This is a genomic window from Anaerophaga thermohalophila DSM 12881 (assembly GCF_000191885.1).
Taxonomy (GTDB): domain Bacteria; phylum Bacteroidota; class Bacteroidia; order Bacteroidales; family Marinilabiliaceae; genus Anaerophaga; species Anaerophaga thermohalophila.
This window is the reverse complement of sequence record NZ_AEWI01000018.1, coordinates 57672-100293: the sequence shown is the minus strand read 5'-3', so window position 1 is coordinate 100293 and position 42622 is coordinate 57672. Positions and strand designations below refer to the sequence as shown.

Sequence of the window (42622 nt, the reverse complement as noted above, 5' to 3'; positions counted from 1 at the left end):
GGCTGTTAGCACGGAGATTGCAATATGTGCGAGGCCGAAGGCTTACGAATTTTTGAAGAATTTGAAATCGACGTTGATTTAAAAATCAAAGAAAATAAAGCAGGGACAAAAATAATATATATTGACAATCCTGAATTTGGCAAACCTAATATTGGTAGTATCTATCTGAATAATATAAAATTCTTTGTTTCAACACCTCATATTGAACTTGCAAATGAAATCGGAAATTATCTTAGGAAAGTTCTTATTTCAGAAAAGCCTTCAGAAACGGAATATTTTGAATGGTTAAATCAATTGGCCTATAACCAGTACCAGTCAAAAGTTGGAATAGAGTCATTATTGAATGATTTTGAAACAAAAAATGGCTTTCAAGTCATAATTCCATTTACTAATGGCACAATTGAAAGAATTGCAAAATATCTATTTGATAATGGATTAGAGTTTACTGAAAGAATGGTAAATGATGCTCAAAATTTTTGTAATGATAAGGATGAATTTATTGAAAACCTTGAAAAACAGTTTTACAAGGTTGTGAAAAAGGGAGTTGCGATACCTGATAAATTAAAACCAAATCTGGAAAAATTATTTGTTCAAATACGAAACGAAGAAGATACACACAAAGCCATTTACAGACTTTCAACAATTGGAGTTGTGGACGATTATACTGTTGATTACAACTCAAAAACTATTGTTACAACAATAACTAAAAAGCCACAAGGGTATTACACTCAAAAACTGAAAGAGTATTTATTACAATACAACAGCCCCGAAAAAACAGATGAAAAATTAGTACGGCTGCCATTCTATAAAGGTAATACCGAAATACAAAAATGTTTAGGTTTTCTGATAAAGTTCGTTTATGAAGAAATAGCTATTCAAAGAAGGGCCGCTATTGATGCAATGGAGGAAGCATGTATAATCGGATTAGACGAAAACGGAAGTCAACAATTCAAAGAATTTGTTGACTTGTATATGAACTCAAAATATGCAAGACCTGAATACTTACCTTCCGATACTGACAAAGGATTAAAGGCAGATTTTTCTATCGTTGAAAAATATATGGACATAGTAAGGACGGACGTTGGTGAAATAAATAACTTGAAGCATTTGAGAGGTGCAACTACAAGACTTTTAGTGGAGCGTCCAGACAACTTTGTTTTCATTCTTCTTAAATCATTTTCTATCTTAATTATTGAAAAGGACAACGAAGATTTTATAGAAGAAGCACAAATTGATTTAATCAAGGGTTTTCTAAAAGTACGAGAAACAAACAAAGAAGATATTCATTCATTGAATCATAAGGTGGACATTTTTAAAGAAAAAATAATGGGCTTTGATTTAGAGGCAGTAGATAAAATTGAGGAAGTGGAAAGTGCTTTATTTCTTATTTTACACTATAATTGGCTAACAGAGTTTATTAATAAATTTGCAGGAAATTATGATAGACCAACAGATTAACGAGCAATTGGGTTTACTTCAAAAAGAACTATCTCGATTAAAGACAGTAACCGATTATATTGACGGTGCTAAAGAAATTTCAATCAATACTATTGCTGAGCTTGAAAAAGTCCAACAGAATTATGCAGTCTATACTGACAAAATTTTCAACCTCTACAAACAGTCTGTAGATGATTTAAAAAAGAACACAGAAATACAAATCAATGATGGAGTTTCGAAGTTTGAAATTACGGGCAACAAAATTGATACTACCAATAGGGAAAAACTTGTTGAAATAAAACGCCTTTTAGAGCAATACAAAAATATTGTTGAAGCCACGGACAGTTTAGTGAAGACATTGAAAGCAGTTGATTTTCCAGCAAGACTGTCAATAATTGACGAAAGTATTCAAGTGGTTGATTCAACTTTGAAGGCAGTTAATTTTCCAGCAAGACTGTCAACAATTGACAAAAATATTCAAGTGGTTGATTCAACATTGAAGACAGCTATACAATCTATTGGTGATAACCAAGCAATCCTAATTCAGCGACTTGAACAACAAGTCAAAAAATTCAGACTATTAGAAGCAGTTTTATTTGTTATCTGTGGTTTAATAGCAATCGGAACAATTGCGACAATTTTTGTATTGAAATAGTCAAAACTTTTGATGGCACATTTGTATTTTTGCCCTCACAATGGCGAATTCTGATAAAACTTTCAGTGACTTACAAATCAATAACACCTTCTATTGCCGTGATTTCCTGGGTGATTTTGATCACTTCATCCGGATGTTTCATTACGGCTTTACAAGTTATGCCAACATGGCGCATGCTTTTGGTATGATTAAACGTAATCTCTCCATTTTCGGGAAGCATTGATACCACTTTATCGACTTTACCGAACTGGTTGGGAACGATAAATTTGAACATATATAACTGGGGCCATTTTCCCTGCTCGCCCAAAATGCGTCTCAGGTTTCTGTAGTCTTTCATTGCCATTTTTTCTGTTCTTTTTTTCAAGTTATTTAATATTCTGTTACTTTTTTGCAATGATTTGATGTTCAGTTTTTTGCAATAAAAGGGTTTTCCCTGACAAAATGCAGGATATCAAAGTTATATGAGATAATTCTCATATTTGTTATACAGGGGAAAATTTCCGGTTCTATATTCTGCCTGTCCCTGATATTCGGGAACTTCAATAAATAGTGCCCGTCTATAAAGTCGGGAAAAGTTGTAACAAATTATGTGTCTGTTCAGAAAGTGTCATTTACAAGGCTTGCGAAGTCCGAAAATACGGAGTTTACTTATCTAAATGAGTAATTTTCAGACAAGCGTAACGCAGTAAATGGCACTTTATGGACAGAGACTAAACAAATTTAATACCGATGAACTATCTTTCATCTAATATCTAAAAATCTGACAATATATTGTTATTGGGAATCTGATATTTTTTCTAATTTTAAGGAAAATAGTCCGTTGGATATATTCAAAAACCTTTGGATCACGTATTTGTATTTCAAAAACCTTCGTATTAAAATTCATATTTTCAGCATGATACGATTCATCTTGCATTTAACATCTAAAAATCTATCGGTCTATTCTTGTAAGGAAAAACAATTCGTTTTTATCAATTTTTAATCAGGGAAAGAAAATTTTTCTACTATGACCTTTTTTAGTGACGGATGTTTTAGATTAACCGTTTTATGTCAAAAAGGTTTTTATTTTATGGGACTTGTAATACTTTGTTTACGATTATCAGAAGATGTAATCTTTTCCCTTTAAAAACCATGGCTTTATGAAGAAAAATGACTTGTGGAAAGTTATTTATGACGATTATGTTCCCGACCATGAGCCCCTGAGAGAGGCATTATTTACATTGGGAAACGGGTATTTTGCTACTCGTGGAGCAGCCGAAGAATGTGATGCAGGCGGTTGCCATTACCCGGGAACATACCTTGCCGGGGGTTACAACCGTGCCCGTTCGGAAGTTTCAGGACGTATTGTCGAAAATGAGGACCTGGTAAACTGGCCCAACTGGTTGAGTCTTTCTTTCAGGCATGAAAATGGCAGTTGGTTTCGGATAGATGATGTTCAAGTGTTGGATTTCAGACAGGAGCTGGACTTGTATCGTGGACTGACAACGCGTACAATTGAATTTGAAGAGGAGGATGGAAAGAAGACTTTGTTGGTGGCCAGAAGATTTGTGGATATGAACAATCCTCATTTTGCAGGGATTGAATGGTCGCTGACACCAGTGAACTGGTCCGGGAAAATTCAGATTCGTTCAGCTTTGGATGGAACTGTTATCAATAGTGGTGTACCGAGGTACAGAGAACTTAGCTCTGAACATCTTCAACCACTTGAAACAGGCAGGTTCGATGACGAAAGCATTTATCTGAGGGTTCAGGCTAATCAGTCAAAAACCAGAATGGTTCAGGCTGCCAGGACAAAAGCTTACAGGGGAGATGCGGAGATTCCCGTCGAACGGGAGTATTTCAGTAAGGTTGGGTATGTCGCCCATCTGTTCGACCTGGAATGCCGGGAAAAAGAAACCCTCAGAATAGAAAAAATTATTTCCTTGTTCTCATCGCGCGATAGAGCCATTACCGAACCTGTTCTTGAAGCCCGTAATGCGCTTTCGGATGCCGGCACTTTTGAGGTCTTGCTGGAATCACATGCACATGCCTGGGCTGAATTGTGGCATCGCTGCGACATTGATTTGAAAGATGGTGATGAAAATACTCAGATTATTCTGAGACTTCATATTTTTCATATTCTGCAAACAGCTTCGGTGAATACCATTGGTTTGGATGTTGGAATTCCTGCTCGTGGCTGGCACGGTGAGGCATACCGCGGACATATATTCTGGGATGAGTTGTTCGTGTTTCCGTTTTTAAATTTTCAGTTACCCGAACTGGCCCGTTCGTTATTGATGTATCGTTATCACCGCCTTCCTGCAGCCCGGCGGGCAGCCCGGAAAGCCGGCTATAAAGGCGCTATGTATCCCTGGCAGAGTGGAAGTAATGGACGGGAGGAGAGTCAGGTTGTTCATCTTAATCCCCAATCGGGAAAGTGGGACCCCGACAGTACATACCTTCAACGTCACGTTGGTATTGCTATTGCTTACAATATCTATCAGTATTACGAGGCAACCCGTGATATCGAATTCCTGACCGCATACGGAGCCGAGATGATGTTTGAGATTGCCCGTTTCTGGTCAAGTCTGGCCACTTTCAACAAAAGGCGTAAAAGATATGAAATACATGGAATAGTAGGGCCGGATGAGTTTCACACTCAATACCCTGATTCTGATAAACCGGGACTCAGCAATAATGCCTATACCAATGTGATGGCGGTTTGGGTATTGCGGACGGCTCTGGACTTCGTTGATCTGCTTTCGGATACCCGCAAACGTGAATTATTTACCGAACTGAAGATTGATGACAAAGAAATTGAACGGTGGCAGGATATCAGCCGAAATATGTTTGTTCCATTCATGGATAACGGAATTATCAGCCAGTTTGAAGGATATGAAAAGCTTAAAGAACTGGATTTTGAAAAGTATCGTAAAAAATATGGCGATATACAGCGACTCGACAGAATATTGAAAGCCGAAGGGGATAGTCCGAACCGTTATAAAGTCAGCAAACAGGCCGATGTGCTGATGTTGTTTTATCTGCTTTCGTCCGACGAGCTTGAATCTTTGTTCCGCCGCATAGGTTATCAGTTTAACAGGGAAACCATTCCTGATATGGTGGATTATTATATTAAGAGAAGCTCGCATGGTTCTACCTTGAGTCGTTTGGTTTATTCATGGGTATTTTCACGTACTGACCGTGAGGAATCTTATCATATTTTCCAGGAGTCGCTCAAGAGTGATTTCGAAGATATTCAGGGCGGAACAACGGCTGAGGGCATTCACCTCGGAGCTATGGCCGGAACGGTAGATATGATTCAGCGTTGCTATACCGGACTGGAAATCCGGGGCGGCATACTTTGGCTGAATCCCAGGCTCCCGAGGGAGATTAAAGGATTCAATATGCGTATCAGATATCGTGGCCATTGGATATGGCTTCACTTTACTCAGCACCGTGTTGAAGTCTCCTTTGAGTCTGGGCGTTCGCCTCAGATTCAGATTGGTTTTGTGGATAAGGTTTATGAGCTGGGTGAAGGCGATTGTAAGGAGTTTTTATTGTAATCGAGTATCTGGTTTCAATAGTGCTTTTTGTCTGAACAATTTCCCCGAACAATCTTACTTTTTCACAGAAGCCTTCTGTCCGGACAGCTCTGACATTATGAAAGGTATTTTTTTCGAGTTGTCCGGCATAAAAGCGAAATGGAATATAATGTTCACCATATCCGGTCGCAAAACCGTTTCTGTCAATTTTTTCAATAAGAACTCGCCGGGTTTTTCCGATGAACGACGAATAGAATGTTATTTGATTTTTTTCTGACAATTCTCTGAGCATTGTAGAACGTTCGGCCTTCAATTTCTCAGGGACCTGGTTTTCCATCCGTTCAGCACGGGTTCCCTGGCGCACCGAATCCGGGGGCCATGGATGTATTACTTCCCTGGTCATATCTTGTGGGTGCGGAGAGGTGAAGTATGTCCAGAATTCTTTTCCCGACTTATTGCCAAATTCTCCAATTCTGCGCAGCAATTCAGCGAACCCTGTTTCTTTTCCTTTTTTATCCAGACCATAGGAGTTAACATTTTGGCCCGGTAAAGTAATTGATTTATAGCCTTGATTTACCATGTGGCGTACTTCATCAATATTATCATGGATCAAAAAAGGATAGAGGATATTTGCTGAAAAAACAATATAACCCTTAGTTATATCCTTCAAGACTTTCACTAACTTCGTTGTTTAGAAAAAATCAATCAGGTTGATGAAACGAGCATGACAAAGATTGTTTTAATATAGATTAATAGATTAATAGATTATTAGATTTAAGATGGTAAGATGTAAGATAAAACGGGCCTGACAAGGCATAATACAATAAGAATATGTATAAATGCTTGCATGCGGGTTCCATTCGACCAATAACTTAGATAAATTTTATACTGATGAAATCAGGAAAAGAATATAACCGATCGGAAGGAAGATTTTTAATAGTACAACGTGTCAGTTATTCATTGCTGGCGATTATTCTTTTTGTTTATGGTCTCATTGCTGTACGTAATTTTTTATGGCCCATAGCTTTCGGGTTTTTATTGTCTTATTTGTTTTATCCGGTTGTTAATTGGCTTGAGAAACACAAAATTCCGAGAATACTGGCCAATTTTATTGCCATTGTGACAGGTTTAGGGATATTGATAAGTTTGGGACTTTTGGCTTATAGTAAAATTTCGCCCATTGTCGGAGATTTTCCCGGCTTAGCTGAAGCCGGATTGAGAAACCTTGCCGATTTTATATCCGGAATCAGCGAACATTTTGGGTTCGACAAGGAAGAGACAAGAAACTTGATTAAAGAGCAGGCCGCTAATTTACTGGCCTCAGGGGGGCAGTATGTTCAGGACATTTTTAATGCCACAACCAGTACAATTGTCAGTTTCGGTCTTCTTCCGGTTTATATTTTCTTGTTTTTGTATTACCGAACCAAGTTTGCCTATTTTTTGATGATGATATTTGGACGGAAGCATCGTCAGGAAGTCATTACCATACTGAGAGAGATATCCAGGGTTTTTGCCCGGTATATGGCAGGTGTACTTGCCGTTGTGTTTATCCTGTGTATCATTAATTCATCGGGGCTGATGATCATCGGGCTGCGGTATCCAATTGCATTTGGAATTATTTCGGCGCTCTTTAATTTTATCCCTTATTTCGGGACGCTTCTGGGTGGTGCTGTACCCTTGTTGTTTGCACTGATAGGAGAGAATGATCCGTCGCTGGCTTTCAGAGTGGTCATTCTTTTTATTATTATTCAGTTTATCGAAAACAATATCCTGACCCCTAATATTGTAGGAGGTAATGTTCGTGTCAATCCATTTTTTATCATTACCGGACTGGTAGCAGCAAGTATAGTCTGGGGTATTCCGGGGATGTTGCTTATTGTCCCTTTTCTGGCCATTACAAGAATTGTTCTGTCACACATTGATTCGATGAAGCCTTATGATTTTTTGCTGGGGGATCAGGGAACGGCTAAACACGCCATCTCTATAGAGAATATTAAAAAACGCTTGAAGTTATATCGCAAAAAAAAGTAATAGGACGCAAAAGGCAAACAGACTATAAAACCTTTTTTGCGATTTCTGCGTTCCTTTAATTTTGCGTTCCCGGCGTGGAATAAAAACCGACAAAAGCTCATAGCTCCTCACGGTTTGATATTCCGTTGATCCGGATTTCTTAGCGACTTCCCGAATTATTCCTAAATTTGCAGCCGGATAAAAACAAAGCATTTAATAATGGCTCAGAAACCATCTATACCAAAAGGGACACGTGACTTTTCTCCTGCCGAAATGGTGCGGCGAAACTATATTTTTGATACCATCAGGGAAGTTTTTCAGCAATATGGCTATATGCCTGTCGAAACGCCGGCCATGGAAAATCTCGATACCCTGTTGGGTAAGTATGGCGATGAAGGGGACAAACTTCTTTTTAAAATTCTCAATTCAGGCGATTTCCTCAATAAAGCTGATGAAAAGCTGCTGGCTCAAAAAGATTCTTCGCGGTTAACCGGACAAATCAGTGAGAAAGGTTTGCGTTACGACCTGACGGTTCCTTTTGCAAGGTTTGTTGTTCAACATCAGGGTGAGTTGACTTTTCCATTTAAGCGTTACCAGATACAACCGGTGTGGCGTGCCGATCGTCCCCAAAAAGGAAGGTATCGGGAGTTTTTTCAGTGCGATGTGGATGTCATTGGCAGTGATAGTCTTTTTAATGAAGTGGAATTGGTGCAGATTGTGGATGACGTTTTCCGGAAGTTGGGAATCAGGGTGATTGTTAAACTCAATAACCGGAAAGTGTTGGCAGGAATTGCTGAAATTATCGGAGAATCTTCCCGATTGACAGACATCACTGTGGCCATCGACAAACTGGAAAAAATTGGTTTGGAAAAGGTGAATGCAGAACTTTTGGAAAAGGGCCTGTCAAATGCAGCCATCGAAAAATTACAGCCAATTTTGTCGCTGAGCGGTACAAACACTGAAAAACTTGACCGGCTTTCCCGGGTACTTGCTTCATCAGAAACAGGAATCAAAGGCGTTAATGAAATACGTGAGGTGTTGACAATATTGGCTGATTTGGAGTTGAAAACCGATGTGGAACTTGATCTTACGCTGGCCCGGGGTCTTAACTACTATACAGGAGCCATTTTTGAAGTAAAGGCCCTTGACGTTGAGATTGGCAGCATTACCGGAGGAGGACGGTATGACGATCTTACCGGCATCTTCGGGTTAAAAAATGTTTCTGGTGTTGGCATTTCCTTTGGCGCCGACCGCATTTTTGATGTCATGAATCAGCTTGAACTTTTTCCTTCGGAAGTGACGGCGGGTACTCAGCTGATGTTTGTCAATTTTGGTCCTCGCGAGGGGCTCTGGTGTCTTAAGCTTGCTACAGAATTAAGACAGCAGGGGCTTAAAGTAGAAGTTTATCCCGATAGCGCCCGGATGAAGAAACAAATGAATTATGCCAATAAGAAAAATATTGGTTTTGTCGCCCTGGTGGGAGAAGAAGAGATGAAGGCCGGCACCGTAACTTTAAAAAATATGGCATCAGGGGAGCAGTTTTCTGTGAGTCCCGCCGAAATTGCGGGCAGAATCAAAAAAAGCAAATAAAATTCTTATTCCTGTTTCAAAATCTTATCTTTGTTGATTAAGAAAATCAAAGAGTACTGCATAAAAGGCATGTTTTTGTCAAAATCAAGGCATGCTCATCAAAACTTCGTTACAAATGTTTTTTGTAGGCATAGGAGGCTGCTTTCTACCTTATCTCATTTTATTGGGGTTGGTATTTACTTTTTCCATCCAGGCGCCGGCCCGGACATCAGGTTATGCCATGAATGCCGGCCAAAATGAAGACAGTGCCTGTCGGATTGATGCGTCATTATCTGCTTCCGCTTCTTGTTTACAGGCGAATTATATCTATTCTTCGTATTGTTCACACGAATGTTCCACAGAAAAATATGATTATAAAGAAAAGAAAAGCCAAAGCGTTTTCATGCTGGTTCTCTTGCCGGTACAAGCAATTACGCGCGAACAATGGTTTCTTCGGGATGATTTTCTAAACGATCGTTTCTCCCTGTTGAATTTCTCGGGCCTTTCACCCCCCTCTTTATGTTGCTTTGTTTAGCCGTTTATCCGGAGTTTGTTCCGGTTTAAATTAATTCAACATTTACACTTAGCATCGAACTTCAATATGATTGGAATAATCGGATTAAGTCATAAATCCGCCCCGTTGGAAGTCAGAGAGCAATATGCTTTCGATAAAGAGGATGTTGGTCGCTTGTCAGAATGTATTCTTGCCGGCAGCCAGGTTGAAGAAATATTGATTCTGTCGACCTGCAACCGGACTGAATTGTATTTTTCTTCTCATCATCAAAATCAAGACAGGGTTATTGAGCATATAGAAAATTGTTTGCAGGAATATGCTGTTTCAGGCACGACAAATAAAACTTATTTTTATTATCTTTTCGATCGCGATGCTGTAATTCATCTTTTTCGGCTCATTTCGGGGCTTGAGTCAATGGTAGTGGGTGAATATCAGATTGTTTCTCAAATAAAGGACACGGTGAATGCTGCCAGAGAGCAGGGTTCCATCGGAAAAATTCTTAACCGCCTTTTTATCAAGGCTTTAGAAGTTGGTAAAAAGGTTCGTTCCCAAACAGGAATTAGCCGTGGTGCTTTTTCAGTGAGTTATGCAGCGGTCGAGAAATGCCGCGAACATTTTTCCGATTTGGAAAAACGTAAAATTCTTTTGGTCGGTGCAGGCGAAACAGGCGAACTTGTCGTAAAAAATTTGCATAAGCGGGGATGCCGGTTTATTTCCATTGCGAACAGAACCATCGAAAAGGCTCAACAGGTGGCTGCAAGGTTTCATGCCGACATTGTCCCTTTTAATGACCTGGGCGAGGCTATCGCTGCTGCAGAGATTGTGATTACGTCTGTTTCGGGTGAACATCTCATCAATAATAGTCTTATAGAGGAACATCAACCCGATCACAAAGTGATGATGATAGACCTGGGAGTGCCCAGGAACATTGATCCTGAGGTGAGCGGAATAAAAAATGTTCGCCTGCTTAATATTGACGATTTGCAGAAAGTGGTTTTGCAGAATGAGGAGAAAAAGAAAAGCTATTTCGAGAAGGCTGAGAAAATTATTAACGAGAAAGTTTCGGAATTTGAGGAATGGCTGGACAGTCGTGAACTATCACCAACCATAAATCACATTGTTTCATCGGTTCGTCAGATACATGATGACGGACTTAAAGCTTTTGGTTCTTCGCATTCGGCGACTGAACTGGAGATAATGGAAAAATACGGAAGTTATCTTTCAGAAAAAATGATCAATACGCTGGTAAAAAATCTTAAATCCACGATGAAGGATGGGCAAAAAGATGATATGGTTCAACTGGTTCATCATTTGTTCGACCGGTAAAATGTGATGACAATAGAGAAAATAAACATAGGAACGCGTAGCAGCAAACTTGCCTTGTGGCAGGCTCATCAGGTGAAGGAGGCATTGATGGGTATTTTTCCGCAGATGACGGTGAATATTATACCCCTTAAAACCAAAGGGGACGCTGTGCTTGATGTGGCATTGTCTAAAATCGGTGATAAAGGCCTTTTTACCCTTGAAATTGAAAATGCATTGCTGAAAGGAGAAATTGATATCGCTGTTCACAGCCTGAAAGACCTGCCAACCATTCTTCCCGGGGGACTTACCCTGGGTGGTGTCTTGCCCCGGGGCGAAGTGCGTGATGTGCTTGTTTCCCGCGACAGACGCAAACTGAAAGATATGAACCCGGGGGATCGTATAGGAACTTCGAGTTTACGTCGACAGGCTCAGATTCTTCACTATAATCCGGAGCTTAAAGTGGTTGATATTCGCGGAAATGTTAATACACGTCTCAGAAAAATGTACGAAGGACATTGTGATGCCTTGGTAATGGCCGGAGCAGGGTTTATTCGGCTCGGTCTTGAATCGGAAATTACGGAGTATCTTGATACGGATATCATGCTTCCGGCTGTGAGCCAGGGAGCTGTGGCTATGGAAATCCGTGATGATGATGCGAAGGTCGCTCAAATTGTCAGTGAAATTACCGATGAAGTCACGCTGCAGACTACCAGCGCGGAGCGAACGTTTCTACAAACTATTGAAGGAGGTTGTCAGGTGCCGGTAGGATGCTTTTCTGAAATTAGAGGTTCCACGATTCGTTTGACCGGGATAGTGGCCTCTGTTGATGGATGTACGCTACTGAAGGAAACCATGGAAGGAGAACGGGAGAACGCCGGTATCATTGCAGCAGAGCTGGCCCGAAAGATACTGGCAATGGGCGGAAAAGAAATACTCAATGGCCTCAGATAATTTTGACCACCTTTGGGGGTCTTATTATATTACCCGCTGAGAGCGTTGCCTGAAGGACGCCTGTGGTTATCGCAAATAACAGGATTGCAAATCCTGAATTAAGACAACGCGGATTACCGCCCGGCTTTGCCGCTTTGCTCTGCAAAGAAACCCGCATTCGCGCTTCCTGCAAATTTTTGCAATATATTGAGTACGGTATAAAAAGATGCTTTTTAGACCTGGCTCCCGGATAAAATAAGAAAATAAATATTTTAAATATGGCGAAACAACCGACAGTGATATCTACCTGGCCGGAAAAACCGGATGACAGGTTTAAAACGATCCTGGAATCGCAGGATATCACCGTGTTGTCAATGCCTGTGATAGAAATTCATACCTCTTTCTTTGAATTGAAACAAAATATAAATGATTATCAGTGGATAATTTTTACAAGCAAAAACGGAGTCAGGTTTTTTTTGAAGAAATACAGACCTTCACCTGCCAATCAAATTGCTGTTATTGGAAGAGGGACCGCATCGGCTTTGCTGGAAGCGGGATATGAACCTGATTTTACGGGCAGTGGGCACTCAGGAGAAAAGTTTTCTGAAGAATTACAAAGCGTTTCGGGAACAGGCAAAAACATTCTTTTGGTACTGGGGAATCTGGCTCCGGATCTTTTGACAAAATCTTTGAGTGCTAATAATCAGGTGGAGCGTGTCAATGTTTATGAAACAAAACAGCCCGAAAATTTTGATGAAAGTATTTTGAACAGAATAAAAAGTGATGATTATGATTTAATTGCAGTGAGTAGTCCTTCCGGCATAAAAAATCTTTGTCACCTGGTTTCGGATAAACTGAAGGCTTCATTACGTGTCGTCAGTATTGGTGAAACAACAACTTCCGCTGCTTTGAAACTGGGTATTAAGGTGAAGGCTACTGCTAAAGATCAGAGTTATGAAGGGTTGGCAAAAACGGTACTTGGAATGTTGAACAGAACCGGATAAGAAAGGGGGTTGAATAACCGGTCGAAATGCTCGTCTTAAATCTAATATTTAAAAATCTAACAATCTGTTTAGTGCCCGTCTATAATGTCGGGAAAAAGTTCTTACCAAATCATGTGTCAGTTTAGAAAGTGTTATTTACAAGGCTTGCGAAGTCCGAAAAAACGGCGTTTACATATCGTAAATGAGTAATTTTCGGACAAGTATAACACAGTAAATAGCACTATATGGACAGACACCATTTAGTTTCCGTCTGTAAAGTCGGGAAAAGTTTTACCAAATCATGTGTCTGTTCAGAAAGTGTTATTTACAAGGCTTGCGAAGTCCGAAAATACGGAGTTTACTTATTGTAAATGAGTAATTTTCGGACAAGCATAACACAGTAAATAACACTTTATGGACAGACACCATTTAATAATAGTTTAAAAAACATACATCATGAGTTTTCCCATAACACGATTAAGACGTTTACGTAAGTCTCCGGCCATTCGGAATATGGTTCGTGAAACGATCGTCAACAGAGATGATTTAATAATGCCTTATTTTGTTTGTCCAGGCGAAGGTGTCCGGAATCCGATAAAATCAATGCCTGGGAACTATCAATTGTCGGTTGATCTTTTAGTAAAAGAGATCAATGATTTATACACAACCACGGGCATTGATAAAGTCTTGTTGTTTGGTATTCCCGAAGAGAAAGACGAGGATGGAAGTGTGGCTTGTCAGCCGGATGCAATAGTACCGCGCGCTATCAGGGCATTGAAGAAAGCTGTCCCCGAAGTGATGATTGTGGCCGATGTCTGCAACTGTGAATATACAACACATGGACATTGCGGAACCATTGTGGACGGTGATGTCAATAACGATCTGACGCTGAAAACCCTGTCAGCCCAGTCGGTTACCCTGGCAAAGGCAGGTGCCGATATTATTGCCCCCAGTGACATGATGGACGGCCGTGTCGGGGCGATTCGGAAAGCCCTCGACGAAAACGGTTTTGAGAACACCCCGATAATGGCCTACTCCGCAAAATATGCATCCGCTTTTTATGGCCCGTTCAGAGATGCTGCCGAGAGTGCACCACAGTTTGGGGACCGATCCACGTATCAAATGGATCCAGCCAACTCGGATGAGGCCTTGCGTGAAGTTCAGGAAGATATTAACGAGGGAGCCGATATGGTAATGGTGAAACCGGCATTAAGCTACCTGGATGTCATTAACCGCGTGAAAGCTACTTTCAATATGCCTGTGGTGGCTTATAATGTGAGTGGTGAATTCTCTATGGTGAAAGCCGCTGCCCAAAACGGTTGGATTGATGAAAAACGCATCATAAAAGAAATACTGACATCCATTAAAAGAGCCGGTGCCGATGTTATCATTACTTATCATGCCAAAGAGTTTATGTTGAATAATCAATGAGTACAGTATAAAAAGCATATTTTTGTCAAAATTCAGGCGTTTTAAATTTTTGTACCGGAGGTAACTTATTGTTAATGAGGATGCAAAAATTTAAAACAACAACGAGTTTGGCAACAAAGATGCTTTTTAGACCGGACTCATCAATGATTCTCTTAAATTCGTTGACAATAAAAATAATCGTGTAGCAATTGTCTTATCAGGCTCATTCTGATTTGATTTTTATAACTTGTCAGTTCTGGCTTGTCCAGGTTAGGTTTAAGTTTTTTAACGGACTATTGAACTCACTCAATTCACTCAATTATCATAAAATGGAGTATATGAGACTATCCAAAAGCAAAGAGGCATTTCAAAAAGCCGTGAATTTAATGCCCGGAGGCGTTAATTCGCCCGTTCGTGCATTTAAAAGTGTAGGTGGCAATCCGGTTTTTATAGAAAGGGGAAAAGGTTCCAGAGTGTGGGATATTGATGGGAACGAGTACATTGACTTTGTTGCCTCCTGGGGGCCGTTGATGTTAGGACATGCCCGAGATGAGGTTGTTGAGGCCATCCGGGAAACCGCTACAAGAGGAACCAGTTTTGGTGCCCCCACGCTTCTGGAAAACGAGATGGCACAGCTTATTACAGAGATGGTGCCATCAGTTGAGAAAGTAAGGATGGTTAATTCGGGCACCGAGGCTACCATGAGCGCTTTGCGCCTGGCGCGGGGATATACCAAACGTGATAAGGTGATCAAATTTGCCGGCTGTTTTCATGGTCATGCCGACAGTTTTCTGATCCAGGCCGGGTCAGGTGCCATGACACTGGGATTGCCGGACAGCCCTGGTGTTACAAAAGGTGCCGCACGCGATACTTTGATCGCCTCTTTTAACAATCTGGAGTCGGTAGAAAAATTATTTGAGGAATATGAAAACCAGATTGCTGCGGTAATCGTGGAGCCGGTACCCGGAAATATGGGAGTCATTCTTCCCAGTACAGGTTTTCTGCAGGGATTAAAGGAGCTTACATCTCATCATGGCGCATTACTGATATTCGATGAGGTCATTACAGGCTTCCGTCTTTCACCCGGTGGTGCCCAGGACCTTCTGGGAGTAACTCCCGATTTGACGACAATGGGGAAGATCATCGGCGGCGGCCTGCCCGTTGGCGCTTTTGGTGGGCGAGCTGAAATAATGGATCATCTTGCACCTGAAGGATCGGTCTATCAGGCCGGAACTCTTTCGGGAAATCCGCTGGCAATGGCCGCGGGAATTGCGGCTCTGAAGATTCTCAAAAACAATCCCGAAATCTATAAAGATATTGAAACAAAGTCAGCACACCTCGAGAAAGGATTGAAGAAAAATCTTGAAAAGACTGGTGTGCCGGGCGTCGTCAATCGTGTGGGCGGAATGCTTACGCTCTTCTTTACCGAAGAGCATGAAGTTTTCAATGACGAATTGGCTGCTACCTCCGATACAAAGCGTTATGCTGCTTATTTCGGGAACCTGCTTCAAAATGGTATCTATCTTGCTCCATCACAGTTTGAGTGTACTTTTGTTTCGGATGCTCACACGATGGACGAAATTGACCGCCTGCTTGAAGTATCCGGGAAAGCTTTGGCAGCCCTGTAGATAGAAGTAGCCGACCTGGCGGCATGCGTAACGCGGCAAATGGTACTTTATGGACAGACCACTAAACAGGATTACAAATCCTGAATTAAGGCAACGCGGATTACCGCCCGGCTTTGCCGCTTTGCTCTGCAAAGAAATCCGCGTCAGCCAATTTGGTTCATGCCTTTTTGAAAATTTAGCTCTCTAAAATTCATGTTCGTTTCAAAAATATAGAACAACGCGTTTGACAACAAAGATGCTTTTTAGACCAGAGTTTCTCTATTATTGAAATATAAGAGATAATGCAAAACAGCCTCCTGATTGATAAGTTAAAAGGCAAACCGACTCCCAGGCCCCCTGTTTGGTTTATGCGACAGGCCGGACGTATTCTGCCCGGTTACCGAAAACTGAAAGAAAAATACACCTTTCACGAACTGATGAGCAATCCGGATCTGGCATCACAGGTTACCCTGATGCCGGTTTATGATTTGGGCGTGGATGCCGCTATTTTGTTTTCGGATATTCTGGTGATTCCGGTGGCACTGGGAATGCAAATGTCGTTTACAGGTAATGGACCGGTGTTCAAAAAACCGCTGGCGGAAACAGAAAAACCATCTCAGGAATTAAAACCAGATGCTTCCAGGCTGGAATATATTTACCGGAATATTGACAGGATCATTTACCAAAAGCCGCAGAATATTCCGCTTATCGGTTTTTGCGGCGCTCCCCTCACCACACTTTGCTATATGATTCAGGGGACTGGCAAAAATCCCGATTTTCCGGAGGTCGTGAAATATCTGTATACCAACAAGCGGGATGCCCGTAAATTGATAGAAGCCATTGCTGAGATGTCGGCTCATTATGCGCAGAAACAAATTCAACACGGGGTAGATGTTTTCCAGCTGTTTGATACTCATGCAGGTTTAATACCCGCAGACCTTTACATGGAACTATTTCTGCCTGCCATTCAAACGATTTCGGAAGCGGTGCGTAATACCGGAACACCATTTATTTTTTTCCCGAAAGGATTGGGTACCGGAATTCAACACATCACCCCCCAATTGGCCGATTTTGTTAGTATCGATTGGCAAATGCCCCTCCGGCACGCACGAGGGTTACTGTCCACGCAAATTGGAATTCAGGGAAATATCGATCCCCGTCTTTTATATGCCCCGCAAAAAGAAATTGCTGAAACTCTGGAAAAACTTATTCCGTTTTACCGCGAGCATCCAAACCTGATAATTAATCTTGGCCATGGCTTTTTGCCCGATATTCCTTACGAAAACGCCCGCTTTGTAACAAACTGGGTTAAACAGGCCAACTGGTCAGGATGATGCTTTCAGTTCACTAATCAGGTCATCCAGGTTTACCGTGGCAAATGACGAAGCATAATCGCTCATGGCATAAGGAATGATAAGTTCACCATTGTGAATATAAGTACCACAGGTATATACTACGTTGGGCACATAACCGGCTCTTTCATCTTCGGAAGGTATAAGTAAAGGCTCTTTCAAACGGCCTATGACTTTTGTCGGGTCGTTCAGGTCGAGCAGGGAGGCACCAAGCGAATATTTCCTGACAGGCCCGACACCGTGTGTTATCAAAAGCCATCCGTGCTCGGTCTCGAGGGGAGAACCGCCGTTGCCAATTTGCATCAATTCCCATGGGTGAAGCGGCTCCTGGAGTATTTGAGCATGACTCCATTTGCTTAGGTCATCCGAGAACATGATGTAGTTGTTGACCCCGTCGATGCGTCCTATCATGGCAAATTTCCCGTTTATCCGTCTGGGGAACAATGCCAGGTTTTTGTCTTTGGCGAATTTGCCGTGGATCGGAAATATGCGAAAACGATAAAAATCTTTTGTAACGATTAGTTTGGGCAAAATGGTGTATCCGTCGTATGCCGTGTAAGTTGCATAATACGATACAGAGCCGTCATCCTCGACAAACCTTACAAACCGGGCATCCTCAATCCCGTTTTTTTCAAATTTCGACAACGGAAAAATAACCCGTTCGGAAAGATCGGTATCCAGCGAAAACCGAATCTCGGTATAGGAACCGGCCAACCACAATATTTCCTGGAGAGTTTTTTGGGCTTCAAGGCTCAGGTCAGACTCCTCTTCAATGTTTTGAGCGGCCTCCCTGACCTGATCGTAATTGAATTCATCGGGTAACTGACTGATCACCTTTTGATAGAGGTGTTCCTCTATGCCCATTTCTTTTAGTTTGCTGGTGAAAAGTTTTTTCTGGTAATTGTGGCTCTTTACCGATTCGGCTTCATCAATCTGGCTGCCCTCATCCTGAACATGTATATCGTTATTCTGGTCGATGATCGCTCTGCGAAAAACCAGGGATGAGATATGTCCTTCGCCGGTTCCCCTCAGACTAATGATGACACGGGTTTGTCCTTCCTCCAGACCACTTTGGTCGGGGTCTTCTACGATAGACGGGTTGAACAAAGCTGCCGATTCGACGGCATATTCCATGGTGAAATAGGCCCCGATGAGGAGCTTTCGGTTTTCCGACAGAACAGTTTTGCCATTAAGTCCGTCAACAAGATGCTTTACCTTGTTGTAATGCTTTTTGAAAAGGGTAGTAATGCTTCTGTGCCGGCGGGTAAATTCGCGAAGTATCTGGCTCAGGTTGGCAATAACCTCCTGTTCCGGCATTTTCAGAAGGCTCAGAATAACTTTTTTTGCACGTTCGTCACCGTTAAAGAAGAAGCGGGCAATAACCCGGTTATTATCCGGGTATATAATGATATTTTTGCGTTCAACTGATAGTTTCATCTTTCTTGTCTCCGATAATTTGATTCCTGAATACTGGGCAAATTTATTAAAATATTTCAGGGCCCGTTTCTATCTTGAGTTTGTTTTCGGGGAAATAATGTGAATCGGGTTAATTACCATCTTAAATCTAATAATCTAATAATCTAATAATCTATATTAAAACATTCTTTGTCATGCCCGTTTCATGCAAATCTTTATAAAAGGCGCGGTGGCCTGTCCGCTTTCCGGGCCGGCGGATGGCGGGAAGCCAAAATGGGCGACGTTCAAGGCCTTGCGCAATGGCCGGAAATTTTGACTTTTGCGTGGAGACAATTTTAAGCGGACCAGATCTTTGTGGTCCTTTTTGGGGGCACTGCCAAAAAAATACAATGGAAAATTGAAACAGGCTGCTGACTTTTTCAGCAGCCTCTAATTAATCTGCATTAAATTCGAAATCGTTAATTGTAAGCTTTAGAAACTACGTTTTTTCAGGACAAGCCTGAAAAAAAGCCCCTGTGTGGGATTTAGTCAACTTAATCAACATGTTGGTTAGTTTTATACGCTAAGCGCCTACAGAGATTAAAATGGTCTGATTGGACGACAGAAATTCCTGTTCGTTTACATTCCAAAGGCATAATAATATTTGCCCGGATAATCTTCGTACACACCTTCCAGGAACACGCCGCCTTTGATTTTCTCCAGTTGGTTAACGAAACCTTTGACACTTCGTACGCTGTTACCATTCACTTTCGTGATGATAAAACCTTCACGGACATCGGTGCTGCGTTTCAGTTTACCTTCTTTGAGTTTGGTAATTTTAACGCCACCTTCAATGCCAATTCTCCTGGCAGCTTCTTTATCTACCTCTTCAAGTTCGACTCCAAGAATGGTAAGGACATCTCTTTCTTCTTTATGCAAAGGTTTTGTTTCTCCTTCACTGTTTCGCAATACCACATCAAAATCGAGCTCTTTTCCAAAACGATTGATTTTCAGCTTGACTTTATCGCCAGGATGGTGTCTTCCAATGATCTCCAACAATTCTGCGGTTGATTTTACCCGGGTTTCATTAACTTGTGTGATAACGTCACCTACTTTTACACCGGCATCACCGGCAGCACTGTTTTCGGAAATACTGTCGACATATACGCCGCTGGTAACGTCGAGGTCTTTTTCCCGTGCCAGATTGCCGTCTACATCCCTGATCATAAGTCCCAGGTACCCTCTTTGTACCGATCCGTATTTGAGCAGATCATCTACAACTTTGGATACAATGTTGGCCGGAACAGCGAAACCGTAGCCTGCATAAGCCCCTGTCGGACTTGCAATGGCTGTGTTGATGCCAACCAATCCTCCTCTCAGATTAACCAAAGCGCCTCCGCTGTTACCAGGGTTAATGGCAGCATCGGTCTGAATGAATGATTCAATGGCATTCTGATTGTGCAGGATATTGATATTTCGACCTTTGGCGCTTATTATGCCTGCAGTTACAGTGGAGTTCAGGTTGAAGGGGTTGCCCACCGCCAGAACCCACTCTCCAACTTCGACCTCGTCGGAATTGGCCAATGGTAACGGATCCAAATCGCCTGCCCTTATCTGTATCAATGCAATATCGGTAGAGGGATCGGTCCCAATTACTTTGGCTTTAAGTACTCTGTTGTCTTGAAGCGTGACTTCTATGTCATCTGCATTGTCAATAACATGATTGTTGGTTACAATGTAACCATCTTCGCTAATGATAACACCAGAACCTGTGCCAACCCGGGTTTGCGGTCCTCTTGGCTGTTGGGGCGAAGGAGACGGTGATTCAAAAGGCAATCCGAAAAACCGTTCAAAAATATCATCGTCAAAAAAATGACGAAAAGGATCGGGAATGCTCCGGTATTGGTAATTCTGGACGTTTAGAATCTGAGTAGATTTGATATGTACCACAGACGGCATCACTTCTTTTGCAACATCTGTGAAATTCAGGGGAACAATATCGCCTTCCTTGTCGGTGGTGTATACTGCACTTACCGCGGGGGTGCCGGACACATGTTCTATTTTTATTGGTTGTCTTTCATCGAATCCAAGAAGGAAAAAGCTTCCTGTTACGATGGCACCGCCTATGATTCCGGAAATTATGTATGATGCAATCCGTTTCATCATAATGACCTCCTCTTTTTATAGTGGATAATTTATAGCTGGACAAAATCAACAACGCCGGGGCGCAACGTCAGGCGTTGCAACCCCGGCGCCTTGTTTGAAGTTGACCTGTTTTTACAGAACAACCTGTTTTACCTCAATTAAGAAGCTCTTGCCGGCTCAGGAAAGATAGCCGGTTATGAAATTTTTATGGTTTTTGCAGGCTTGGGTTTTATTTCATCTTTCTTGGGCAAAGTGATATAAAGAATACCGTCGGTGTATTTGGCTGAGATGTCATCCACCTTCACCATGTCTTCCGGAACGTTAAATACGCGTTGGAATGATTGATAGTTAAATTCACGACGGGTCACTTTGCCGTCTTTTTCATCTTTGCTCTCTTCTTTCTTTTCTGAAGAGATGGTCAGTCTTCCGTTTTGATAATCTATTTTGAAATCTTTACGTTCCATTCCCGGAGCAGCTACCTCAACAGTGAACTCGTTATCGGTTTCACGAACATTCACAGCAGGTAAGGTTGAATTGGTACCTGCAAAGTTTGACAATCCCCAATCCATCAGATCACTGTTGAAAAAGTCGTTGAATAAGCTTGGAATGGATGGGAAGAAATCGCCTCCTGTATATCTTTGTAATGCCATAACTTAACCCTCCATTTTTTGGTTAGACATCTGTTTTTTCTCTCACTTTTTTGTTTTTCACTTTTGTTTCTTCCAAATGTTATGCCATAGAATGATGCCCGAATTGCTAAAAAATTTTAAAAAATAAAACACTGAAAACCAATCAATTTATAATTGTTTAATTCAATAAATAAATTAAGGGTGAAAACCGACATTTTTCACCCTTAACTCACATGACATTTTGACCTTACTGATAAGATTGTTTTGCCATTTTTTCAGTCAGATGTGTCCAGAATCGATAAAAGTTTTGGCAGATCACCACCGTGTGTGTCTGTTTTTCGAAAATTAGATGAGTGCAGTCTAAAAAGCATCTTTTTGTCAAAATCAAGGCGTTTTAAATTTTTGCACCAGAGTTAACTTGTTGTTAATGAGGATGCAAAAATTTAAAACAACACCGAGTTTGGCAATGAAGATGCTTTTTAGACTGGGCTCACAGATACAATATCTGTAACTTTTCATGTTAAGATCGCAATAGCTGAATGAATGCTCTGATATAAAACGGCAGGTCTGCCGGTGTCCGGCTTGAAATCAGATTTTTCCCCGGCCAGCAACACTTCCGCTCCGGCTTCACGCAAACGAATTGCCGGATGTCAAAGTTCCAGGTCTTCGTAAAGATCGTGTACCAAAGCTGCGATTTTTTTGTTTTTCAGTTCCATAGTTCCATAGTTCCAGTTTTTCTGTTTTTTTATTAAACGGTTGGAGATGTATCATTGTTTTACAAGATAATCGTGTTAAAATTTCCGCTAACTTTACGGACAATTGAGGGCATCAATCGTCAGTAAAAAAAACTAAACGCTGAGACACAATGATGCAGAGTTTTTTTTATGAGAAAGTTATGGTCGTTCTTTTCAATTCGCGTAATTGACAACATTATAGTTGATTTTTAAGGAATTATCGAACGCTTTCCGGTCGTTTTGCTGGTCCCGGACAAGAAATGGCGCAGACATTTTCAGATAACATTGAGTGCAGTATAAAAGGCATATTTTTGTCAAAATCAAGGCGTTTTAAATTTTTGTACCAGAGTTAACTTGTTGTTAATGAGGATGCAAAAATTTAAAACAACAACGAGTTTGGCAACAAAGATGTTTTTAGACCGGGCTCAACATTAAAAAAAAATAGTTTACCCAAAAAAACACGAATATCTGCAGTAAGACACTAAAAATTGTTTCCTCTGAAAAAAAACTTATACATATCGTTGTTGGCTTTTATTATTTTGATGTGCCCTTTCGATTCCTTTGCTCAGGAAAATGCGGAAATCCGAAACATCAGGTTTAGAGGGAATCATGCTTTCAGTGATGGTGAATTAATGGATAAGATAACTTTTCGGGAATCATCATGGATTGGCAAGACTTTTTTCAAGAAGGAGCCTTCTTTTTATACTTCCCAGGCCTGGGAGATGAATAAAACCCAGTTGAAGGCTTTTTATCAGTCGCACGGTTACCTGCATGTAGTGATTGCCTCTCCTGATATTATGATACATTCGCGTAAATATAAAGTTGACCTTACTATTGAGATAAATGAGGGCCGGCCGGTAGTTATTGAAGATTTATCTTTTGAGACTGTTAATGAAGGGACAACAGATTCATTGTTTGAACTTCCGGAATGGCAAAAAGCAAAACAAAGTCTTGAGGCCAGACCCGGAGAAATATTTCGTGATAACCAGGTAAAAAATGATCAGGAGGTGATTGCTTCATGGTTTACTTCTCACGGGTATGCCTACGTGGGCGTAACACCGGATATTTCGTTATCGGCCGATACTCTTGGCGCATCGATTCGCTGGTTAATTCGAAAGGGACCGCTATGCCGTTTTGGAGAAATTTCTATAGAGGGAGCGGAACGAACCCCTCTTAAGGCTATTCGCAATCAGCTCTCTATTCAGAAGGGAGAGATATACAGTTCTGAGAAGCTTTCACAATCCCAGAAGCAGGTTTATGAACTGGGTCTTTTCCGTATTGCCTCTGTTCAGACCCTGCTGACCAGTCAGAAAAATGATACCGTTCCTGTTAATATCAAAATAGAAGAAGCTCCGCGTTTGTCAACACGTCTGGGATTTGGTTATGGAAAAGAAGACAAATTCAGGACCTTTGCAGATGTCGGATATCTGAATTTTCCGGGCCGAACCATGCGAACAAACTTTTATGCTAAACATTCGGGACTCGAGCCATACCGGTTCGAAGCGACTATCACGCAACCGGCCGTGTTTGGTCCCAGTTCTTCATTGAAGTTCAATCCCGGGGTGCGCAGGAGGAAAGAAGAAAGTTTTGAGTCGTTTCTCTGGGGGGGAGATTTGTCGCTTCATCAAAATTTCTCCGATTTTCTCGCCAGTTCCGTTTCATTATATTTTGAGCGGGTCGATATAAAAATTGCATCCGATTTTGAGCGCTCTCTGACCGAACTTGATCAATCCGTTTATTCCAAAAACGGTATTTCGGCGGGACTGATCTACAATACTTCCAGTCCGCGTTTCGATCCTGCCGAAGGCTGGTCTTTGGCTTTTAATGCAAGAGCAAACAGTTCTCTTTTCAACTCGCCATATCCGTTTTTTAAGTATTTGTTTGAAATAAAACGTTATCAACCGGTTATGAGTGGGGTAGTGCTTGCAATCAGACTGAAGGGAGGAAGCATTATACCCATGGGGAAAGCTTCGGTTACACCGATAGAAGAACGATACTTTGCCGGGGGAAGCCAGTCGGTTCGCGGTTGGGCCCGCCAGATGCTCGGTCCTCTTGATGTTGAAGATATTCCGGTGGGAGGGAATTCTCTTTTGGAAGGGAGCATTGAACCCAGAATTAAAGTAATGGATCCGGTTAGCCTTGTGGTGTTTTTGGATTACGGAAATGTTTGGCGGGATGAAAATACATTCCGGATTAGTGATTTACGTTTTGCAGCCGGCGCGGGACTACGCGTTTCCACACCAATCGGGCCGGTGGGAATTGATTTTGCCCGTCCCGTTTTCGACGAGGTCTCAAAATGGCAGTTTCATTTGAATATTGGACATGCCTTTTAATCTGAATAATCAAAACCAGGTGAATAAACTTATCAAATACATATTGTTTGTCTTTACAGGCCTGATTAGCCTGTTAATCCTCCTTTTGTTGTTTACGCAGACAACGATGTTCCGTCACATTGTGAAAGAACAGGTGGTGAAGATAGCCAACCGGGAGTTGAACGGGAAGGTGGACATTGACAGGCTCGAAGGTAATTTTTTTAGTCATCTTTCCGTTCAGGGATTTTACGCCGGCCTGAATGAGACAGATACACTTTTGGCTTTTGATGAATTATCGCTTCAATATTCTCTGTGGCCGTTATTGAACGGGCAGGTTCATGTCGGGTCGATAATATTGCGTCGCCCTTTGGTAAACATCAGCCAGGATAGCGATTCCACATGGAATTTTCAAAAGTTATTTCCCAAACGGGTGGCAGATGCTGACACTGTATCTTCAGAACCTTTGTCATTGTCTTTCTACCTGGGGACTTTTAGAATAGATGATGGGCATTTTGTCATCGGCACGACTGACAGCATTGTTCCTGCATCCATAAATAATTTCAATCTGGAGTTGAACGGACATTATTCGTCCCGTTCTATGATGCTCGACCTTAAGCACATGGGATTTCTGACACCGGTCGGAATTCCCGATCTGGAACATTTGCAGTTTGTTGCGTCGAAGGAAGATTCAGTTTTTACAATATCCGATTTTGCCCTGATGACACCCCAAAACCGTCTGAAGGCACGGGGAAATTATTCTGCCACGGCTAAGGTCGATGGAGCAGGCGAGATGGAAACAAGTCCTTTGGAGTTGTCCGAATTTTCATGGATTTTACCTGATATAAGGATAGGTGTCAGTCCCGAAATAGAACTGAAAACCCGGCTCAACAGTGATAATATCGATATTGACCTGAAAGTGAAGCATCAGGAGCAGCAGTTCGGTCTGAAAGGAGGAATTACAGGCTTCTCAAACTTACTGAACGATAGTCTGAGGCATCATTCTGCGCTTAATGTTGTTCTCTCCTTTCAATCGTTTGATCCCGGTAAATGGTTCATGTTGTCTGATCTTCCGCTTGTTTTAAACGGCAATATTCAAATATCGGGCAATGGCCTTGAGAACAGTGGTGAACCGTTAAAGTTTGATGCGAATTTTGCTCGAAGTCGTTGGGACCAATATTATTTCAGAGAATTGATGTTTGCCGGTAGTTATCTTTCAGGAGCAACAAAGGTACAATCACGAATTGCCACACAAGTTGGACTTTTTGATATCAATTTAGAGACTCATCTTTCAAAAAGAAATGCACCTTTTCACCTGAAAATTAAGGCAGACCGGTTTCCTGCAGGCCATTTTCTTCCCGAATGGGGAGATAGTACCATGTTGAATATGAACTTTAGTGCCGACGGATCGGGGCGTGATTTGAATTCATTAAAAGCGCGTTTTGGTTTGGTGATTGAACGGTCTGTTATTGCCGGAATACCGGTGGACTCTTTAACCGCTGACGGACAGATTGACAGGCGCTCTGTAATACTGGATATGTTGTATTTCAGGAACCGGTCTGCTGATTTAAGTGTCAGCGGGAGATATACTGAAGAAGGTTTGATATATTCTGAATTTGAAGTATTTCTGGCCAACCTGGATGCTTTTGGTCATTATGTTGAAGTGCCGGTCACATGGGAAGAACTAAATTTGTCAGGGAAAGCAGAAGGAAGGCCCGACTCATTGTTAACAGATATTTCAATAAACGGGCAGTCTTTAAGGTATGATACAATAGCCGGTTTTGACAATGTTTATGTCCGGCTGGAAGGATTGCTAAAGCCTGATGAATACTCAGGCCGGGCGCAGACCACTCTTCATGGAATTTCCGCTTCGAACGTGGAGATGGATTCAATTTACCTGACTGCTGATGTGGTTCCCGGTGAATGGCAGGTGGAAACTTCCGCGTGGCTGCCCGATTCGCTGGGATTGAATCTACAGGCCACCGGGAATTTCCAGATGCCATTTCAAGTCTCTGTTCCGGTAATGGATGTTTTTACCCCTTATGAATCTTTTTACCTTGTGGGTGACGGGGCTCAATTATTTATTGATTCTACACGAATGGCGCTGTCCGGCTTTTCTTTAGCCACCCGAAGTAATGATGCAATTTTTGTCAGAGCCGAAGGAGCCTATATTAAAGGAGATTCCATAGATATCGGAGCATCTGTTGAAAAACTTGACCTTTCCTTGATCCGGAAGCTGGGGCTCGTGGATAAACACATGGCTGGCAGACTATCAGCCGGAGTGAATGTGAAAGGTGCTCTTTCTGATCCTGCTTTGGACATGGTTCTGGTGTCGGATAGCATCGAAGCAGGACAGGCGCGGCTTAAAAGACTGGAGGTCGATGTTTCATATATTAAAGATACACTGAGTGCATATCTGATGATAAAAAGTCCGGCAGGTGATTCACTGACTGCTGAAGGCGTGTCTCCTGTCCGGATTGGTTTTTCTGATAGTATAATGGTTTCAAGCATCAAAAAAATCAGCGGGAGAATTCATACCAGACAGTTGAGACCGTCTTCATTCTTTGTATTTGATGATCCGGACAATCAGTTTTTCAGAGCTTTGGTCGACATGGATGTTACCTTTGACGGGTCTTTGTTACAGCCTGTTTTGACAGGTTTTGTGAATGCCTCGGGGGGCGAAATATCGTTGCCGGCCTATGGTATCGAATATAGCGGTATAAAACTCAGAACCAGAGTCGACAGCAACCGTATAATGGTCGATTCTCTGTTCGCAAGGCGGGATAAAGGTACTTTTCTGGTTACCGGCAGTGTAGCATTTGATTCCGGTCTGGTTTCAGGAAACCTCTCCCGGATAGACATGTCGTTAAAAGCAAAGAATTTTTTTGTTTCACGTCATCCCAATCATGAAATTCAAATTAATGCCGATACCTGGTTCAGTATGGAAGAAGAAAACCCGACTTACAGAGGCAACCTTACCGTCCTGCGTTCGAGTTTTTACCTGCCGGCCTTACTGAATATGGGCGCTGCTTCGGATGTGAATAAGCCCATGTTGGTCAATGCGCTCGAAGAGGAAAAGCGGGATAGTACCTATAATATAGATTTGGACTCAATAAGGCAGAAAAACCCGGAAGGAGCGGGAAATCAACTGATGAAAAACCTTACCGGTAAAATAAACGTGAAAATCCCGCGTAACAGCTGGATCAAGTCGGAAGATATGAACCTGGAGCTATACGGTGATTTTGATCTGCTAAAAAACAATGCGTATTTTGAAATCTTCGGGGTATTGGGAATTTCAAGAGGATATTATACCTTGTACGGACGAAAATTGATTGTCCGTGAGGGAGAACTTACATTTCAGGGAGGAAAAGATATCAATCCGGGAATAAATATTAAAGCAGAATATATCTTCAGGGGGAAAAACAAACAAAAAAATGAACTGGTAATGATTGCCGGTGGCACGGCCTTTGAGCCTCAATTATCGTTTACCTTAAACGGGAATAGTATAACCGAGCGGGATGCCATGGCATATCTTCTCTTTAACCGGTCGTTTGACGATTTGAGTTTCAGTAATCAGGAAGGTGTGTCGGGTAACTTGCCCTCCGCCATGTTGTCAGGTTTGGTATCGTCACAGTTGACAAAGACGATTGGAAATACTTTTGATCTCGATATGGTAGAGATTCAGGCCGGAGATGACTGGGAAAGTGCTACCTTTATGGTTGGCAAATATATTACCAATAATCTTTTTGTGATTTATCAGAGAGGATTTGGTGAGAGCGAAGATGAATCTTTAACACCCCAGAAGATAACCCTGGAGTATGAACTGACACGGAATTTGTCATTCAGACTCACTCAGGGAGATGTTAAAGATTCCGGAATTGATGTAATTTTGAAATTTGAAAAGGATTAAATATGGATGGCCCGGCACAAAAGAAACAAAGACAGGTTTACAGCCTTTTGACTGAGAAGCGGGTGAAAGAGTCGCTTGACCTTCTGTCCGAACTGGTAAAGGAGACCCACAACAGCGATTTGATTGACGGACTTTACCATCTGGAGATGACCTATAAAAGTCTGTTGAGATACACTGTTGAGGGGTTTACCGACCCGGAACGGCAACAGGTTTACAACCATTTGCTGGCTGATATTTACGCCCTGGCTGATCGTATTGTTGATGCGCTTTGTTTGCGTGGCAGTCAGGGATGGGTTTTCGATGCACGACGCTATCTGAACAATCTTCCTGAAGAAGAACTTGATAAAATTGTTACGAACTATCTTAAAGAGTCTGACCAATATATGGTTTCTTATACGGTCGATCCTTCCATTGCTTTGCCCTATCAGCTGGAGAAATCACTCGACCGCCTGTTTGAGATGATCGCAGCATTACCTGAATTTGCCAAAGGGAGAGAAAAAGATATCAGAAATATATTTTTCGGGGATGATTTTTTCTGGCCATGGCAAAGTGTCATGGTTAGCGCTTTGACGATTAATCTGCTTAACACTTTCAGGGAGGATAATCTTGCTTTGCTTTTCGATCTTTGTGAACATCCTAACCTGCAGGTAAGGCTCAGGGCATTTACCGGCCTCATATTCGTTTTGTATAAGTACGATGCCAGGCTTTCGCTCTATCCCGACATCGATGTTCGCATAAAGAAACTGAATGATCAGTTTTCACCCGAAATGATTCAGACCATATTGATTCAGATTATCCGCACCAGGGAAACGGAAAAGCTGACCAGAAAGATGAATGAAGAGATCATACCGGAAGTTGCCCGTATTCAGCCCAACCTGCGTCGAAAGCTTGATTTGGATAACCTGCTGGGAGAAGGTTTTTCGGAAGATAAAAACCCCGACTGGGAAGATATTTTTTCCGACTCACCCGAGCTGATGGACAAGCTGGAAGAGTTAAGCCGTATGCAAATGGAGGGTGCCGACCTGTTCATGTCTACCTTTAAAATGTTGAAGCACTTTCCTTTTTTCAATGATATTTACCACTGGTTCCTGCCGTTTTTCTATCCCAATCCCATCGTTCAGGATGCTTTGAAAAATGAGACCGGACCACTCAACGACAGCAATATTCTTAGCTCTATGGCCGAGTCGGGTGTGTTGTGCAATTCCGATAAATACTCGCTGATTATGAGTATTCCCCAAATGCCCGGTATGCAAAAAGAGATGATGGGGAAAATGTTTGGTGCTGAAATTGAGGCAATGAAGGAAGTTCAGAAGAGTGACGAGCTTATCGATCCTGAAAAGAAAAAGTTGTATATCTCAAACCAGTATGTTCAGGACCTTTATCGCTTTTTTAAATTGCATCCCCAGAGGGAGTCGTTTGATGATCCCTTTGAATGGAATATCGATTTTCAGGATAAATGGTTCCTTTCATTTCTTGCTCCGGGTCATAATATATTATTGAAACTTGCTGAATACCTTTTTGGTAAAAATTATTTTAAAGAAGCCGGGAAGGTGTTTTTAAAAGAAGCGCAGAAAGAAGTTCCTGATAAACAAATTCTTCAAAAGTTAGCCTATTGCTATCAACAGGAGGGAGATTATGAAGAGGCTCTGCAATATTATTTACAGGCCGACTTACATGGTGATTCGCAGGTTTGGAATCTTAAGAAAATCGCGCTTTGTTACCGCTATCTGAAGAATCCCAACAAGGCACTTGAATATTATAAGCTTGCCGAACAGAAAAAACCCGATGACCTTCATACACAGGTGAGCATAGGACACTGCCTGCTGGAGCTTAAGCGTTACGACGAAGCCCTGAAATACTATTTTAAGGTGGAATATCTGGCGCCGGATAATCACAAAGTGTGGCGACCGATTGCCTGGTGTTCATTTGTTGAGGGGAAACTGGAACAGGCCAAAAAATACGGGTTGAAACCCATGGATGAAAATCCCACTCAGCATGATTATATGAATATGGGGCATATTGTCTGGTGCCTGGGCGAACGCCGGGAAGCTCTTGACTGGTATCTGAAATCAATCCGGCACAAGGATTCTTCACTCAAAGAGTTTATCGATGCTTTTAATGAAGACAAAGAAATTTTATTGAAACATGGTGTGGATGTTTCGGATGTGCCCATCATGCTTGATCAGTTGCGTTACTATCTTGAAGAAAATTAAGAATGTCCGGAAAGAAGTCACGGGTAGAATTGTGTAGTTACGGCATATACAGTTCATGAGATCGTTCCGCTCGTGAGCCGCCTTAACTAAGGGAGATTACTGCAAATTATACCGGTCATCCCCGATGTGGAATTTTGGTGTGTTTTGAAAATAAAAGCGGCTAAAGGGAAAATTCCGGAATATCAAATTATTTATCCGTATAAAATTTGTTTATTAAGGTCGGATGGAACTCGCATGCAAGAACTTATATATATTCTGATTGTGGCAATCTTTGCCATGCTCGTTTCATTTTTCCGTTCGAAAATGAGGATGTTAATATTATACCTCTCTTTACCTGTGAGGTTTTGACTTATTCAAACGACTGGGAATTTTATCCGGGAGTTACCGAGTGGAAGGTATATAAAAATATAAAAAGAAAATTAAGCCGGTGAGTGGATTGGATCATCACCAGGTTTCAGAATAAGGTAGTTGCTCGTAAAAAATTTGTGCTTTTCTTACCCTGAAAAATTAAGAAAAGGTAATATTAAACAGAAATGCACCGAAAATAATCAGCACAATTACAATAGCTACTTCAATGATAGAATAAATCAATATCTTCCTCTTCAACTTCGCTATTGTATCATTCTCGCTCTCTCTCATTTTTTTTCTCTTCAAAAAATTCATATTTGCAAAGGAAAAGGTTTTTGTAGAAATTTTGAATAGTCAAAACGATAGTTGTGAATTTTTAACTATTTTTTAAAAAGACACATATAAGAATATAAATCAAGGTTTTGCATATTTATTTTGAAAAAATACGATAAGAAAGTGATAGGATAATATCAGAGATGAATGTAAAAAATGGTTTGGCCTGAAATTCACATGATCAGACATTAAACCGAAAATGCATAATATCTCCATCCTGAACTTCATATTCTTTTCCCTCAATATGCATTTTACCTGCTTCTTTGCATGCCTGTTCAGAACCGAGTGCCACGTAATCTTCATATTTAATGACTTCTGCCCGGATGAATCCTTTTTCGAAGTCGGTATGGATAACTCCGGCAGCTTGTGGAGCCAGAGCTCCGGCAGGAAATGTCCAGGCTCTGACTTCTTTTTCCCCGGCGGTAAAAAATGTTTTGAGATTAAGCAGTTTGTAAGCTGATTTAATGAGCTTGGCAACCCCGGATTCCTTCAGACCGATATCGTTGAGAAACATCTGTCGTTCTTCAAACGTTTCCAGTTCAGCTATTTCTGCTTCGGTTTGAGCCGCAATGACCAGTACCTCGGCATCTTCTTCCTTTACGGCTTCCTGTATGGCTTCAACATATTTATTACCAGAGATAACAGATGCTTCATCTACATTACATACATAAAGAATCGGTTTGTTGGTCAGAAGGAAAAGGTCTTTGGCTACTTTTTCTTCCTGCTCGGTCAGTGGCACCACTCGTGCCGATTTTCCACTTTCAAGAGCCGCTTTGTATTTTCGCAAAACTTCCAGAAGTCTTTTAGCCTCAGGGTCTTTAGATGTTTTAGCCACTTTTTCGGTCTTTCCGATACGGTTTTCAATGGTTTCCAAATCTTTGAGTTGAAGCTCCATGTCGATAACTTCTTTGTCACGCACCGGGTCAATGGTACCGTCGACGTGGGTTACATTGTCATCTTCGAAGCAGCGCAATACATGAATAATGGCATCGGTCTCCCTGATGTTGGCCAGGAATTTATTTCCCAGTCCCTCCCCTTTGCTGGCCCCTTTAACAAGTCCGGCGATATCGACAATTTCTATCGTAGTCGGTGTAACTTTTTTAGGTTTCACCAGTTTTTCCAGTTGTATCAGCCTTTCGTCAGGAACAGTAATGACTCCGACATTAGGTTCGATAGTGCAGAATGGGAAATTGGCCGATTGCGCTTTTGCATTTGATAAACAATTGAAAAGGGTTGATTTTCCCACATTGGGCAACCCAACTATACCACATTGTAAAGCCATAGATTTTCTGTCATTTTTTAGTGTCTGTCCATAAAGTACCATTTGCTGCGTTACGCTTGCCTCCAAAATACTCATTTACGGAAAGTAAATTCGGTTTTTGGCGGCCTCGCAAGCCTTACAGCCGACACTTTATGAACAGACACACATATTGTGAAAACTTTTGCGGGTTTGACGTGCACTGCAGTGTCTGTCCATAAAATACCATTTGCTGCTCCTTCCATTGCCCGCAAAGACTTGCCGGTGAAATGGCGCTAAAGCTTCAGGTAACAGGCGATTCGTTAAAATTCTTGTCATGCTCGTTTCAGTTTGCAAAGGTAGCTGTTTTTTTGGCAAAGAAATGAGGATGAAGCTTTGATTTATTTATCTTCGCAGAAGTAAATAAAGAAAACCTGATATGCAGCCTGACGATAAGGAAATATTGCATCTGGCACAGGAAGCCGGTAAGCCCGACCAAGCCTTGGCTTTGTTGATGAAAAAATATAAAGAAAGGCTTTACTGGCATATCAGAAAGATGGTAATTGTGCACGAAGATGCCGACGATTTGTTGCAAAATACGTTTATGAAAGCCTGGAAAAGTATTGGTAAATTTCGTGGTGATGCATCCCTTTATACGTGGTTGTACAGAATTGCTACCAATGAAACGCTTAATTACCTCAATAAGAAGAAGGAGGGTTTGCTGAATGAAGATTCGGATATGGAAATAATGTTAGGTAACAGGATTGAGACCGACCCGCTCTTTTCCGGCGATGAGATTCAAAAACGATTACAGAAGTGTTTGCTTGCCCTTCCTGAAAAACAAAGGCTGGTATTTAATATGAAATATTTTGAGGATATGACTTATGAACAGATTTCCGAAATTCTCGGGACTTCTGTTGGTGCCTTAAAAGCTTCTTATTTTCATGCCGTTAGGAAAATTGAAGCATTTATTAAGAATGAGGTTTTTTAAATCGAACGCAGGTTAAACCTTTTTTAGTTTAAATGTTCTAAATAAATAAGTTAATGGTACGCAGGGCATGCTTGCGAAATCGAAGAACAAAGAACTTTTAACATCGTATTGTTCTAAGATGTTTAGATAATGAAACGAGCATGGCAGGGTTTCTCTTTCGTTCCAAATTTTTGTAACGGTGAATAAGAACGCGGGGCATATTCTCAAGCGTTTTCTGCTACAGAAAATTTGATTTTAAAAGATTTAAGGGCCAAAACAGTAGGAATTATGGATGAAAATTTATTTGGCAGGAAAGAGTGTCCGTTCAAAGTTCCCGATAATTACTTTGAAGATTTTGAACAACGGATATTAGCCAGGATTGAAGCAGAGACAGCCAGCGAGCGAAGTAAAAATTCGTTAGCCCCGGTAATTTCGGTTATCAAGCCCTGGCTGGCCATGGCTGCAGCCTTCCTGGTTATTGCTCTCATTTATTATCAGGCACCAAAACTCTTTAACGGTTCTGATGAAACAGCTATACTGGGCAATACGGATGAAGAATTTATTAATTCTTTGGCTCTCATTTTAGATGAAAATGTTATTAATGAACTGTTTGTTGCCGAAGATTCTTCTCTGGTGCTTCTACCCGACACTTTGTTTTGGGGTGAATTTACAGAAGAGGAACTGGCGGCTGTTACTTATTTTGAATAATTCTTTTACGTGATCAGTACGTTGTTAAGTTTGGTAATTATGTTTTGGTTTAAAAATCGATGCTATGAATAAAAAGAATATCATATTAGTGATGGTTTTTACCCTTGCCCAGGTCTTTTTTATTTCAGGGAACGCTCAGGAAGAAGAATCCCGCCTTGAACGACTAAAATCACAAAAGGTCGCCTTTTTGACCGAACGGATAGGTCTCTCAACAGAAGATGCCCAAAAATTTTGGCCGGTATATAATGAGATGTCAGAAAAAATGGATGAACTTTGGAAAGAGAAAAAAGAAAATATTAAAAAGCTATATCATTCTGACGAATCTTTGAGTGAAGCCGGGAAAGAAGCTGCCATTGATGAATATATCAATTATGAGCTGAAAAAGGCAAATCTTGAAAAGGAATATCACGAAAAATTTAAAAAGATACTGACCATTGATCAGGTAATTAAATTATATGGAGCTGAGCATGAATTCAAGAAAAAAATGCTTCATATGATTAAGGGGGGGAAAAGTTCGTCCTGCACCGATTGTGACAATGATAATGAACCAGACAAAATGCCCTCTAAAACCTGAGGGCATTTTCTTTTCGGCTTTGCAAAAAACGAATGGTCTTCTCTATCTCCATGTACATTATTTTATCTTCGTGAATGAAAGCTACTTCCTTTCTGTAATCTTTCAGAAGTGTTTCAAGAATTTCGGATGATTTTGCGGGACGCCTGAATTCAATTGCTTGTGCGGCATTAAAAAGTTCAATGGCCAAAACTCTCTCTACGTTTTGCACTATTTTCAGTGCTTTTGTAGCAGCATTACCGCCCATGCTTACATGATCTTCCTGCTCGTTGGATGATGGGATGCTGTCAACCGATGCCGGTGTAGCCAATTGTTTGTTTAAACTCACAATTGAAGCAGCAGCGTATTGCGGAATCATGAAGCCTGAGTTTAGTCCGGGATTCGCGACTAAAAAGACCGGCAATCCCCGCTCACCGGATATCAGCCGGTAAATCCTTCTTTCGGAAATACTTGCCAGTTCGCTCACAGCGATTCCCAGAAAATCAAGGGCAAGCGCAAGCGGTTCACCATGAAAATTACCCCCTGACAGTATGACTTCTTCATCAGGAAAAACAATGGGATTATCTGTTACTGAGTTGATCTCGGTCTGCACTACTTTTGCCACATAATCGATGGCATCTTTAACAGCACCATGTACCTGCGGAATGCATCTGAAGGAATAAGGGTCCTGAACTTCTTTGTGCCGGGATGAGATTATTTCACTTCCATCCAGGAGTTCTCTGATGTGTCTGGCTGTCTCCAATTGGCCGGCATGAGGTCTGACCGATTGAAGAATTTCCGTGAAGGGGTCTATTTTCCCGTTAAATGCATCAATGCTAAGCGCCGCGATGAGGTCGGCCTGCCTGGATATTCTGAACGTTCTGATGAGTGTATATACTGCATACGCGCTCATGAACTGGGTGCCGTTAAGCAATGCCAGGCCCTCTTTGGCTTCGAGTTTTATAGGCTCCCATCCAAACTGGAGAAGCATTTCAGAGGCATCCGCTTTTTTATCGTCTATCCATACCTCCCCATGCCCCAGCAATGGCAGAAAAAGGTGAGCCAGAGGGGCAAGATCGCCCGAGGCACCAAGCGAACCCTGTTCCAAAACTACCGGCACAATCCCATTGTTGAAAAAGTCGATCAACCGCTCTACGGTTTTTAGTTGGACGCCCGATTTCCCGAGACTCAAAGCATGTATCTTTAAAAGGAGCATGAGCCGGACTACATCACGGGGCACTTCAGGGCCGGCACCACAGGCATGACTCAGAAGTAGGTTTTCCTGCAGTTTGTTTAGATCGGTGCGTGATATTGACCGGTTGTGAAGGGCTCCGAAGCCTGTGTTTATGCCATAGACGGGGCCTTCTTCGTCAGCCAGTTTTTTGTCGAGCCATTTTTTACACTTTATTATCAGGTTGGACGATTCTTCGGATAAGGCAATCCGCTTCCCTTCGGAAAGTATGCTTTGTATGGTTCCAAAAGTGAGAGGGGCAGGCGTAATATAATGTGTTTTTTCCATGAGATGACAAGTTTTGATTTTATGAAACAAGCTGGCACTTTGATTTCTCCCCCGGCTCCGCCGCTTTGTTTACAAAGAAATCCGCCACATATACCGCATTCATAACTGGATACCTAATCGTCGGGTTGGATGCTAAAATCAGACATGAATCCGGCGAAAAGAAAATGAAACGAGCATGACAAAGAATGTTTTAATATAGATTATTAGATTATTAGATTTAAGATGGTAAGATGGTAAGATGTAAGATAAAACGGGCCTGACAAGGCATAATACAATAAGAATATGTATAAATGCTTGCATGCGGGTTCCATTCGACCAATGACTTAGATAAATTTTATACTGATGAAATGTATGGTTTTGTAGCGTCAAGACCTGTCACTTCACGGGAACCTGATGTCGCCCCCTGGCAAAACATTTGTGGTAACCCGGGTTTTAAGTATTCTGCCCATGTGAAAAGGCTTTTTTGTTTTGAACCTTTTCAAGGTTAGCATTTTTAACGTAAAGATGAAATGACTTCCATCATTTACTGCACTTATTGTTCAGGCTTATTCCAGTATTTGCTCATAAACTTTAATGTAATCATTCACCATTTTTTCCTGGCTGAAATGTGTTTCGGCCCATTCTCTGCATTTTTTTCTGTCGAGCCGTTCCAGTTGCGGGATTTTTTCTACAGCCTCTGTTACATTTTTTACCAGAAAACCGGTAATGCCGTCGTTGATTAATTCCGGCATTGATCCCCGGTTAAAAGCAATAACGGGGGTACCACAAAACATTGCTTCAGCGACGCTCAAACCAAAGGGTTCGTCAAAATTAACGGGATGCAGCAGGGCTTTAGCGTTGCGCAGCAAATGGTCCCGCTTTTCAGGACCGGAGCTGCCCACAAATATTATATCGTCATCGTTTATGTATGGAGCTACATTGCTGTCAAAGTAGTCACGATCCTGAATGATTCCCGAAATAATGAGCTTCATTTTGGCTTTTTTTGCAATCTCGATGGCTTCACGGGTTCCTTTGTCGTGATGGATTCGCCCGAAAAAGAGCAAATAATCGTCCGGATACTCGTTTAAAGTGAAGAGGTTTTTGTTGATTCCGTTGTACACAGTGGCGATATACTTTAACTCGGGACTCCTGTCAGAATTGCTTATGGATACGTAATGATTAATGCTGTTGTATCGTTTGTAAACGGGAATGATTTTCGGCGATGAAAAACCATGTATCGTGGTGACGACCGGTGTATTTATCAGTCCTGTGTAAGTTAGCGGCAGGAAGTCGAAATGATTGTGAATAATGTCGAATTCCCGGGCCCTTTCCATGGCATAACTGATATGAAGACATTCCGAAACTTTGGGGTCGGAGTCTTTATCTTCTTCATATCCCCGTTCGATTATACCGTCCAGTTTTCCCTTTGTTTCCGAGTCGAGAGTGGCAAAAAGTGTGACATCAATACCTTTTGCGACCAGTCCCTCGGCAATATTGGAAGCCACCTGTTCCCACGGGCCGTAATGTCTGGGAGGTGTTCTCCATGCTACGGGCGAAAGAATTGCTACTTTCATTTTTGTTGTTTTTTCACTACAGATATATCAGATTTCCAGGCTATTCTATTGTGAGACGTTGCGAACCATAAAACTGCTGCAATTTTAGCTTTCTGGTGCTGGCTTATTTCCATCCTCATATTTAAAAATCTACTGAACAATTGCATTACTGAATCAAAATGTCTTGCGTTTTTCAGTGCATCCTGTTTAAACTGCCGATCGGCTATTGGTAAGGCAAAGATTCACCAGGTCTTCGGTTTTTGCTGTACCAACACACATAACACTGTCGGCAGCTCCCCAGTATATCTTCAGTGTACCGTCGTTTTCAGGGACGGCGCCACAGGTGAACACCACATTATGAACATAACCGGTAAGTTCATAGGGTTCTTCGGGTTGCAATATCCAGTCGTCGCCTACGCCGATGATCTTTGACGGGTCATTCAAATCATGCAATGCAACCCCCAGACGATAAACGCTTCCGTCCATCGTGGGGTAGACACCGTGATAGATATTAAGCCATCCTTTTTCTGTTTTTATGGGTGGTGCTCCTGGGCCAATTTTCATCTCATCCCAATGATATTGCACCGGGCGCATAATAAGTTTCGAATCGCCCCAGTAGCGGAGGTCCGGTGAATAGCTGATCCAGACAGACCACGGGCTTATTTCGCTGTGTGGTCTGTCCAGCCTGGCATACAAGCCGTTGAATTTGTCAGGGAAAATGACCACGTTCCGGTAATCGGCTTCGGTAATGAGAGAAAAGCGTTCCACACTATTCCAGTCACGCGTTTTTGCCAGGCCGACACGCACGCCGTGACGGGAATAGGCAGAGTAGGTGATGAGGTATACTCCGTCGATAAAAGTGATGCGAGGGTCTTCAACTCCATACTCCTCATATTCAGCAAAGATTCCCTTTTTGGCCGGCTCCATAAACGGGTGCTCTTCAGCTTTCCAGTGGTAGCCGTCGATACTTCTGGCCAGGCCAAGGATGCTTCGACCGTTCATTTTATGCGAACGGAAAAGCATGATGTATTCATCCCTGTATTTTGTGATGCCGGCGTTATGGACTGTACTCACCGGATAGGGAATGTCTTCTTTGGTTAGTATGGGATTATATTGATAACGTGTAATCAGCATAGTATAAAACTTTTTCAGAGATTTTCGAAAATATGTTCTTTTTCCTGAGCTGCCAGTACAGTCAGGTGCGAAATCCAGTATGCCAGTGTGCTTTCTGCACCCTGATTGCGATTGACACCTTGTGATTCAAGTCCGTCGCAACACCCCTGAGTTTCGTGGTCGAAAAGTGGTAAACGTAGCGAGTTTTCTCCCAGAAACCAAAGATAACTGGTAAACATCTTTTCAATATAACTCTTTTCCTTGGTTATCTGGAAAATCTGATAATACAGCAACACCATTGCCATAACATCTATGGATTGCTGGTCGAATTCGGGAACTCTTCCTCCGCGCTGGTACCAGCCCTGGTTTCCAACAGGTGTCAGGAATCCCGACTTGAAAACAATGCTTTCCAGGAAACGGGTGGTTTTCACAGCTATGTCAAAATACTCCTCAATTCCCGTCACTTCAAAGGCAGCAAAGAGAGCCAGCGGTAATATGGCATTGTCGTAAGTCATCTGGTCTTCGAACCACTGCCAGTCATCTGAAGATACGGTGTGGTAAGCAAGGGTTAGTTTTTCTGCCAGTTTTTTCAGGATTTTTACCATCCCTTCATCGTTCTGGGCGTCTTTTAGATAATAACTTATGCCGATTATGGTATTAGCCGCCCCTCTGATGGATTCGACATTCTCGAAATGAGGGGCAGAGTTGAAAAATATTTCGCGACCAATTTGCTTAAAAGCATCATTGGGTGCAAATCGTATCAGGTACCCGAGCGCCCAGATGGTTCTTCCAAAAGAATCGTCGGAACCATATTCGTCCAGAAACTGACGGCTAAAGCTCAGAAAATTTCTGAAGTTGCCGTTTTCGCGCTGCATATAGTGAATGAAGCTCAGGTATATCGGCATCAGGGATAATGCGTCTTTATCTTTATTTTGCCGCCAGGCCATCAGTGCCATAATGAGTGCACGGGCATTGTCGTCCATGCAATATCCTTCTTTCAGATTAGGGATTCCGTATTTCGCATGCTGAACAATTCCGGTATCATCGGTAAGCCTTTTTATATGCGACAGATTATAGGAAGGCATCAGTGAAACATCGATGGCCAGTTTTTCGGGTTCAGGTTCTTTATCCCAATTGTCAAATACGTACTCTGCCAGGTAGAGGTATTGTTTGCCGATTTTTGGCCAGCGTATCTTTTTCCCGTACTCGAACGCTTTTTCGCGCAAAGCCACCATTTTGTCATCATCGTCGAGCAGTTCTAAAAGCACATTGGATAACTCATCCGAATTTTTGAAGCCAAAAAGTCGTCCCCTGCCATTGTCTAATAGCTCCTGCGCGTGCCAGTAGGGTGTTGAAACCACTGCACAACCTGCTCCTACTGCATACGAAAGAGTTCCGCTGGTAATTTGTGCTTCACTCAGGTAGGGTGTGATGTAAATATCGCTGGCAGTAAGGTATTCGAAAAGTTTGGCCTCGGTAACAAATTCATTATTGAAGAAGACATTTTTTTCGAGGCCGAGGCTTTTCACCAGCCTTTTTAAGTAGTTTCGGTATTCGTCACCCGAATGTTTCAAAACCGATGGATGCGTAGCCCCTAAAACAATATATAATAAGTTAGGATGGTTCTTTACCACCGGAGGCAATGCATTCAAAACGGTCTCAATACCTTTGTTCCGGCTTAACAGACCAAAGGTGAGCAATACTTTCCGGTTTTCCAGCCCGTGTTTCTCTTTGGCGGCTTTTCGTGATATTTTATCGAATTCGGGAACTCCGTGCTCTATAAGTGTTATTTTTTCCTTTGGGATGTGATAAATATCTTCAAGGAACTCTACTGCCCTCCGGCTCATCACAACTACGCGGGCCGCTTTTTTGCCAATTTCCTGAACGATTGATCGCTGAGTGTAAGAGGGATCTTTTAGTACCGTATGAAAAGTTACAATAAGCGGTACTTCGAGTCTGTGAAGAAGGGGTAGAATATAGACGCCGTCATCACCCCCGAAAATTCCAAATTCATGTTCCAGGATGCAAACTCCCGCATCGCTGTAATTTATTACTTTGGCCGCATTGATATAATCCCTCTGGTGGTTTTGCCGGATGACATGCTTGACTTCTTCCGGATATTCGTATTGACTGCCATCTTCATTAATGGCTACCACCATTGCCGTGTCACTTATTTTTTTGTTTTCGGTATTTGCATGAATGGCCTTCACCAGGTTATTGGTAAATGTGCCTATACCACATTGCCGTGGTGGATAAGTTCCGATAAATGCAATTTTCATGATATCATATTTTAGTTTTTTGAGTTTGTCAGTACCTACAATATCCCGGTACTGGCTGAATGACTAAAAACTAAAAACTAATAACTAAAAACTAATAACTAAATTTCTTCCATCTAATTCAAGTTACAAAAAACTATATATCAATCATTTATTATACAGAATCAGATGTTTGCTTATCAGGAGAATTTTCGGAACAAACTGAAAAATTCTTTCCTGCAAAATCTATTACTTCTGACTGGCGGATACTTATATCTAAAAATCACAAGAACTAAAACTAATTGAGGAAGGAAAATAAAAAAGGAAATACTGATAATTTATTAACAAATTGCAGGCCATTTCAGGATTTTATCCAAAACAAGATGGAGGATACAGCGTATTATGCCATAATCGGAAAGGGATAAACTGACAAAATGTCTTGTGCGAAAGCATTAAAACCTAATCAGATTTCAAGAATTTGTGTAATAGTCAGATACTGAAATTACCAGTTTCTGTGAATCTTGAAAAAAGGAGGGAAGAGTGCAGTATAAAAAGCATATTTTTGTCAAAATCAAGGCGTTTTAAATTCTTGTACCGGAGTTAACTTGTTGTTAATGAGGATGCAAAAATTTAAAACAACAACGAGTTTGGCAACAAAGATGCTTTTTAGACCGTACTCAGGGAAGAAATTTGGACAAAAAAAACCTCAACTGTTAATTGAGGTTTTCTGATTCAATGAGATTGAAATTTTTTGTGACCCAGCAGGGATTCGAACCCTGGACCCCATCCTTAAAAGGGACGTGCTCTACCAACTGAGCTACTGAGTCATTCGTTTCTCTCAAACGCGGTGCAAAAATAGGGGGTTCTTTTCGAACTCGCAAGGATTATTTCGGAAAATTGTCGTTAAAAAATGTTTTATTGCTTTTAATAATACTCCGTCAAACTTTTGCAATACGATGCAAACCAATTGTTTGTGCATATAGAGGTTTGTTTGTTAAAGTACAGAATATCAAGGTTGAGTGTAGTATAAAAAGCCTTCAAACTGCTGATTTTTAACATTTTTACCCCTGACCCCTAAAGGGGAACTGCTAAAAATCAGCAGTTTGAAAAAGTCCCCTTTAGGGGATTTAGGGGTCAAAAGGCTTTTTAGACTGCACTCAATGATTAATGTACGATTTTTTTTGAGACTGAAATTTATGTTTGTAACTTTAAACTGATTGCATGATTTTAGATTAAACAAAACGGATATTCATGTCTGGATGCACAACATCGACTCAAAGGCAACGAAACTCGTCTGTTTGTTTCTTCAGTAAAAATCTGAAGGAGATGATGTTTGTAATTTTATTGGTAACATTCACTTCATTTTCATCAGCCCAAAACCGAAATGCTATGGAAGTAAAAGACAGAGTACCGGCAGTAGCAGGAATGT

At 41.6% G+C, this 42622-nt stretch carries 31 protein-coding genes and 1 tRNA gene (1 of these 32 running past the window's edge); 19 read left to right on the top strand and 13 right to left on the bottom strand.

Going from position 1 to position 42622, the window contains the following annotated elements; genetic code table 11:
* The first annotated feature begins 24 nt into the window (after positions 1-24).
* Both ATH1_RS0107175 and ATH1_RS0107170 read left to right on the top strand, forming a co-directional pair.
* Positions 25-1458, top strand: coding sequence for a hypothetical protein (locus ATH1_RS0107175; protein ID WP_010419480.1), 1434 nt, complete (start codon positions 25-27; stop codon positions 1456-1458).
* Complete coding sequence (locus tag ATH1_RS0107170) at positions 1439-2092, top strand: hypothetical protein (protein ID WP_010419477.1); 654 nt, start codon at positions 1439-1441, stop codon at positions 2090-2092. The genes ATH1_RS0107175 and ATH1_RS0107170 overlap by 20 nt, the downstream gene beginning before the upstream one ends.
* Positions 2093-2162: 70 nt before the next feature.
* On the opposite strand, the gene ATH1_RS0107165 is transcribed toward ATH1_RS0107170, so the two are convergent.
* Positions 2163-2429 (bottom strand): hypothetical protein, encoded by a 267-nt coding sequence (locus ATH1_RS0107165; RefSeq protein ID WP_245531736.1) that lies wholly within the window; start codon positions 2427-2429, stop codon positions 2163-2165.
* Between the two features lie 802 nt (positions 2430-3231).
* Between ATH1_RS0107165 and ATH1_RS0107155 the strand changes: the two genes are divergently transcribed.
* Positions 3232-5634: a glycoside hydrolase family 65 protein gene (locus ATH1_RS0107155; protein ID WP_010419473.1), complete on the top strand. Its 2403-nt coding sequence runs from the start codon at positions 3232-3234 to the stop codon at positions 5632-5634.
* Here ATH1_RS0107155 and ATH1_RS22180 read toward each other — a convergent pair.
* Positions 5516-6292: a hypothetical protein gene (locus ATH1_RS22180; protein ID WP_029164005.1), complete on the bottom strand. Its 777-nt coding sequence runs from the start codon at positions 6290-6292 to the stop codon at positions 5516-5518. The two genes, ATH1_RS0107155 and ATH1_RS22180, sit on opposite strands and share 119 nt — an antisense overlap.
* A gap of 212 nt (positions 6293-6504) precedes the next feature.
* Between ATH1_RS22180 and ATH1_RS0107145 the strand changes: the two genes are divergently transcribed.
* From ATH1_RS0107145 to hemE, 9 genes are all read left to right on the top strand, one after another.
* Positions 6505-7644 (top strand): AI-2E family transporter, encoded by a 1140-nt coding sequence (locus ATH1_RS0107145; RefSeq protein WP_010419468.1) that lies wholly within the window; start codon positions 6505-6507, stop codon positions 7642-7644.
* Between the two features lie 198 nt (positions 7645-7842).
* Positions 7843-9213, top strand: coding sequence for a histidine--tRNA ligase (gene hisS, locus ATH1_RS0107140; protein WP_010419463.1), 1371 nt, complete (start codon positions 7843-7845; stop codon positions 9211-9213).
* 115 nt (positions 9214-9328) lie between these two features.
* Positions 9329-9727, top strand: a complete 399-nt coding sequence (locus ATH1_RS0107135) for a hypothetical protein (protein WP_010419461.1) — start codon at positions 9329-9331, stop codon at positions 9725-9727.
* A gap of 66 nt (positions 9728-9793) precedes the next feature.
* Entirely contained in the window at positions 9794-11032 is a 1239-nt protein-coding gene (hemA, locus tag ATH1_RS0107130) for a glutamyl-tRNA reductase (RefSeq protein ID WP_010419458.1), read from the top strand.
* A gap of 6 nt (positions 11033-11038) precedes the next feature.
* The gene (gene hemC / locus ATH1_RS0107125; RefSeq protein ID WP_010419456.1) at positions 11039-11962 is read left to right on the top strand and encodes a hydroxymethylbilane synthase; all 924 of its coding nucleotides are present in this window, start codon (positions 11039-11041) and stop codon (positions 11960-11962) included.
* A gap of 257 nt (positions 11963-12219) precedes the next feature.
* Positions 12220-12945 carry a uroporphyrinogen-III synthase gene (locus tag ATH1_RS0107115; protein ID WP_010419451.1) on the top strand — a complete coding sequence of 242 codons (726 nt, stop codon included), beginning with the start codon at positions 12220-12222 and terminating at the stop codon, positions 12943-12945.
* Positions 12946-13380: 435 nt separating this feature from the next.
* A complete protein-coding gene (hemB, locus tag ATH1_RS0107110; RefSeq protein WP_010419448.1) occupies positions 13381-14355 on the top strand; it encodes a porphobilinogen synthase in 975 nt (324 codons plus the stop codon).
* A 317-nt stretch (positions 14356-14672) separates the two neighbouring features.
* Complete coding sequence (hemL, locus tag ATH1_RS0107105; RefSeq protein WP_010419444.1) at positions 14673-15962, top strand: glutamate-1-semialdehyde 2,1-aminomutase; 1290 nt, start codon at positions 14673-14675, stop codon at positions 15960-15962.
* 281 nt (positions 15963-16243) lie between these two features.
* The gene (gene hemE / locus ATH1_RS0107100; protein ID WP_010419441.1) at positions 16244-17275 is read left to right on the top strand and encodes a uroporphyrinogen decarboxylase; all 1032 of its coding nucleotides are present in this window, start codon (positions 16244-16246) and stop codon (positions 17273-17275) included.
* Here hemE and ATH1_RS0107095 read toward each other — a convergent pair.
* From ATH1_RS0107095 to ATH1_RS0107080, 3 genes are all read right to left on the bottom strand, one after another.
* On the bottom strand, positions 17267-18730 hold the full coding sequence (locus ATH1_RS0107095) for a glycoside hydrolase family 130 protein (RefSeq protein WP_010419437.1): 1464 nt from the start codon (positions 18728-18730) through the stop codon (positions 17267-17269). The two genes, hemE and ATH1_RS0107095, sit on opposite strands and share 9 nt — an antisense overlap.
* Positions 18731-19327: 597 nt before the next feature.
* A complete protein-coding gene (locus ATH1_RS0107085; RefSeq protein ID WP_010419431.1) occupies positions 19328-20854 on the bottom strand; it encodes a Do family serine endopeptidase in 1527 nt (508 codons plus the stop codon).
* 173 nt (positions 20855-21027) lie between these two features.
* A complete protein-coding gene (locus ATH1_RS0107080; protein WP_010419429.1) occupies positions 21028-21483 on the bottom strand; it encodes an Hsp20/alpha crystallin family protein in 456 nt (151 codons plus the stop codon).
* A gap of 1237 nt (positions 21484-22720) precedes the next feature.
* Here ATH1_RS0107080 and bamA point away from each other — a divergent pair.
* From bamA to ATH1_RS0107060, 3 genes are read left to right on the top strand one after another with little or no spacing between them, the layout of a single operon-like run.
* Entirely contained in the window at positions 22721-24529 is a 1809-nt protein-coding gene (gene bamA / locus ATH1_RS0107070; RefSeq protein WP_245531735.1) for an outer membrane protein assembly factor BamA, read from the top strand.
* 19 nt (positions 24530-24548) lie between these two features.
* Entirely contained in the window at positions 24549-28415 is a 3867-nt protein-coding gene (locus ATH1_RS0107065) for a translocation/assembly module TamB domain-containing protein (protein WP_245531734.1), read from the top strand.
* Between the two features lie 2 nt (positions 28416-28417).
* A complete protein-coding gene (locus tag ATH1_RS0107060) occupies positions 28418-30628 on the top strand; it encodes a tetratricopeptide repeat protein (protein WP_010419422.1) in 2211 nt (736 codons plus the stop codon).
* Between the two features lie 507 nt (positions 30629-31135).
* Here ATH1_RS0107060 and ATH1_RS21610 read toward each other — a convergent pair.
* Together ATH1_RS21610 and ychF are read right to left on the bottom strand one after the other, a co-directional pair.
* Positions 31136-31282, bottom strand: coding sequence for a hypothetical protein (locus ATH1_RS21610; RefSeq protein ID WP_162096778.1), 147 nt, complete (start codon positions 31280-31282; stop codon positions 31136-31138).
* A gap of 208 nt (positions 31283-31490) precedes the next feature.
* Positions 31491-32591 carry a redox-regulated ATPase YchF gene (ychF, locus tag ATH1_RS0107045; protein WP_010419415.1) on the bottom strand — a complete coding sequence of 367 codons (1101 nt, stop codon included), beginning with the start codon at positions 32589-32591 and terminating at the stop codon, positions 31491-31493.
* A gap of 394 nt (positions 32592-32985) precedes the next feature.
* Here ychF and ATH1_RS0107035 point away from each other — a divergent pair, with 394 nt between their 5' ends.
* The 3 genes from ATH1_RS0107035 to ATH1_RS0107025 all read left to right on the top strand — a co-directional run bounded on the left by ATH1_RS0107035 (position 32986) and on the right by ATH1_RS0107025 (position 34798).
* The gene (locus tag ATH1_RS0107035; protein ID WP_010419413.1) at positions 32986-33537 is read left to right on the top strand and encodes an RNA polymerase sigma factor; all 552 of its coding nucleotides are present in this window, start codon (positions 32986-32988) and stop codon (positions 33535-33537) included.
* A gap of 267 nt (positions 33538-33804) precedes the next feature.
* Positions 33805-34224: a hypothetical protein gene (locus ATH1_RS0107030; protein ID WP_010419412.1), complete on the top strand. Its 420-nt coding sequence runs from the start codon at positions 33805-33807 to the stop codon at positions 34222-34224.
* Positions 34225-34288: 64 nt separating this feature from the next.
* Positions 34289-34798 (top strand): hypothetical protein, encoded by a 510-nt coding sequence (locus ATH1_RS0107025; protein ID WP_010419410.1) that lies wholly within the window; start codon positions 34289-34291, stop codon positions 34796-34798.
* Here the strand turns inward: ATH1_RS0107025 and hutH are convergent.
* The 6 genes from hutH to ATH1_RS22585 all read right to left on the bottom strand — a co-directional run bounded on the left by hutH (position 34788) and on the right by ATH1_RS22585 (position 42391).
* The gene (hutH, locus tag ATH1_RS0107020) at positions 34788-36293 is read right to left on the bottom strand and encodes a histidine ammonia-lyase (RefSeq protein ID WP_010419408.1); all 1506 of its coding nucleotides are present in this window, start codon (positions 36291-36293) and stop codon (positions 34788-34790) included. The two genes, ATH1_RS0107025 and hutH, sit on opposite strands and share 11 nt — an antisense overlap.
* Positions 36294-36838: 545 nt before the next feature.
* Positions 36839-37846 (bottom strand): glycosyltransferase family 4 protein, encoded by a 1008-nt coding sequence (locus ATH1_RS0107010; protein WP_010419407.1) that lies wholly within the window; start codon positions 37844-37846, stop codon positions 36839-36841.
* 186 nt (positions 37847-38032) lie between these two features.
* The gene (locus ATH1_RS0107000) at positions 38033-38959 is read right to left on the bottom strand and encodes a glycoside hydrolase family 130 protein (protein ID WP_010419403.1); all 927 of its coding nucleotides are present in this window, start codon (positions 38957-38959) and stop codon (positions 38033-38035) included.
* Positions 38960-38973: 14 nt separating this feature from the next.
* Positions 38974-41217, bottom strand: a complete 2244-nt coding sequence (locus ATH1_RS0106995) for a glycosyltransferase family 4 protein (protein ID WP_010419400.1) — start codon at positions 41215-41217, stop codon at positions 38974-38976.
* A gap of 730 nt (positions 41218-41947) precedes the next feature.
* Positions 41948-42020: transfer RNA gene (locus ATH1_RS0106990), tRNA-Lys, on the bottom strand.
* A 182-nt stretch (positions 42021-42202) separates the two neighbouring features.
* Positions 42203-42391 (bottom strand): hypothetical protein, encoded by a 189-nt coding sequence (locus ATH1_RS22585; protein ID WP_081467430.1) that lies wholly within the window; start codon positions 42389-42391, stop codon positions 42203-42205.
* Between the two features lie 128 nt (positions 42392-42519).
* Here ATH1_RS22585 and amrB point away from each other — a divergent pair, with 128 nt between their 5' ends.
* Positions 42520-42622: the start of an AmmeMemoRadiSam system protein B gene (gene amrB, locus ATH1_RS0106985; protein ID WP_010419398.1), read on the top strand. The gene runs 1388 nt beyond the window's last position; 103 of the gene's 1491 nt are visible here — the first part of the coding sequence; it begins with the start codon at positions 42520-42522; its stop codon lies off the right edge, out of view.

Coding starts and splice junctions, on each gene's coding strand:
- ATH1_RS0107095 (WP_010419437.1), bottom strand. CDS start 18,730: ATGAAACTATCAGTTGAACGCAAAAATATCATTATATACCCGGATAAT.
- ATH1_RS0107000 (WP_010419403.1), bottom strand. CDS start 38,959: ATGCTGATTACACGTTATCAATATAATCCCATACTAACCAAAGAAGAC.
- ATH1_RS0107155 (WP_010419473.1), top strand. CDS start 3,232: ATGAAGAAAAATGACTTGTGGAAAGTTATTTATGACGATTATGTTCCC.
- ATH1_RS0107175 (WP_010419480.1), top strand. CDS start 25: ATGTGCGAGGCCGAAGGCTTACGAATTTTTGAAGAATTTGAAATCGAC.
- hemB (WP_010419448.1), top strand. CDS start 13,381: ATGAGTTTTCCCATAACACGATTAAGACGTTTACGTAAGTCTCCGGCC.
- hemC (WP_010419456.1), top strand. CDS start 11,039: ATGACAATAGAGAAAATAAACATAGGAACGCGTAGCAGCAAACTTGCC.
- hutH (WP_010419408.1), bottom strand. CDS start 36,293: ATGGAAAAAACACATTATATTACGCCTGCCCCTCTCACTTTTGGAACC.
- ATH1_RS0107060 (WP_010419422.1), top strand. CDS start 28,418: ATGGATGGCCCGGCACAAAAGAAACAAAGACAGGTTTACAGCCTTTTG.
- ATH1_RS0107085 (WP_010419431.1), bottom strand. CDS start 20,854: ATGATGAAACGGATTGCATCATACATAATTTCCGGAATCATAGGCGGT.
- ATH1_RS0107030 (WP_010419412.1), top strand. CDS start 33,805: ATGGATGAAAATTTATTTGGCAGGAAAGAGTGTCCGTTCAAAGTTCCC.
- ATH1_RS0107165 (WP_245531736.1), bottom strand. CDS start 2,429: ATGAAAGACTACAGAAACCTGAGACGCATTTTGGGCGAGCAGGGAAAA.
- ATH1_RS0107115 (WP_010419451.1), top strand. CDS start 12,220: ATGGCGAAACAACCGACAGTGATATCTACCTGGCCGGAAAAACCGGAT.
- ATH1_RS0107080 (WP_010419429.1), bottom strand. CDS start 21,483: ATGGCATTACAAAGATATACAGGAGGCGATTTCTTCCCATCCATTCCA.
- hemA (WP_010419458.1), top strand. CDS start 9,794: ATGATTGGAATAATCGGATTAAGTCATAAATCCGCCCCGTTGGAAGTC.
- hisS (WP_010419463.1), top strand. CDS start 7,843: ATGGCTCAGAAACCATCTATACCAAAAGGGACACGTGACTTTTCTCCT.
- ATH1_RS0107170 (WP_010419477.1), top strand. CDS start 1,439: ATGATAGACCAACAGATTAACGAGCAATTGGGTTTACTTCAAAAAGAA.
- ATH1_RS0106995 (WP_010419400.1), bottom strand. CDS start 41,217: ATGAAAATTGCATTTATCGGAACTTATCCACCACGGCAATGTGGTATA.
- ATH1_RS0107035 (WP_010419413.1), top strand. CDS start 32,986: ATGCAGCCTGACGATAAGGAAATATTGCATCTGGCACAGGAAGCCGGT.
- ATH1_RS0107010 (WP_010419407.1), bottom strand. CDS start 37,846: ATGAAAGTAGCAATTCTTTCGCCCGTAGCATGGAGAACACCTCCCAGA.
- hemL (WP_010419444.1), top strand. CDS start 14,673: ATGAGACTATCCAAAAGCAAAGAGGCATTTCAAAAAGCCGTGAATTTA.
- ATH1_RS0107025 (WP_010419410.1), top strand. CDS start 34,289: ATGAATAAAAAGAATATCATATTAGTGATGGTTTTTACCCTTGCCCAG.
- ychF (WP_010419415.1), bottom strand. CDS start 32,591: ATGGCTTTACAATGTGGTATAGTTGGGTTGCCCAATGTGGGAAAATCA.
- hemE (WP_010419441.1), top strand. CDS start 16,244: ATGCAAAACAGCCTCCTGATTGATAAGTTAAAAGGCAAACCGACTCCC.
- ATH1_RS0107145 (WP_010419468.1), top strand. CDS start 6,505: ATGAAATCAGGAAAAGAATATAACCGATCGGAAGGAAGATTTTTAATA.
- ATH1_RS0107135 (WP_010419461.1), top strand. CDS start 9,329: ATGTTTTTTGTAGGCATAGGAGGCTGCTTTCTACCTTATCTCATTTTA.